At 66.2% G+C, this 55,536-nt stretch carries 54 protein-coding genes (1 of these 54 running past the window's edge); 29 read left to right on the forward strand and 25 right to left on the reverse strand.

The window, feature by feature from the left end; genetic code table 11:
* The 8 genes from BMW90_RS12440 to BMW90_RS12475 form a co-directional block, all read left to right on the forward strand.
* Positions 1 to 543, forward strand: partial view of an RNA polymerase sigma factor gene (locus BMW90_RS12440; protein ID WP_074836898.1) — the 3' portion only. The gene continues 12 nt to the left of window position 1, outside the view; the window shows 543 of its 555 coding nt (coding positions 13-555); the start codon falls outside the window, past its left edge; its stop codon occupies positions 541 to 543.
* Positions 540 to 2,291 (forward strand): sensor histidine kinase, encoded by a 1,752-nt coding sequence (locus BMW90_RS12445; protein WP_074836900.1) that lies wholly within the window; start codon positions 540 to 542, stop codon positions 2,289 to 2,291. The genes BMW90_RS12440 and BMW90_RS12445 overlap by 4 nt, the downstream gene beginning before the upstream one ends.
* A gap of 85 nt (positions 2,292 to 2,376) precedes the next feature.
* Positions 2,377 to 2,562: a PLDc N-terminal domain-containing protein gene (locus tag BMW90_RS12450; protein WP_074836902.1), complete on the forward strand. Its 186-nt coding sequence runs from the start codon at positions 2,377 to 2,379 to the stop codon at positions 2,560 to 2,562.
* A gap of 47 nt (positions 2,563 to 2,609) precedes the next feature.
* Entirely contained in the window at positions 2,610 to 4,016 is a 1,407-nt protein-coding gene (locus BMW90_RS12455; protein ID WP_074836903.1) for a dihydrolipoyl dehydrogenase, read from the forward strand.
* Positions 4,017 to 4,072: 56 nt separating this feature from the next.
* Positions 4,073 to 6,322 carry an acyl-CoA dehydrogenase gene (locus BMW90_RS12460; protein ID WP_074836905.1) on the forward strand — a complete coding sequence of 750 codons (2,250 nt, stop codon included), beginning with the start codon at positions 4,073 to 4,075 and terminating at the stop codon, positions 6,320 to 6,322.
* Positions 6,319 to 7,602 (forward strand): acetyl-CoA C-acetyltransferase, encoded by a 1,284-nt coding sequence (locus tag BMW90_RS12465; protein WP_074836907.1) that lies wholly within the window; start codon positions 6,319 to 6,321, stop codon positions 7,600 to 7,602. Before BMW90_RS12460 ends, BMW90_RS12465 begins: the two co-directional genes overlap by 4 nt.
* On the forward strand, positions 7,602 to 9,665 hold the full coding sequence (locus tag BMW90_RS12470) for a 3-hydroxyacyl-CoA dehydrogenase NAD-binding domain-containing protein (RefSeq protein ID WP_074836909.1): 2,064 nt from the start codon (positions 7,602 to 7,604) through the stop codon (positions 9,663 to 9,665). The genes BMW90_RS12465 and BMW90_RS12470 overlap by 1 nt, the downstream gene beginning before the upstream one ends.
* A complete protein-coding gene (locus BMW90_RS12475; protein WP_074836912.1) occupies positions 9,665 to 11,473 on the forward strand; it encodes an acetyl-CoA hydrolase/transferase C-terminal domain-containing protein in 1,809 nt (602 codons plus the stop codon). The genes BMW90_RS12470 and BMW90_RS12475 overlap by 1 nt, the downstream gene beginning before the upstream one ends.
* Here BMW90_RS12475 and BMW90_RS12480 read toward each other — a convergent pair.
* Positions 11,466 to 13,943, reverse strand: a complete 2,478-nt coding sequence (locus BMW90_RS12480; RefSeq protein WP_074836914.1) for a vitamin K epoxide reductase family protein — start codon at positions 13,941 to 13,943, stop codon at positions 11,466 to 11,468. The two genes, BMW90_RS12475 and BMW90_RS12480, sit on opposite strands and share 8 nt — an antisense overlap.
* 397 nt (positions 13,944 to 14,340) lie before the next feature.
* Between BMW90_RS12480 and BMW90_RS12485 the strand changes: the two genes are divergently transcribed.
* From BMW90_RS12485 to BMW90_RS12495, 3 genes are all read left to right on the forward strand, one after another.
* On the forward strand, positions 14,341 to 15,240 hold the full coding sequence (locus BMW90_RS12485) for an MBL fold metallo-hydrolase (RefSeq protein WP_074836916.1): 900 nt from the start codon (positions 14,341 to 14,343) through the stop codon (positions 15,238 to 15,240).
* A 16-nt stretch (positions 15,241 to 15,256) separates the two neighbouring features.
* A complete protein-coding gene (locus tag BMW90_RS12490) occupies positions 15,257 to 15,616 on the forward strand; it encodes a rhodanese-like domain-containing protein (protein ID WP_048529324.1) in 360 nt (119 codons plus the stop codon).
* Between the two features lie 353 nt (positions 15,617 to 15,969).
* The gene (locus BMW90_RS12495) at positions 15,970 to 16,476 is read left to right on the forward strand and encodes a sigma-70 family RNA polymerase sigma factor (protein ID WP_048529326.1); all 507 of its coding nucleotides are present in this window, start codon (positions 15,970 to 15,972) and stop codon (positions 16,474 to 16,476) included.
* A 5-nt stretch (positions 16,477 to 16,481) separates the two neighbouring features.
* On the opposite strand, the gene BMW90_RS26685 is transcribed toward BMW90_RS12495, so the two are convergent.
* The 4 genes from BMW90_RS26685 to BMW90_RS12510 form a co-directional block, all read right to left on the reverse strand.
* Positions 16,482 to 16,646, reverse strand: a complete 165-nt coding sequence (locus BMW90_RS26685) for a hypothetical protein (protein ID WP_158499002.1) — start codon at positions 16,644 to 16,646, stop codon at positions 16,482 to 16,484.
* Between the two features lie 83 nt (positions 16,647 to 16,729).
* Complete coding sequence (locus tag BMW90_RS12500; protein ID WP_083416045.1) at positions 16,730 to 17,335, reverse strand: superoxide dismutase family protein; 606 nt, start codon at positions 17,333 to 17,335, stop codon at positions 16,730 to 16,732.
* Positions 17,325 to 17,876 (reverse strand): BON domain-containing protein, encoded by a 552-nt coding sequence (locus BMW90_RS12505; protein ID WP_074836918.1) that lies wholly within the window; start codon positions 17,874 to 17,876, stop codon positions 17,325 to 17,327. Before BMW90_RS12505 ends, BMW90_RS12500 begins: the two co-directional genes overlap by 11 nt.
* A gap of 112 nt (positions 17,877 to 17,988) precedes the next feature.
* Positions 17,989 to 18,336, reverse strand: a complete 348-nt coding sequence (locus BMW90_RS12510; protein ID WP_083416046.1) for a hypothetical protein — start codon at positions 18,334 to 18,336, stop codon at positions 17,989 to 17,991.
* Positions 18,337 to 18,524: 188 nt separating this feature from the next.
* On the opposite strand from BMW90_RS12510, the gene BMW90_RS12515 reads away from it, so the two are divergent.
* On the forward strand, positions 18,525 to 19,574 hold the full coding sequence (locus tag BMW90_RS12515) for an AI-2E family transporter (RefSeq protein WP_170850546.1): 1,050 nt from the start codon (positions 18,525 to 18,527) through the stop codon (positions 19,572 to 19,574).
* Positions 19,575 to 19,577: 3 nt separating this feature from the next.
* Here BMW90_RS12515 and ligD read toward each other — a convergent pair whose 3' ends face one another.
* Both ligD and ku read right to left on the reverse strand, forming a co-directional pair.
* Entirely contained in the window at positions 19,578 to 22,022 is a 2,445-nt protein-coding gene (gene ligD / locus BMW90_RS12520) for a DNA ligase D (RefSeq protein WP_074836920.1), read from the reverse strand.
* The gene (gene ku, locus BMW90_RS12525; protein ID WP_074836922.1) at positions 22,023 to 22,847 is read right to left on the reverse strand and encodes a non-homologous end joining protein Ku; all 825 of its coding nucleotides are present in this window, start codon (positions 22,845 to 22,847) and stop codon (positions 22,023 to 22,025) included. It lies immediately after the preceding gene.
* Positions 22,848 to 23,054: 207 nt separating this feature from the next.
* Between ku and BMW90_RS12530 the strand changes: the two genes are divergently transcribed.
* The 6 genes from BMW90_RS12530 (at position 23,055) to BMW90_RS12555 (ending at position 28,629) form a co-directional block, all read left to right on the forward strand.
* Complete coding sequence (locus BMW90_RS12530) at positions 23,055 to 24,230, forward strand: substrate-binding domain-containing protein (protein ID WP_048529333.1); 1,176 nt, start codon at positions 23,055 to 23,057, stop codon at positions 24,228 to 24,230.
* Positions 24,231 to 24,305: 75 nt separating this feature from the next.
* The gene (locus tag BMW90_RS12535) at positions 24,306 to 25,070 is read left to right on the forward strand and encodes an ABC transporter ATP-binding protein (RefSeq protein ID WP_074836924.1); all 765 of its coding nucleotides are present in this window, start codon (positions 24,306 to 24,308) and stop codon (positions 25,068 to 25,070) included.
* Positions 25,063 to 25,788, forward strand: coding sequence for an ABC transporter ATP-binding protein (locus tag BMW90_RS12540; protein WP_074836926.1), 726 nt, complete (start codon positions 25,063 to 25,065; stop codon positions 25,786 to 25,788). Before BMW90_RS12535 ends, BMW90_RS12540 begins: the two co-directional genes overlap by 8 nt.
* A complete protein-coding gene (locus tag BMW90_RS12545) occupies positions 25,785 to 26,816 on the forward strand; it encodes a branched-chain amino acid ABC transporter permease (protein WP_048529339.1) in 1,032 nt (343 codons plus the stop codon). The genes BMW90_RS12540 and BMW90_RS12545 overlap by 4 nt, the downstream gene beginning before the upstream one ends.
* Complete coding sequence (locus BMW90_RS12550) at positions 26,816 to 27,868, forward strand: branched-chain amino acid ABC transporter permease (protein ID WP_074836928.1); 1,053 nt, start codon at positions 26,816 to 26,818, stop codon at positions 27,866 to 27,868. The genes BMW90_RS12545 and BMW90_RS12550 overlap by 1 nt, the downstream gene beginning before the upstream one ends.
* Complete coding sequence (locus BMW90_RS12555) at positions 27,865 to 28,629, forward strand: alpha/beta fold hydrolase (RefSeq protein WP_244526497.1); 765 nt, start codon at positions 27,865 to 27,867, stop codon at positions 28,627 to 28,629. Before BMW90_RS12550 ends, BMW90_RS12555 begins: the two co-directional genes overlap by 4 nt.
* Here BMW90_RS12555 and BMW90_RS12560 read toward each other — a convergent pair.
* Genes BMW90_RS12560 through BMW90_RS12575 form a run of 4 tightly spaced genes read right to left on the reverse strand, consistent with a single transcriptional unit; the run spans position 28,607 to position 31,419 of the window.
* Positions 28,607 to 28,975, reverse strand: a complete 369-nt coding sequence (locus BMW90_RS12560; protein ID WP_048529343.1) for a hotdog family protein — start codon at positions 28,973 to 28,975, stop codon at positions 28,607 to 28,609. The genes BMW90_RS12555 and BMW90_RS12560 overlap by 23 nt on opposite strands.
* Entirely contained in the window at positions 28,972 to 29,334 is a 363-nt protein-coding gene (locus tag BMW90_RS12565; protein ID WP_074836929.1) for a MaoC/PaaZ C-terminal domain-containing protein, read from the reverse strand. Before BMW90_RS12565 ends, BMW90_RS12560 begins: the two co-directional genes overlap by 4 nt.
* On the reverse strand, positions 29,321 to 30,811 hold the full coding sequence (locus tag BMW90_RS12570; protein ID WP_244526498.1) for an AMP-binding protein: 1,491 nt from the start codon (positions 30,809 to 30,811) through the stop codon (positions 29,321 to 29,323). Before BMW90_RS12570 ends, BMW90_RS12565 begins: the two co-directional genes overlap by 14 nt.
* Complete coding sequence (locus BMW90_RS12575; RefSeq protein ID WP_244526499.1) at positions 30,808 to 31,419, reverse strand: TetR/AcrR family transcriptional regulator; 612 nt, start codon at positions 31,417 to 31,419, stop codon at positions 30,808 to 30,810. The genes BMW90_RS12570 and BMW90_RS12575 overlap by 4 nt, the downstream gene beginning before the upstream one ends.
* 88 nt (positions 31,420 to 31,507) lie before the next feature.
* On the opposite strand from BMW90_RS12575, the gene BMW90_RS12580 reads away from it, so the two are divergent.
* Together BMW90_RS12580 and BMW90_RS12585 are read left to right on the forward strand one after the other, a co-directional pair.
* Positions 31,508 to 31,819 (forward strand): ArsR/SmtB family transcription factor, encoded by a 312-nt coding sequence (locus BMW90_RS12580; protein WP_074836933.1) that lies wholly within the window; start codon positions 31,508 to 31,510, stop codon positions 31,817 to 31,819.
* Positions 31,812 to 32,840: a permease gene (locus BMW90_RS12585; RefSeq protein ID WP_074837030.1), complete on the forward strand. Its 1,029-nt coding sequence runs from the start codon at positions 31,812 to 31,814 to the stop codon at positions 32,838 to 32,840. The genes BMW90_RS12580 and BMW90_RS12585 overlap by 8 nt, the downstream gene beginning before the upstream one ends.
* Positions 32,841 to 32,866: 26 nt before the next feature.
* On the opposite strand, the gene BMW90_RS12590 is transcribed toward BMW90_RS12585, so the two are convergent.
* The 6 genes from BMW90_RS12590 to BMW90_RS12615 all read right to left on the reverse strand — a co-directional run bounded on the left by BMW90_RS12590 (position 32,867) and on the right by BMW90_RS12615 (position 39,826).
* Positions 32,867 to 34,339, reverse strand: coding sequence for a phospholipase D-like domain-containing protein (locus BMW90_RS12590; protein ID WP_074836935.1), 1,473 nt, complete (start codon positions 34,337 to 34,339; stop codon positions 32,867 to 32,869).
* 2 nt (positions 34,340 to 34,341) lie between these two features.
* Positions 34,342 to 35,889: a murein biosynthesis integral membrane protein MurJ gene (gene murJ, locus BMW90_RS12595; protein WP_048529355.1), complete on the reverse strand. Its 1,548-nt coding sequence runs from the start codon at positions 35,887 to 35,889 to the stop codon at positions 34,342 to 34,344.
* 216 nt (positions 35,890 to 36,105) lie between these two features.
* Positions 36,106 to 37,221, reverse strand: coding sequence for a site-specific DNA-methyltransferase (locus BMW90_RS12600; protein WP_048529357.1), 1,116 nt, complete (start codon positions 37,219 to 37,221; stop codon positions 36,106 to 36,108).
* 89 nt (positions 37,222 to 37,310) lie between these two features.
* Positions 37,311 to 37,943 (reverse strand): ribonuclease HII, encoded by a 633-nt coding sequence (locus BMW90_RS12605; RefSeq protein WP_074836937.1) that lies wholly within the window; start codon positions 37,941 to 37,943, stop codon positions 37,311 to 37,313.
* Positions 37,944 to 38,013: 70 nt separating this feature from the next.
* A complete protein-coding gene (locus tag BMW90_RS12610) occupies positions 38,014 to 39,153 on the reverse strand; it encodes a Hint domain-containing protein (RefSeq protein ID WP_074836939.1) in 1,140 nt (379 codons plus the stop codon).
* A 190-nt stretch (positions 39,154 to 39,343) separates the two neighbouring features.
* Positions 39,344 to 39,826, reverse strand: coding sequence for a hypothetical protein (locus BMW90_RS12615; RefSeq protein ID WP_048529363.1), 483 nt, complete (start codon positions 39,824 to 39,826; stop codon positions 39,344 to 39,346).
* Between the two features lie 196 nt (positions 39,827 to 40,022).
* Between BMW90_RS12615 and BMW90_RS12620 the strand changes: the two genes are divergently transcribed.
* The 6 genes from BMW90_RS12620 to BMW90_RS12645 all read left to right on the forward strand — a co-directional run bounded on the left by BMW90_RS12620 (position 40,023) and on the right by BMW90_RS12645 (position 43,744).
* Positions 40,023 to 40,262, forward strand: coding sequence for a hypothetical protein (locus tag BMW90_RS12620; protein WP_048529365.1), 240 nt, complete (start codon positions 40,023 to 40,025; stop codon positions 40,260 to 40,262).
* Positions 40,263 to 40,323: 61 nt separating this feature from the next.
* Complete coding sequence (locus tag BMW90_RS12625; protein WP_074836941.1) at positions 40,324 to 41,028, forward strand: hypothetical protein; 705 nt, start codon at positions 40,324 to 40,326, stop codon at positions 41,026 to 41,028.
* A 147-nt stretch (positions 41,029 to 41,175) separates the two neighbouring features.
* Positions 41,176 to 41,460 (forward strand): DUF2218 domain-containing protein, encoded by a 285-nt coding sequence (locus BMW90_RS12630; RefSeq protein ID WP_048529369.1) that lies wholly within the window; start codon positions 41,176 to 41,178, stop codon positions 41,458 to 41,460.
* A gap of 61 nt (positions 41,461 to 41,521) precedes the next feature.
* Entirely contained in the window at positions 41,522 to 42,823 is a 1,302-nt protein-coding gene (gene hisD, locus BMW90_RS12635; protein WP_074836942.1) for a histidinol dehydrogenase, read from the forward strand.
* Positions 42,824 to 42,826: 3 nt separating this feature from the next.
* The gene (gene arsC / locus BMW90_RS12640; RefSeq protein ID WP_074836944.1) at positions 42,827 to 43,174 is read left to right on the forward strand and encodes an arsenate reductase (glutaredoxin); all 348 of its coding nucleotides are present in this window, start codon (positions 42,827 to 42,829) and stop codon (positions 43,172 to 43,174) included.
* 66 nt (positions 43,175 to 43,240) lie between these two features.
* Complete coding sequence (locus BMW90_RS12645; protein ID WP_074836946.1) at positions 43,241 to 43,744, forward strand: DUF2937 family protein; 504 nt, start codon at positions 43,241 to 43,243, stop codon at positions 43,742 to 43,744.
* Here BMW90_RS12645 and BMW90_RS12650 read toward each other — a convergent pair.
* The 6 genes from BMW90_RS12650 to proS form a co-directional block, all read right to left on the reverse strand.
* Positions 43,741 to 44,109 carry a hypothetical protein gene (locus tag BMW90_RS12650; protein ID WP_048529376.1) on the reverse strand — a complete coding sequence of 123 codons (369 nt, stop codon included), beginning with the start codon at positions 44,107 to 44,109 and terminating at the stop codon, positions 43,741 to 43,743. The two genes, BMW90_RS12645 and BMW90_RS12650, sit on opposite strands and share 4 nt — an antisense overlap.
* A 43-nt stretch (positions 44,110 to 44,152) precedes the next feature.
* A complete protein-coding gene (locus BMW90_RS12655) occupies positions 44,153 to 44,737 on the reverse strand; it encodes a GNAT family N-acetyltransferase (RefSeq protein ID WP_074836948.1) in 585 nt (194 codons plus the stop codon).
* The gene (locus tag BMW90_RS12660) at positions 44,734 to 45,189 is read right to left on the reverse strand and encodes an arsenate-mycothiol transferase ArsC (RefSeq protein WP_082154566.1); all 456 of its coding nucleotides are present in this window, start codon (positions 45,187 to 45,189) and stop codon (positions 44,734 to 44,736) included. Before BMW90_RS12660 ends, BMW90_RS12655 begins: the two co-directional genes overlap by 4 nt.
* Positions 45,190 to 45,193: 4 nt before the next feature.
* On the reverse strand, positions 45,194 to 45,673 hold the full coding sequence (locus BMW90_RS12665; RefSeq protein ID WP_074836950.1) for a UPF0262 family protein: 480 nt from the start codon (positions 45,671 to 45,673) through the stop codon (positions 45,194 to 45,196).
* A 134-nt stretch (positions 45,674 to 45,807) separates the two neighbouring features.
* Positions 45,808 to 46,755: an AEC family transporter gene (locus BMW90_RS12670; RefSeq protein WP_048529379.1), complete on the reverse strand. Its 948-nt coding sequence runs from the start codon at positions 46,753 to 46,755 to the stop codon at positions 45,808 to 45,810.
* Positions 46,756 to 46,856: 101 nt separating this feature from the next.
* Positions 46,857 to 48,197, reverse strand: a complete 1,341-nt coding sequence (gene proS / locus BMW90_RS12675) for a proline--tRNA ligase (RefSeq protein ID WP_074836952.1) — start codon at positions 48,195 to 48,197, stop codon at positions 46,857 to 46,859.
* 211 nt (positions 48,198 to 48,408) lie between these two features.
* On the opposite strand from proS, the gene BMW90_RS12680 reads away from it, so the two are divergent.
* The 3 genes from BMW90_RS12680 (at position 48,409) to BMW90_RS12690 (ending at position 52,418) form a co-directional block, all read left to right on the forward strand.
* Entirely contained in the window at positions 48,409 to 49,467 is a 1,059-nt protein-coding gene (locus BMW90_RS12680; protein ID WP_074836954.1) for an AI-2E family transporter, read from the forward strand.
* A gap of 25 nt (positions 49,468 to 49,492) precedes the next feature.
* Positions 49,493 to 50,176, forward strand: a complete 684-nt coding sequence (locus BMW90_RS12685; RefSeq protein ID WP_048533645.1) for a P-loop NTPase family protein — start codon at positions 49,493 to 49,495, stop codon at positions 50,174 to 50,176.
* Between the two features lie 67 nt (positions 50,177 to 50,243).
* Positions 50,244 to 52,418, forward strand: a complete 2,175-nt coding sequence (locus BMW90_RS12690; protein ID WP_074836956.1) for an RNA degradosome polyphosphate kinase — start codon at positions 50,244 to 50,246, stop codon at positions 52,416 to 52,418.
* Between the two features lie 27 nt (positions 52,419 to 52,445).
* Here BMW90_RS12690 and arsB read toward each other — a convergent pair whose 3' ends face one another.
* Both arsB and BMW90_RS12700 read right to left on the reverse strand, forming a co-directional pair.
* A complete protein-coding gene (gene arsB, locus BMW90_RS12695; RefSeq protein WP_048529385.1) occupies positions 52,446 to 53,501 on the reverse strand; it encodes an ACR3 family arsenite efflux transporter in 1,056 nt (351 codons plus the stop codon).
* 149 nt (positions 53,502 to 53,650) lie between these two features.
* Positions 53,651 to 55,120 carry an alanine/glycine:cation symporter family protein gene (locus BMW90_RS12700; protein WP_074836958.1) on the reverse strand — a complete coding sequence of 490 codons (1,470 nt, stop codon included), beginning with the start codon at positions 55,118 to 55,120 and terminating at the stop codon, positions 53,651 to 53,653.
* Positions 55,121 to 55,536: the final 416 nt, after the last annotated feature.

A 55,536-nucleotide genomic window follows, 5' to 3' on the forward strand; every position in this document is an offset into this window, starting at 1 on the left:
AAAGACCCGAGAGACGAGCTCGTAGAGCATCTGCCTGCCATGCGGGCCTTTGCCATGAGTCTGACGCGCAACAGCGCGGCGGCAGACGATCTGGTGCAGGATGCCGTGGTCAAGGCCTGGTCGAATTTTGACAAGTTCAAGACCGGTACCAACCTGCGTGCCTGGCTGTTTACCATCCTGCGCAACACCTATTACTCGCTGTATCGCAAGCGCAAGCGCGAGGTCGAGGATCCCGATGGCATCATGGCCGGCAAGCTTTCGGAAAAGCCCGCCCATGACGGTCATCTTGCGATGGCGGATTTCCGCGCCGCCTTTGCCAAGCTCAGCGATGAACAGCGCGAGGTGCTGGTACTGGTGGGCGCCGAGGGCTTTTCCTACGAAGACGCCGCCGAAATGTGCGGCTGTGCCGTCGGTACCATCAAGAGCCGGACAAACCGCGCCCGCAAGCGGCTGGCCGAGCTGATGGAACTCGACGATGAGGAAGATTTCGAGATTACCGATGCGGCCACTCTGGCCGTCGTGACCGGGAAACCGGCTGCATGAGCGAAACCACCTCGGCGACCCGGCGCCGTTTGCACAGGCCGGGGCTGGCGCTTCAGCTCGCGTTTGTTCTGAGCCTGGCAATCCTGCCGCTCGGGTTGATCTCGGTGTATCAGACCTACAAGCTCATCGAAGAGCGCCAGAGCCTGTCCGGCTCGGCGCTTCTGGAAGAGACCCAGCAGGCCGTCGCCGTGGCGCGCAACGTGATCAGCGCCGCCGCCAGCACAGCCGAGACCCTCAGCATCACCATCCCGGCGGTGCGCGACACCCAGGAAACCTGCGATGCGGTGCTGGCGCGGGTCGTGGCGCAGAACCGCGATTTCGTCTTCGCCGGTTATGTCGACAGCGAGCTTGGCCTCGTGTGCAATTCGGACAACAGTCTCGATGTCACCGGTCTCGACGCGCTCGAGGACGAGATCCTGCGTCCCGAGCCGGGGCTTTTCGTGCGGTCGTTCGGGTTCCTGGCCGGGCGCGCGACGCTCAACGTGACCGTGCCGGTGATGGAAGCCGGCGTCTTTCGCGGTGTGGCCTGGGTGTCGGTGCCGCTGGTCGATCTCAACGCTGCGCTCAAACGCGCCGCGCCTGACGTCGAGCTGGTGCTGTTTCAGCCCGGCGGCGATGTGCTGGCGACCGAAAATTTCACCGACGACCGGCGCAGCGTGCTGCCCAGCGACCGGGCGCTCGACACCATGGCGATGCGCGGCCGGCACACTTTTCGCGGCTACAACCGCGCCGGGGCGTTGCGCGACTTCGCGGTCGCGCCGATCGTCGAGGATGAGGTCTTTGTGATGGGCAGCTGGGCGCCGCGCCACCGGGGCCTGCTGGTGACCAGCTACGCCGAGACCTTGGCGCTCTATTTTCCGATCTTCATCTGGGTGATCGCCATCGCGGTGGCCTATGTCGGCGTCCACCGTCTGGTGATCCGGCACATCCGCCGGCTGCGGTCGTGGATGCGGCTCTATGCTCAGGGTCAGACCGATTTTGCCAATGCCCGGCTCGACAACCCGCCGCTCGAAGTGGAATACGTCGCCGAGGCCTTCCGTGCGATGACCGAACGGCTGGGCGAGCAGGACCGCCGCCGACAAGAGGATCTCGAGGAAAAGACCGTGCTGCTGCGCGAGGTGCACCACCGGGTCAAGAACAACCTCCAGCTCATTGCTTCGATGATGAACATGCAGATCCGCGCCACATCCAACCCCGGCGCCAAGCACCTGCTGCGCCGGGTGCAGGACCGGGTGATGGCGCTTTCGGCGATCCACCGCTATCTCTACATGGCGCGCAAGCTGTCGATGGTGCGGGCTGACAAGCTGCTCGAGGACATCATCGAACAGCAGGTCGCGCTGGGCTCGCTCGAAGAGGCCGGCCACCGCATTGCGGTCTCGACCAAGCTCGACCCGGTTGAAATCACCCCCGATCAATCGGTGCCGCTGTCGCTGATGGTGGCCGAGGCGGCGATCAACGCGGTCAAGCATTGCGATGTCGACAAGGACACCGACGGCGCCTGGATCAACATCGCCTTGCAGGAGGCCAGCCCCGGCGTCATCGGTCTGAGCGTGGTGAATTCGCGGCTCAAGCCCGAAGGCGAGCCGTCCCGGCCCGAGGGCACCGGCCTCGGCTCGAAGCTGATCGAGACCTTCGTGATCCAGCTCAACGGCAAGCTCGACACCGTCGAAGAGGACAACCGCTTCGAGCTGCATGTCACCTTTCCGCTGGCCTGGCCCAAGGAAGGCGACGACGACGATGACGACTGAGCCGCGAAATCTCTTCCCGTGAAGGGAACCTGTCGGCGGATCGCTGCGTTCGTCCGACAAGTGAATTCACGGGAAGGGACGCATCATGACAGAGATCACCGGAATTGGCGGGTTCATCCTGCTTGTGCTGGATGTCTGGGCCATCGTTTCGGTTGTCGGTTCGACGGCCTCGACCGGCAAGAAGGTGCTCTGGGTGCTGTTGATCCTGATCCTGCCGCTTCTGGGCTTTATCATCTGGCTGATCGCCGGCCCCAGGTCGACGCGCCCGTGACCAAGGCCCCGGCCGCGCCGGCCCGGCCGCTGAGAGAGTGAGGCAGCATGACGGATCTGCAATGTGACGTGGCAATCATCGGCGCCGGCACCGCCGGGCTGGCCGCGCAGCGCAGCGCCAGAAAGTTGGGCGCCAGCACCTTGCTGATCGACCCGGAGTTCAGGGGCACGACCTGCGCCGCGACCGGCTGCATGCCGTCGAAACTGCTGATCGCGGCTGGCGACGCGGCCCATGCGGTGCGCGACGCCGGGGCCTTCGGCATCGCGGCCAATCCCGAGGTGGACGGCCGCGCCGTGATGCGCCGGCTGAACAAGGTGCGCGCGCGGTTTGTCCAAGGCGTGAAGGACAGCATTTCCGACTTGCCGGAGGCGGTCAGGATCACGGCGCGGGCGCGGTTCGACGGACCCGACCGGCTCTTGCTCGACGATGGCCGCAGCTTGGCGGCCAAATCCGTGGTGATCGCCACTGGCGCTACGCCCGCGCTCCCCGAGCCTTTCCGCGCGGTGTCGGACAACATCCTCACCAACGAGACGATCTTCGACCTCGAAGACCTGCCACGGTCGGTTGCGGTGCTCGGCGCAGGGCCGATCGGCGTCGAACTGGCGCAGGCGCTGGGCCGCCTCGGGGTCGAGGTCGCGGTATTCGACATCGGCGACACCTTGGCCGGGATGCAGGACAGCCAGGTCGGCGAGACCCTGCGCGAGTTGCTGGCCGAAGAGCTGCCGCTGCATCTGAACACCGAAGCCGAGGTCGCGCCGGCCGACGATGGTGTCCGGCTGACATGGGATGGCCAGAGCCGCACCTTCGAGAAGCTGCTTCTGGCGGTGGGGCGTCCCCCCAATTTCGACGGGCTCGATCTCGGGAACGCCGGGATCGCGCTCGACGATCACGGCGCGCCGGAGTTCGACCGCCAGACCCTGCGCTGCGGCACGTCGTCGATCTTCATCGCCGGCGATGCCAACAGCGACCGGCCGCTGCTGCACGAGGCCGCGCACGAGGGCCATATCGCCGGCCGAAACGCCGCAAGCTGCCCCGACGTCGCGGAATTTTCCCGCATGGTGCCCTTTGCCCTGACCTTCACCCGTCCCGAGGCGGCCGAGGTGGGCATCATTCCCGACCCCGACGATGCCAGCTTTGTCGGCGCCTCCGCGCCCTATGACGACCAGGGCAAGGCGCGGGTCGAACATCGGCTCGGCGGGCTCTGCCGGCTCTATGCCCGGCATGCGGACGGCAAGCTCACCGGCGCCAGCCTCTGCGCACCCGACGCCGGCCATCTGGCGCATATCTTCGCCTTGGCAATCGGCCGCGGGCTGACGGCGACCGACTTGCTGAACATGCCCTATTACCATCCGACACTCGAGGAAGGTTTGAAGTCGGCCCTGCGGACGCTCTGCAAGGAAACCGGGCAGGACCAGCCCAACACCCGCGAAGACGACGCCGTCCGGGGCCTCTGAGGCAGGAACCTTCGTCCACCTGAACGGTTGTCCCAGGCAAGGAGGGACAGTCGCGCATGTCAGATTTTCGCAAGACCAGGATCACCCGCCCCATCCACCGCCGGGCCAGGACGGCTCTGCCGCAGATGTCAGAGACCGAGGCGGAGGCGCTCAATGCCGGTGAGGTCTGGTGGGAAGCCGAGCTGTTCTCGGGCAATCCCGATTACGACAAGCTGCATGCGGTGGCTGAGCCCAGGCTCAGCGACGAAGAGCGCGCCTTTCTCGAGGGGCCCTGCGAAGAGCTTTGCGCGATGATCGACGACTGGGACATCAACCAGCGCGACGCCGATCTGCCGCCAGAGGTCTGGGAGTTCCTGCGCACGCAGAAATTCTTTGGCATGATCATCGAGAAGAAACACGGCGGCCTCGGCTTTTCCGCCTACGCCCATTCCGAGGTGGTCCGCTATATCGCCACCCGCTCGGTTGCCGCGGCCGTCACCGTCATGGTGCCCAATTCGCTGGGCCCCGGCGAGCTGTTGCACATGTTCGGCACCGAGGCGCAGAAGGATCACTGGCTGCCGCGCCTCGCCGACGGTCGCGAGCTGCCCGCCTTTGGCCTGACCAGCGCCGAGGCCGGTTCCGACGCCTCCGCCATGCGCGACGAGGGCATTGTCGAGAAAGGCATGTGGCAGGGCGAAGAGGTGCTGGGCATCCGGCTCAACTGGTCCAAGCGCTATATCACCCTGTCGCCGAAGTGCACCGTTCTGGGGCTGGCCTTCAAACTGCGTGATCCCGAGGGGCATCTGGGCGGCATGGAAGAGGTCGGCATCACCTGCGCGCTGGTGCCCGCCGATCTGCCCGGGGTCGAGACCGGGCGGCGCCATATTCCGTCCTCGACCATGTTCCTCAACGGGCCGACCACCGGCGAGGACGTCTTCATCCCGCTCGATCACATTATCGGCGGCCAGGAATATGCCGGCCGCGGCTGGATGATGTTGATGTCGGCGCTGGCCGCGGGGCGGGGCATTTCGCTGCCCTCGATGGGCTGTGCCGCGATCGGTTTTTCCGCCCATACCACCGGCGCCTATGCCCGTGTCCGCGAGCAGTTCAACCTGCCGATCGGCAAATTTGGCGGAATTCAGGCGCGGCTGGCGCAGCTTGCCGCCGACGCCTACCTGATGGATGGCGCACGGCGACTGACCTGCGCCGGGCTGGACGAGGGCAGGGCGCTTTCGGTGATCTCGGCGATCATGAAGGCGCATGCGACTTTTCGCATGCGCGAGGCGGTGAACGATGCGATGGACGTGCATTCCGGCAAGGCGGTGATCGACGGGCCGACGAATTACCTGCTGCCGCTCTATCGCGCGGTACCGATCGGCATCACCGTCGAAGGCGCCAATATCGTCACACGCTCGCTTATCATCTTTGGCCAGGGCGCGATCCGGGCGCATCCGCATCTGCTGGATGAGATGCAGGCCTTGCAGATCGAAGACGAGGACGAGAGCCTCGAAGCCTTCGACAAGGCGTTCTGGTCGCATGTCGGCCATGCGCTGAAGACCGTCGGCCGCAGCCTGTCGCGCGCCTGGAGCGGCGGAAAGCTGGCCTCGGCCCCGCGCAAGGCCGGGGCCGCGACGCCGATCTATCGCCAGCTGTCGCGCTGGGCGGCGTCTTATGCGCTGGTGGCCGATCTCTGCTTCCTGACCCTGGGCGGCGAACTCAAGCGGCGCGAGATGATCTCGGCCCGGATGGGCGACATCCTGTCGGAAATGTACCTGCTCTCCGGGGCGCTCAAGCGCTGGCAGGACGAGGGGCAGCAGAAGGCCGATCTGCCGGTGCTGGAATATGCCGCCGCACGCAGCTTTGCCGGCATGCGTCGGGCGCTTGACGAGGTGCTGGCCAATCTGCCCGCCCGCTGGGCCGGCTGGCTGGGCCGTGCGCTCACCCTTCCCGGCGGCAGCGCACGCGGCCCCGACGACCGGCTGACGGTGCGCGTCGCCAATCTCCTGCTCGAACCCTCAGCGGCCCGTGACCGTATCACCGGGCGGCTGCATGGCGGTTGCGATCGCAATGGCGTCGGCGCGCTCAACGCTGCCTTTGCCGCCGTGATCGACGCTGCGCCGCTGATGAAGCGCCTGCGCGAAAGCGGCCACAGCCCCGACAGCGCGCTTGATGCCGGGATCATTTCCGAAGCCGACCGCACACGCATTTCAGATATGGAGGACAAGGTGTCTCAGACAATCGCCGTTGACGATTTCTCGCCCAAGGACCTCGCCAGCTATTACCCCGGGCTGGAGGCCAGCGACAGCGAAAGGATGGCCGCACAATGACCCGAACTGTCTATCTCGTCGATGGCGCCCGCACGCCCTTCCTCAAGGCCCGCGGCAAGCCCGGCCCCTTCACCCCGGTCGATCTCGCGGTGCAGGCCGGCCGGCCGCTGCTGGCGCGCCAGCCGTTTGACCGCAAGAGCTTTGATCTCGTCATCCTTGGCTGTGTCAATGTCATCGCCGACGAGATGAACCCGGCCCGCGTTGCCGCCCTCCGGCTGGGGTTGGGCGAAGCGATGGTGGCCTTTACCGTGCAGATCAATTGCGGCTCGGGCATGCAATCGATCGATACCGCCTTTCGCTACATCCGCGAGGGCAAACATGACATGATCCTCGCCGGCGGAACCGAGGCGCTGAGCCATGCGCCGCTGGTTCTGCGGCAGAGCGCGGTGGAATGGTTCGGCCAGATGTCGCAGGCCAAGGGGCCCATCGAGCAGGCCAAGGCGATGACCGGTCTGCGCCCCGAATTCTTCAAGCCCGTGGTCGGGCTGGAACGCGGGCTGACCGACCCGATCACCGATCTCAACATGGGTCAGACCGCGGAGGTGCTGGCGCATCGTTTCGGCATCACCCGCCAGACCGCCGACGCCTATGCGATGGAAAGCCACCACCGGCTGGCCCGGGCGCAGCGCGAAGGCTGGCTCGAGGACGAGGTCATGCCCGCCTTTACCCGCGACGGTGTGGCGCATGAACATGATGACGGCGTGCGGCCGGACAGCGACATGGAGGGGCTGGCCAAGCCCGGCCCGGCCTTCGAACGGCCGTATGGCAAGGTCACGGCGGGCAATTCCAGCCAGATCACCGATGGCGCCTCCTGGGTCATCGTCGCCTCGGAAGAGGCGGTCGAGAGACATGGGCTGACACCGCTGGCCCGCATCGTCGACAGCGAATGGGCGGCGCTCGACCCCTCGGTGATGGGGCTTGGGCCGGTGCTCTGTTCGACCGCGCTGGCGCGGCGGCACGACCTCGGCGCTCAAGATATCGACCTCTGGGAGCTGAACGAAGCCTTTGCGGCGCAGGTGCTGTCCTGCCTCGCGGCGTGGAAAGACCCGGAGTTCTGCCGCGAGGTGCTCGGGCTCGACGGCGCCTTCGGCGCGCCCGACCGCGACGATCTGAATATCGATGGCGGCGCGATCTCGCTGGGCCATCCCGTGGGCACCAGCGGCAACCGTATCGTGCTGCACCTTGCCAAAGCCATGAAACGGCGCGGCGACACATCCGGCATCGCCACCGAATGCATCGGCGGCGGTCTGGGCGGCGCCATGTTGCTGGAGGCTGTGTGATGACCGGACCTGTGCTTTCCTTTCTCGGCGAAACCCATTGCGAGCTTGGCCCCGCTGCCGATGCCTCCGGCCACCCCTGGCGGCATGGCGAGGCCGACGGCATCCACTGGCTGGTGCTCGATTGCGAGGGCAGTTCGGTCAACACCGTCTCGGAGCAGGTGCTGACCGGGCTCGATGCCGCGCTGGATCAGATCGGCACGCCGCGGGCGCTGGTGATCCGCTCGGCCAAGCCGGCGGGTTTTGCCGCCGGCGCGGATATCGACAGTTTCAACGACATGCGCGATCAGGGCGCGGCGGCGCTCCTGCAACAGGGCCATGCCGTGCTTGACCGGCTGGAGGCGCTGGACTGTCCGACCATCGCAATCGTCCACGGCGCGGCGCTGGGCGCGGGGTTCGAGATCGCGCTCGCCTGTGACCACCGGATTGCCATCGACGGCGCGAAATTCGGCTTTCCCGAGGTCAACCTGGGCCTGCATCCCGGGCTGGGCGGCAGTTTCCGCCTGACCGGGCTGATCGACCCGACCGAGGCGATGACGCTGATGCTCACCGGCAAGAGCGCGCATACCGCCAAGGCCGAGCGGCTTGGCATCGTCGACGCCGTGACCGAAGAGCGCCATGTCGCCGCCGCCGTCGCGGCCATCGCCGAGGGTGAGAACGACCGCCCCGAGCCGGGCCTGAAATCCCGCGCCTTCCGGATCGAAGCGGCGCGCAGCTATGCCGCCGGCCGGATGCGCAGCGAAACCGAGAAAAAGGCGCCACGGGCGCATTATCCCGCGCCCTATGCGCTGATTGATATCTGGGAGAAATACGGCGACGACCGTGACCGGATGCAAAAGGCCGAGATCGAGAGCTTTGCCGATCTGCTCGACAGCGAGACCTCGCGCAACCTGCGGCGGGTGTTCTTCCTGCGGCAACGACTCAAGGCCGAGACGCGGGGCGCTGACGGCATTTCCCATGTGCATGTGATCGGCGCCGGCGCCATGGGCGCGGAAATCGCCGCCTGGGCCGCCATTCAGGGCAAGCAGGTGACCCTTGGCGACGTCAAGCTCGCGCCGCTGGGCCAGGCCGTGAAGGCCGCCGCCCAGACCTGCCTCGACAAGCACCTGAGCAGCGGCGAGACACGCGACGCGCTCGACCGGCTGATGCCGGATCCGCGCGGCTACGGTCTGGCCCGGGCCGACCTGGTGATCGAGGCCGCGCCGGAGGATGCCGATCTGAAATCCGGGATCTATCGCGAGGTCGGCAAAAAGCTGAAAGACGGGGCCATCCTTGCCAGCAACACCTCGAGCCTGCGGCTCGAGACGCTCAAGGACGGCGTCGCCGATCCGACGCGCTTTGCCGGTCTGCATTTCTTCAACCCGGTGTCCAGGATGCAACTGGTCGAGGTGGTCCGCCTTGAGACCACCGATGACGCCGTGCTGCGCCGTCTGGCGGCGTTCTGCGGTGCCATCGACCGGTTGCCGGTGCGGGTCGCCGATGCCCCCGGCTTTCTCGTCAATCGCGCGCTGACGCCTTATCTGATGGAGGCGATGGTGCTGATGGACGAAGGCATCGACAAGGAGGTGATCGACCGCGCCGCGCTCGATTTCGGCATGCCTATGGGGCCGGTGGCACTGGCCGATCAGGTCGGGTTGGACATCGGGCTGCATGTGGCGACAAGCCTGTCCGAGGCCCTCGACAAGCCGATGCCGCCGATCAGCCAGCGCCTGCGCGACAAGGTCGAGGCGGGCGAGACCGGCAAGAAGGCGGGCAAGGGCTTTTACGACTGGTCCGATGGCACGCCGCATCCGCAGGCCGAGGACGCCCCGCCCGAGGATCTGACAGACCGGCTGATCCTGCCGATGCTCGATGCCTGCGTCGCCTGCCTGCGCAAGGGGGTGGCCCGCAGCGCCGACGAGGTGGATGGAGCGATGATCTTTGCCACCGGCTTTGCGCCGTTCCGCGGCGGGCCGATGCACTATGCCCGCACCCGGGGCCACGCCGAGATCGCCGACCGTCTCGACACCCTGGCCGAGCGTCACGGGCCGCGGTTTGCCGCCGACCGGGGCTGGCGTGAGATGTGATGCAGCGATTGCACGACGCCGAGGCCGCCGCCCGCGAGATCGTCGCCAGGACCGGCGGCGAGATCCGGCTGGCGCTGCCTCTGGGGCTGGGCAAGCCGGTGCGGCTGGTCAACGCGCTGGTCAAGCTGGCCTGTGACGACCCGTCGATCCGGCTGGCCATCTTCACCGCGCTGACACTGGAGCCGCCCGATCCCGGTTCGGGGATGAAGGCGCGGTTTCTGGGGCCGGCAAAGGACCGGCTGTTTGGCGCCTATCCGGCGCTGCTTTATGCCGAGCTGCTGCGCCGCGATGCGCTGCCCGACAATATCACGGTGAACGAATTCTTTCTGCTGGCCGGCCGCTGGCTCGGCGTGGCGCCGATGCAGCAGGCCTATATTTCGGCCAATTACACCCATGCCCGCGACGTGCTGATCGCGCAAGAGCCCAATGTGCTGGCCCAGCTCGTCTCGGAACAGGACGGTTCTTTCAGCCTGTCGGGCAACACCGATATTTCCGCCGATCTCTTTGCCATGCGCGCCGAGGGCAAGCTCGATTTCGTCGCCGTAGGCGAGGTGCACCCCGATCTGCCCTTCATGCAGGGGCCCGGAGCGGTGCTGACGCCGGAAGCCTTTCACCTCACCCTCGTGCCCGAACCTTACGAGCTGTTCTCGGCGGTAAAGCGCCCGGTCGATGCGGCCGCCCATGCCATCGGCCTGCATGTGTCGCGGCTGATCGCCGATGGCGGCACCTTGCAGATCGGCATCGGCGCGATCGGCGATGCGGTGGCCCATGCGCTGCTTCTGCGCCACAGTGGCGCGGCGCCGCCAATCCAGCGCGCCGCGCCCTTCGATCTGCCTGCGCCCGGCGGCCCGTTCGAAGAGGGCCTGCACGGCGTGACCGAGATGCTGGTCGGCGGGTTGCTGGCGTTGTTCGAGGCGGGCGTCGTCCGGCGCGAAGTCGACGGCCATGCGATTGCCGCCGGCTTCTTTGTCGATACCCGCGATTTCTATCGCCGCCTGCGCGAGATGCCGCGCGAGGAACGTGCCCGCATTGCCATGACGCCGGTGAGTTTCACCAACGCGCTTTACGGCAACGAGGCCGAGAAGCGCACCGCACGGGTCAAGGCGCGTTTTGTCAACGGGGCGATGCAGGTCTCGGTGATGGGCGACGTGATGTCCGACACGGTTGAAAACGGCCAGGTGGTGAGCGGCGTCGGCGGCCAGTTCAACTTTGTCGAACAGGCCTTTGCGCTGCACGATGCGCGGTCGATCATCACCCTGCCGGCGACGCGCTGGTCCGGCGGCAAGCGTCACAGCAACATCCGTTGGTCGGTCGCTACCACCACCGTGCCGCGCCATATGCGTGATGTGGTGGTGACGGAATACGGCATCGCCGATCTGCGTGGCAGGTCGGATGCCGAAACCATTGCCGCGCTGATCGCCATCGCCGACAGCGCCTTTCAGGACGAATTGATCGACCGGGCGCAGAAGGCGGGCAAGTTGCCCAAGGGGTTCACCCTGCCGCAGAGCGCGCGCAACAATTGGCCCGAGACAGTAGAAAACTGGCTCGCCCCGTATCGCGCCGAACTGCCCGATTTTCCCTTCGGCAGCGATTTCGACGAGATCGAGCGGCTGCTCTTGCCGGCGCTGGAAGAGCTGTCGCGCCACGCGCCGACGCTGCGCGGCAAGGCGCGGCTGCTGCAGGACGCGCTGCGCCTGCCGCCGCACCCGCGCGAGCAAGAGGCGCTGGCGCGGATGGGCTTTGACAGCCGCTATGCGGGGGGTGAGGCGCTCGCGCTCTCTGGCGCGTTGCGCCGGGTCGTTACCTGATCCAGGCGTTCATCGCGCCATAGTGCCCACCAATCGGTCCGCGCGGCACGGTCAGCCCGATCAGCAGCAGCCCGGCGGTAAAGCAGGTCAGATAGGCCAGCACCGATCCGCCGGTGACCAGCGGTGCAAAGATCAGCACCACGCCGATGATCACGTTCAGAAAGCGCGCCATCCGCACCACCGAGGCCAGCGAGGTCACCGACACGGTGAGCGCCAGCGCGCCGCAAATGTGCACGGCGGCGGCGACCGGGCTGTCCCAGGTCAGGTAGAGCGGCGACAGCATCAGCCAGAGCGCCACGCCAATCGAGGCCAGCAGCGACCACGGCAGGGTGATACCGCCGCTCAGCATATCGCGCAGGATCACGCCGGGCTTGCGCTCGAAAGCCTGCCGGTCGATCTCGCCGGTGCCCTCGTCGGTGTCGCCGGTAAAGAACACCAGCAACCAGGGCCGCCCGGCGCGGTGGCGGCGGATCAGGAATTGCACCGTGGCGACGATCTCGTCGATGGCATAGGGGATTTGCAGCAGCATCGCGGCGGCCGCGATCAGCGCCAGCGTCGAATAGGTGCCGATCACGATCGGCTGGATCACGATAAAGAAGATCGATACCGCGCCCAGCGGCACGATCATCACGCCGAACAGCACCGTCAGCCAGGGCATGGTACGCCAGCGCCTCGCCGAGCCGATCACGCCGACGAGGATCTCGAGCGCATAGGTCAGCGCGCCGAGGCCGGCGTCGGGCACCGGCCAGGCCTCGGAGACCTCCGAGGTGATGATCTGCTCGGTGCCGTTCTTGTCGGGCAGGGTTCCGTCAAAGAACGGCTCCCAGACGCCATCAATGCTTTCGAGCTGATAGGCCGTCAGGTAGCGCGAGATCAGCAGGCCGACGACGGCCAGCAGGATCACCGGCAGCCGCTGAAACCAGTCCGAGGGCGAATAATCCCAGCCCTTGGGGATCACCGGCCCGGTCTGGGCGGCGGCAGGCGAGACGCCGGGCGCGGGCGGCAGGCCAAGCGCAAAGCCCACCGCCAGCATGCCGGTGAGCGTTGCATTGACATAGGCCGCCCCGTTTTCGGCCCAGAAGATCAGCGGCGCAAACATGATCCAGCAGCCTACGGCCGCGGCGGCAAACCGCGCGTGCGGCAATTGCCACGACATCGACAGCAGCGCGCAAAGGCTCAGCGCCAGCCCGGCCAGCACGTCGCTCCAGGCCAGCCAGCTTTCGCCGTAGCCCAGCAGCGGCGGCGAGGTCAGCAGCCAAAGCCCCAGGCCGAAATTCGCCCAATGCGCCCAAAGGCTGTCGTGGTGGCGGGCACGGTATTCGCGTTCATGTGTGGCGCGCAGGTCTTCGGCCTCGGCATTGGCCTCTTCGGCCGAGCGCAGCCAGACCGGCGGCGTGATGCCATTGGCCTTGTACCAGCCCATCGGATCGTCCTGGAGCGCGGCCACGATATGGCGCAGCCCGTCGCGGATGCGGTGTTTCGGCTCCCAGTCCAGCAGCTCCTTGGCCTTGGAGATGTCGAGCGCGTAGTGATCCGACGACAGCTCGATCATGAAAGGCCGGATGAAAGGCTTCTCGCCTTCGTCGAGGGCATCGGGGATCGGCTCTTCCGCCGCCACCTCGGCCCGGGCGGCCACCCGGGCCACCGGCGCCGGGACGCGCAGGGTCTGCCAATCCTCCTCGCCGTGGATCAGCTGGCCGAGTTCCTCTTGCAGCTTGGCATAGCTCATCGCATCCGGCTCGCCCGCCAGCACAACTTCGAGGCCCTCGATCCGGTCGCGCCGGTCGATCGCGCTGGCAAAGAGCTCCAGCATGTCCTCGAGGTGGATAAACGCCTGCCCGGCTTGCAGATCGCCGGAATAGACATGCGATTTCAGATCCCGTTCATAGATCCGCGCGATTTGCTGGCTGAGCGTCGGCACCGCCGTCTTGTCATCATAAAGCCCGGCCATGTGCAAAAGCAGCACCGACATCTCCGGGTTGGTCCTGGGCGCGAGTTCGCGGATCACATCTTCGGTTTCGGCCTTGGATTTCGGATAGGCCCAGCCCGGTGCCAGCGGCGTGTCCTCGTTGATGCGCTCGCCGGGGTGGCCGGGCCGGTGCACCAGCATGGTGCCGGCATAGATGAAATGCGCCACATCCAGACCTTCGAGCCCCTTGAGAAGGTTGCGCGTGCCCTCGACGTTGACCCTGTCGTACATCGGGCTCTCGCGGCCGGAAAAGTCGAAATAGGCGGCGAGGTGGATCACCGCCGCCAGCGTGCCGCCGCTGGCCTCGCGCACCTGATCGAGCGCATGGGCAACCGAAGACTCATCTGTGATGTCGAGGCCGAAGATACGCCCGTCTTCGGCATTCTCCGGCAGGTCGACGCCAAGCACGGTGTAGCTGGCGGAAAGTTTCTCGCTGAGGGCGCGGCCGATGCGGCCCGCAGCACCGGTGATCAGAACTGTCGGTTTGTCTTGCGCTGTCACGTGTCACCCCTTGTCTCACTGGTTTAGCCGGCAGTTTTGGCCGCGTGCCCAAAGCCGCCGGGGCACGCGCCTCTCGGGGTCCAACGCGAAGCCCGGCGCGCAGTTCCCGCCGACCGCCACGACACCAGGGAACCGGCGCGGCGCGCGGCGCGTTGGCCCGGTGAAAGGAGAGTGCCATGGACAGTCTGATGCTGATTTCAACGATCCTGACGGTCGCGCTCTTGACCGGCGCCGTCACGGTTCCGGCCGCCGTGCGCCAGTCCGGCCGCAAGTAAGACCGCCCGAGTGAAGATCGCCGGGAGACCACACCCGGAGAGCGCCACGGCAAAGGCAGGCCGCCGTGCGTCGGTCTCCGGGTTCCCTGTGTTCCAGCAACCCCGAGATTTCAGGAGGCCACATGACCTTTCAACACAAGATCAGCGCATCGCGCGGCAAGGGAAGCCCCGAGGTGATCGGCTTTCGTGAGCCCGACACCGGCAGTTGCCAATACATCTGCGTCGATCCTGCCACCGGCGCGGCCGCCGCAATCGACATTGTGCAGGAGTTCGATCCGGCAAACGCCAGCACACGTTTCGACAGCGCCGAATGGGTGCTGGCACAGGTCAAGGAGCGCGGCCTCGCGCTGGACTGGGTGCTCGACACCCATCCGCATGCCGATCACTTCATGGCGTCGCACTGGCTCGGAAACCGGACCGGCGGCACCACCGCGATCGGCGACAAGGTGCATGATGTCGCCGACATTTGGGCCGAGCTCTACAACCTGCGCGACGCCTTTCACCCCGAACGGGATTTCGGCCGGCTGTTCGCCGATGGCGAGCGGTTCAAGCTGGGCGAGCTCGAGGGGCGGGTGCTGCTGTCGACCGGCCATACCGCCGGCTCGGTCAGCTACGTGATCGGCGATGCGATCTTTGCGCATGACACCTTCATGCAGCCCGACGCCGGCACGGCACGCTGCGATTTTCCCGGCGGATCGGCCTCGGATCTCTATGACACGCTGATGCGCCTGCTGGATCATCCCGACGATCACCGCATCTTCATCGGCCATGATTATGGCACCGACACGCGTGATGACCCGGCCTGGGAAAGCACGGTCCGGGAGCAGCGCGACAGCAACATCCACATCGGCGGCGGGGTGTCGAAGGCCGCGTTCATCGAGACCCGCGAAGCGCGCGATGCCACGCTCGACCTGCCCGATCGCATGTTGCATGCGCTTCAGGTCAACCTGCGCGGTGGCCGACTTCCCAAGGCGGAAGACGACGGCAACGCCTATTTCAAGATTCCCGCAAACCGCCTTTGAGCCACAGGAGACCCGGATGTCAGAGATCGAGAACTGGAGCCCGCAAAGGGTGTTCGAGGCCCTCAATGCAGGCGAGATCGTGCTGATCGATGTTCGGACCCCGGCCGAATACATAATGGAACATGTCGAGGGCGCGCTGCTGATGCCGATGCCCTTCTTTCGCGCCGATGCCCTACCGACGCAGGACGGCAAGCGGATCGTGCTGCATTGCGGCTCGGGCAAGCGCAGCGGCAAGGTCGGCCAGGACGCGATGGCGTCGGGGATCACCCCGCTGGCCCATATGGAAGGCGGCTTCGGTGCCTGGAAATCGGCCGGTCTGCCGCATGTCGGAACCGATCTGGCCACGGGCGCGCCCAAGCGGATGGGCGGGGCCTGACGCCTCGCGCCGGTGCGGGCCCGGCCCGAGAATGAGGAACCTTTCGGGCCGGGCCGCGTTGGAATTGAAGAGGGTCGAAGGGCCGAAGCCTCAAGGGAGACAGTCAAGTGAACAATATCATTTATATCGTGGGTCTGGTCGTCATCGTTCTGGCTATCGTGGGTTTCGTTCTCTGAACCAGACGATGTGACGATGACGCAGGGGCGCGGGCCATCCCCGGCGCCATCAGGTGGCCAGGGGTCTGGCGCCTGAGCGTCATCCCACGTGTTGTTTGCAAGACCGCGTCAGACCTGCGCCGCCGCACCGTAGCGGCGGCAAGTGGCGGAGGGCTTGTGGTGTGTTTGAGGAAGGTCATGGGAGCCAAGGAAAACATTGTCGAGATGATCCCGGCTCTGCGGGCCTATGCCTGGGTCCTGACGCGTCGCCACGAAGACGTGGATGACCTGGTGCAGGACACGCTGGTCAAGGCGATCGACAATTTCGACAAATACCAGTCCGGCACCAATCTGCGGGCATGGCTGATGACCATCATGCGCAACACCTTTCTCAACAACGTCAAGCGGGCGGCGCGGATGCAGACCGGCGCCGAAACCTGCATCTCGTCCTCGGTCTCTGTGCCGGCCACCCAGGAATGGACGGTGCGCGGCCACGAGATGATGGACAAGGTCGCCGAATTGCCGACCCATTACCGCGAAACGCTGATCCTAGTGGTGATGCTGGGCGAGAGTTACGAAACGGCGGCGCGGATCTGCGAGGTCGAGGTCGGCACCATCAAGAGCCGGGTCAACCGCGCGCGGCGGATGCTGATCGCGGCGCTCGAAGGCAATGAACCGGAAGGGGTCAAACCGCCCAGCGACTGACGGCGTCAGTCCGAGCTGTCGGCCTCGCGGTCGCGCAACAGCTTTTGCAGCTCGCGCGCCAGTTCGACCAGACGCTCGGGCGTGTTCTCGGTCTGCAATTCCGCCAGTTTGCGACGCAATTCGGCGTCAAGCGCGGCCTCGGGCCCGGGCAGGTCTTCGCGTCGTGTCATCTTGGGCCCTTTGGCGGTGGCGAGGGTCGCAGGTTGGGGTCTGCTAGCCTCGCCACCGCGTGCTTGTCAATTCACGGTATCTGTCAGTCGATCACGGCACAGGCCAGCCGTGCGCCGGCATCGCCGGAGGGCTGGCTCCGATAATCGTCGGCGCCGGCATGCAACATCAGCGCCCGCCCCGAGATATTGTCACGGTCGCCGCCGAGGATCACATAGGTATTCAGCACCTCGGCCCGCAGCGTGCCGTCGGCCGCGACCCATTGATTGGGCATGTCGCCGGAATGCGGCGCCTCTTCGGCCAGGAAACCGTGATTGGTCTCGGACACCGAGAAATGGCCGCCGGCGGATTTGAAGCCGTCTTCGGGATCGCAATCGCCGGTTTCATGGATGTGAAAGCCATGCCAGGTCTCTGGCGGCAAATCCCGCAGGTCGAGCGAGATCAGCACGCCATAGGAGGTGCCGGTCAAGGTCGCGGTGCCGATGTCCTTGCCCTCGGCCGAAATGAAAGAGACCTCTTGCTCGGCCGGGTCGGCCTCCTGGGCCGCCACCGGAATCGCCTGGCTGACGCAGAGTGCGCCAGCCAGGAGGAGCCCGCCTACGAAGGGCACAGCACGGGCGGGCTCACCTGCCGCCGCCGCCAAGGGACCGGCGGCGGTCGGATGGGAAAAATCGGTTGGATCAAGGCGCATGGTTCTGAATTCTCAGGTTGTTCTGGACATGGGTGACGCCGGAGACGCTGTCGCAGCAATCCTCGGCAAAACGCTTCGCCCGACGGGTGTCGACGGTGCCGCTCAACGTGACTTCGCGGTCGGCCACCGAAACCTCGATCTCCGAGGCGTCGACCCGGGGGTGATCGGTCAGCCGGTCGTTCACATCCTCTTCGATGCGGGCGTCAGACCGGACATAGCCCCTGGGGCCGCGACCGCGATGGTCGGCCTCGCGCCGGGCCTCGGCCGCGTCATCGCCGAACCACGAGGCGATCTCGTCGCCGGCCCTGTCCATGAAGTCGCGTTCTTGCCGGTCATCGGGCCGGCCGGAAAAGCGGCGCATCGATGGCATGTAGGGGGCGGCATAGAGTTCGGGGGCCATGGGGCCCATGCCGTACCACGGCGGCACCCACCAGCCCGGATCGCCCCGGCGATAGGGATCGCGATCCTCGCGGCGGGAATGGCTGCGTCGATACAGCTCCTCTCGCGCTTCCTGCTCGGTCATGTCGTCGTGTCTGGCCATAACTTCGCTCCTTTCGGCGTTTCATCCCGGCTTCGGGGCCGCAGTCCCCGACCGGGACGGGTTTCAAGGAAACATGTGGCGCTGGTCTTTGTTCCTGACCGGGCCGAGAATGTCAGAGCGGGATCAGCACAAGGGCGACGATCAGCCCGACCAGCAACACCAGCCCCACGATCATCGCCGGCAGCCAGTGCTGGTGGGGCGACTGCCGTCGACGCCGGGACGGGCGGTCGGTCTGCCCCTCGGCGCGGCCCAGCTCCTGCGCCTGCGCCCGGCGCAGCTGCGCGCGGGTCGGCGGGTGGCCGGCCGCCTCGTCATCCGTGCCAAGCGGCGCGGCGGCGGGGTCGGGAAAGGCCACCTTGTCTCCGGCGCCGCCACGGTCGATCTTGTTGCGCAGGCGTGCGGCGCCCGCCCCCTCCGATCGCTTCGCCTTGTCGCTCTGCTTGTCGTCGGGGGATGTCATGCTGTGCCTTTATCGTCGGTTGGGGGTCTGTTGACCCAACGTTCCAGTGCTTTGAATGTTCCGTCAGGCGGCACGGAACCGCCATGGGGCCGGGCGGGTTTGTTACGCAACATGCCTCATTTCGCCCTTCACTTCCCGCCCCGATGCGGTGCCGCCGCACCGGAAACTCGCCAGCCGGAGAGCCGCGCATGGCACTGAAATCGCGCCGCAGCGGGCCGGCGCAGGCCTTTCTCGTGGGCATCGGCCTGCTGGCGGTGATCGTCCTGGCCCTGGCGCTCTGGCAGGTCCGGTGGATCGTGTTGCTGGGTTTCGGCGCAATCCTCGCGGCCATATTGCTCAACGCCGCCGCATGGTGCCTTCGCCGCGTGCTGCCGATGGGCCAGGTGCCGGCCGTCATCCTCAGCGTGACCTTGCTGATCCTCGTCGGGGTCGCGGCCTTCATCCTGCTCGGCGCGCAGATCGTTTCGGGGCTGCTCGAGATCCAAACGCAGATCCCCGAGGTGATCCGCACGATCGACAGCTGGATCGACCTCGGCGACGTCGAATCCTGGATCGGTGCGCGGATGGACGAGCCGATGCAGATGGGGTCGGTCTTTTCCGGCCTGACTAGCGCGACATCGATCCTGATTGCCCTGGGCACAGGGATCGCGCTGGTGTTTGTCGGTGGCGTCTATCTAGCGCTGAACCCGGAAGGATATCGCGACGGCGCCCTGGCCCTGGCCCCCGCCCATCTGCGGCCGCGCCTGCGACAGACGATGGCGGCCTTGGTGCGCGCGCTGCGAGCCTGGCTGGTCGGGCAACTGGTGGCGATGTTCGCAGTTTTCGGGATGACGACCGTCGGGCTCTGGCTGCTGGGGGTGTCGACGCCGATCGCGTTGGGCGCGATTGCCGGCCTGCTGGAATTCGTGCCCTATGTCGGCCCGCTGACCAGCGCGGTGCCCGCGGTGGCGGTGGGCATCATGGACGGTCCGACAACGGCGCTCTGGGTGATCCTGCTTTATTTCGCAGTGCAGCAGATCGAAGGCGCATTGCTGATCCCGCTGATCCAGCGCGAGGCCGTCGACCTGCCGCCGGCCATCACCGTGTTCTCGATCGTGGGGCTCGGCGTGCTGCTTGGCCCACTCGGGGTGATCCTGGCGGCGCCGCTCACCGTGGTGGGTGTGGTGCTCGCGCGCGAGCTCTGGTGCCCCTGGATGGCCGCGCGCGGGGCAGAGGAGGCGTCCGAGGCGGCGGAGTGAGCCTCAGTCCTCCTCTGCCCAGGCGTTGAGCTTGTCGATCACGCCATCGCTCAGCGATTGCAGATCGTCCTGAAGCGCCACGGCGGGGCAGGGCCGGTCCATGCGCCGCGCCATGTCGCCCAGCGAAAAGGCTTTCGCGCTTTTCAACTCTGCCAGCTCGTCCCATGTCACCGGAACGGCCACGGGCGCGCCCTGGCGCGCGCGCAGCGAATAGGGGGCGATGGCGGTCGCGCCGCGTTCGTTGCGCAGCCAGTCGATGAAGATCCGGCCCTTGCGCTTGGATTTCGACATCGTGGCGGTGTAGCGGTCGGGCGCCTTTTCGGCCATCACATGGGCAAAGGTCTTGGCAAAGAGCTTGACCGTGTCCCAGCCCCGGCTGCGTCGCAACGGCAGCCAGACATGCACGCCCTTGCCACCGGTGACGATTGCCCCCGAGGCCAGCCCGAGCCGATGCAGCCGGTCGCGCACCTCGAAGGCGGCGTCGCGCACCGCGTCCCAGCCCAGCCCCTCGTCGGGGTCGAGGTCGAAGACCAGCCGGTCGGGCCGGTCAAGCCGGTCGGTGCGCGCGCCCCAGACGTGGAATTCCACCGTGCCCATCTGGGCCGCGGCAACAAGGCTCTCGGGGCGGGTGGCGTAAAGGTAATCCTCGGCCTTGCCGTCGCTTTCCTCGATCTCGATGCGCGCCACCGCCGGTGGCATCGAGCCGCCGTGTTTCTGAAAGAAACAGGCGTCCTCCAGCCCGCCGGGGCAGCGGTAGAGCGACAGCGGCCGGTGCGACATCAGCGCCATCATCCGCTTGCCGACGCGGGCGTAATGCCGCGCGATGTCGAGCTTGCTGCATCCGGCCTCGGGAAAGACCTGCCGGTCGGGGCTGGTGATGGTCTGGTTCAGGACAATTGTCTCCACGTCACTCTCCTTTCCGGTCTCGAGCTGCACCTCGTCGGCCACCTTGTCCTCTCGCAGGCCCAGATAGCTGCCGTGACGGACAAGGCCGTCGCCGGTGAACTCGGTGAATTCGACCTCGGCTACCAGCGCCGGGGTGACCCATTTGGCGGCCCGGGCGACCTCGCTCGGCACGTCGTCAAAGGGGGGCGTCTTGCGCGGCTTCATGGCCTGTTCCAGCCGCTCGAAATCCCGTTCGGCAAAACCGGTGCCGACGCGGCCGCGATAGCGCAGCCTGCCGTCCTGGTTGGAGCCGATTAGCAGAGAGGCAAAGGGCCGGCCGGGCTTGTCCGAAGGGCTGTAGCCGCCGATCACGAATTCCTGCCGGCGCGAACATTTGATCTTGCGCCAGGCCTTGGTGCGGCTGCCACAATAGGGCGCGTCGCGGCGTTTCGAGACAATGCCCTCGGCGCCACCTTCGCAAGCCTGCCGGAACACCTCGGGGCCATGGCCGACGACGTGTTCGCTCATCCTCAGCGCGCCGTGTTTCGGCAGGCCCGAGAACAGTTCGGCCAGCGCCTCGCGGCGTTCGTCCTGCGGCCGGCCGGTCAGATCCGTGCCATCGCGCGACAGCAGGTCGAAGGCGATGAAGACCAGCGGCCCGCCTTCCGACAACGCCTGTTGCAGCGAGGAAAAGGCAGAGCCTTCGATCCGCGCCGCCATCACCTCGCCGTCGATCAGCGCCGAGTCGCAGGGCAGGGGGCCAAAGGCCTCGGCGAGCGCGCCGTAGCGGTCGGTCCAGTCCTTGCCGGAGCGGGTGAAGAACCGGGTGCCGCCCTTGCCCAACGCGGCCAGCGTGCGATAGCCGTCGAGCTTGATTTCGTGCAGCCAGTCGTCGCCCTCGGGCGCGGCCTTGTAGAGCGTGGCGAGCTGCACATCGCGAAATTTCGGTGCCTTGGCCGTGCGTTTGCGCGCGGCCGGGCGTTCGACGCCATCGGCGATGTCCTCCATGCTGCGTCCGGTGGTGACGGAGGTCGTGAAGTCGTGGGTCAGCGCGTCGGGGTCGTCTTCGGCCAGATCGTCGCGCTCCTTGATCAGCAGCCAGTTCTCGCGGTTTTCCTTGCCGCGCATCCGCACCAGAGCCCAGCCGCCCTGCATCCGTTCGCCCTCAAGGGTGAATTTCAGTTTGCCCGCTTCGAGCCCCGCATCCACGTCGCCCTCCGGCGTCCAAGTGCCGGTGTCCCAGAGCATGACGGTGCCGCCGCCATATTCGCCCTTTGGAATGGTGCCCTCGAAACCGGCGTAGTCCAGCGGGTGATCCTCGGTGCGGACCGCAAGGCGTTTTTCGCGCGGGTCGGGGCTCGGCCCCCTGGTCACCGCCCAGCTCAGCAGCACGCCCTGCCATTCCAGCCGGAAATCATAATGCAGCCGGCTGGCGTCATGTTTCTGCACCACGAAGCCGGGCTTGCCATCGGCGCGGCCGGCATCGCCGCCCCTGGGTTCGCTGGTGCGGGAGAAATCGCGTTTGCGGATGTAATCGGAGAGTTTGTCAGGGGTCTCGGCCATCTAGGATGCTTTCTTCTTGCGGCTGCGTCCTTTCTTTTCGGCAGAGTCGAGGCTTTCTTTCAGCGCCGCCATCAAGTCGACGACATTCTCGCCCGGGCTTTCCGCCTCGTCGCCGGTGCTGACCCGCGGCGTCTTCTTGTTCTTCTGCTTGGCCTCCAGCAGATCGCGCAGCGCCTCGGCGTAGCTGTCGGAATAGCTCGAGGCGTCGAACGGCGCGGTCTTGCGGTCGATCAGCGAGGTCGCGACCTCGAGCAGCTCCTTGTCGGCCTTGGCATCCTCGATCTGGCCGAACATCGGCTCGGCCTCGCGAAGCTCATCGGCATAATGCAGCGTTTCCAACAGGATGCCGTCGCCACAGGGGCGCACGGCGGCGAGGTATTCCTTGCCGCGCATGGTCAGCTGGCCCAGCCCGGCCTTGCCGCTCTGGCGCAGCGCGTCGCGGATCACGCGATAGGCCTCTTGCGCCAGTTCGTCCGAGGGGACGAGGTAATAGGGCTTGTCGAAATAGATCGGCGGGATCTCGGCCATCTCGACGAATTGCACCAGTTCGAGCGTTTTCTTGGTCTCAAGCTTGATCGCGTCGAGCTCGTCCGGCTCGATCAGGATGTATTCATCGTCATCCACCTCATAGCCCTTGACGATCTCGTCCCGGTCCACCGGGCCGATGCCCGGCACCGATTTTTCATAACGGATGCGCTTGCCCGAGGGTTTGTGGATCTGGCGAAACGAGATCTTCGCGGCGCTGCGGGTGGCGGAATAAAGCTCGACCGGGATCGAGACGAGCGACAGGCGAAGCTGGCCTTTCCAGAGCGCGCGGGGGGCCATGATTCACGGCCACCTTGCGGGGGCGGGGCTGGAAGAATGCGCTTGGGTCATGGGCCGGCTCCTTTTTCTGTCCAACCGCGCGCCGCCGCGATTGTTCCGAAAGGCCCGGCCGGCGCCCGTCGTCATGGCGGCGCCGCCTTTTCATTGACATGAAGCATGATTCATGTCTCATATTTGAGCATTGAAATTCCTTGGGAGGAGTTCGGAATGAAACGTTTGTTCACGGCCGGTGTCGCGGCGCTGCTCTGTGCCGGCGCCGCCTCGGCGGAAATTCGCATTGCCCATGTCTATGGCAAGACCGGCCCTTTCGAGGCCTATGCCAAACAAAGCCACGATGGCCTGATGCTGGGGCTGGAATATGCCACCGACGGCAGTATGGAGATCGACGGCGAGCCGATCGTGGTGATCGAGAAGGACACCCAGCTGAAACCCGATCTCGGCAAGGCGCTGCTGGCCGAGGCCTATGGTGACGACGACGCCCATATCGCAGTGGGGCCGGTCAGCTCGGGCGTCGCGCTGGCGATGCTGCCGGTGGCCGAGGAATATGAACGCCTGCTGATCGTCGAGCCGGCGGTGGCCGATTCGATCACCGGCGAGAACTGGAACCGCTATGTCTTTCGCACCGGGCGCAATTCGTCCCAGGATGCGATCTCCAACGCCGTCGCCCTGGGCGGCGAAGGGGTGACGATTGCCACGCTGGCGCAGGATTACGCCTTTGGCCGCGACGGCATTGCCGCCTTCCGCGAGGCGCTGGACGGCACCGGCGCCAGCATCGCGCATGAGGAATACGTGCCCACGGACACCACCGATTTCACCGCTGCGGCCGAGCGGATCTTTACCGCGATGAAGGACATCGAGGGCGAGAAGCGGCTGTTCATCATCTGGGCCGGCGGCGGCAACCCGATGAGCAAGATCCAGGCGATGGACCCGTCGCGTTTCGGCATCGAGATCGCTACCGGCGGCAATATCCTCGCCGCGCTCACCGCCTACAAGGAACTTCCCGGCATGGAGGGGGCGACCTATTATTACTACGAGATCCCCCAGAACCCGGTGAACGACTGGCTGGTCAAGGAGCATATGGCCCGGTTCGACAGCCCGCCGGATTTCTTCACGGCCGGCGGCATGGCGGCAGGCATCGCCGTGGTCGAGGCGATCCGCAAGGCCGGAGGCGCCGAGGACACCGAGGCGCTGATCGCGGCGATGGAAGGCATGGAATTTGAGACGCCCAAGGGCATGATGCGGTTCCGGCCCGAGGATCATCAGGCGCTGCAATCCATGTACCACTTCCGCACCGAGGTGCAGGAGGACAAGGATTACGGCGTGCCGGTGCTCGTGCGCGAGATCGGCATCGACGAAATGGACATTCCGGTCCGCAATCAGTGACACCTTGGGGCGGGTGGGTCGCAAACCCACCCGCCGCCCTCCGATGCAGGGTGGGTTGCAATCCACCGTTCCGCCATGACCCAACCGCTTCTCGAATCCCGCGATCTCACCGTGCGCTTTGGCGGCCATGTTGCCGTTGACGCGGTAAGTTGCGCCTTCGCCGCCGGTGAGCTGACTGCCATCGTTGGGCCGAATGGCGCCGGCAAGACCACTTATTTCAACCTGATTTCCGGCCAGATCGCCGCCAGTGCCGGCCAGGTGCTGCTGCGGGGCGAGGACATCACCCGCCAGTCGGTCGCGCGGCGCTGTGCCGGGGGGCTGGGGCGGGCGTTTCAGCTCACCAACCTGTTTCCCGACCTGACCACGCTGGAAAACGTCCGGCTGGTGATCCAGGCGCGCCGCGCCAAGGGCTTCAACCTGCTGTCGATGGCTGCCTCCGATAACGACTTGCGCGACGCGGCGCTGGCGGTGCTCGAGCGGGTGCGCATGACCGCGCTGCGCGACACCAGGGTTTCGGAACTCAGCCACGGCAATCAGCGCAAGCTCGAGGTGGCGATGCTGATCGCGCTCGATCCGGCGGTCTACATGTTCGACGAACCCACCGCCGGGATGAGCGCCGACGAGGCGCCGGTGGTGCTTGATCTGATCGCCGGGCTCAAGGCCGAGCGCGACCGCACCATCCTGCTGGTCGAACACAAGATGGACGTCATCCGCACGCTGGCCGACCGTATCATCGTGCTGCACAACGGCGCCCTGGCCGCCGATGGGCCGCCGGGCGAGGTGATGGCGATGGAGGTGGTGCAGGAGGCCTATATGGGAAAGGATCTCGCCCTTGTCTGACCCCATCCTCTCGCTCTCGGGCGTCTGTACCGACATCGCCCAGTACCACATCCTGCAAGGCGTCGATCTCGAGGTCGGGCGCGGCGGCGTCACCATGCTTCTGGGCCGCAATGGCGTCGGCAAGACCACGACGCTGCGCACCGTCATCGGCCATTGGCAGGCCCGCGCCGGCAGCATCCGCTTTGACGGCCAGGAGATCACCCGCATGCCGACGCCGGACCGTGCCCGCGCCGGCATCGGTTTCGTGCCCGAGGACATGGGCATCTTTTCCGGCCTCACGGTCGAGGAGAACATGACCCTCGCCGCCGCCTCCGGGCCGCTGGATACGGCCCGGCGCGACTGGCTGTTCTCGGTCTTTCCGCCGCTCAGAACCTTCTGGCGCTCGGCCGCCGGCACGCTCTCGGGCGGGCAGAAACAGATGCTGTCGATTGCCCGCGCCATGGCCGAGGAGCGCCGGCTCTACCTGATCGACGAACCCACCAAGGGCCTCGCCCCGGCGATCATCTCGACCATGGTCGGCGCGCTGCGCGAGCTGAAATCTCAGGGCGCCTCGATCCTGATGGTCGAACAGAACTTTGCCGTCGCCAAGGCGCTGGGCGACCAGGTGGCGGTGATGGAAGACGGCTGTATCATCTGGACCGGCGCGATGGCCGACCTGGCCGCCGACGCCGCGTTGCAGGAGCGGCTGATGGGCCTGAGCATGGAGGTGGAGGCATGAGCGTCGCGCCCGATCACAGCCCGACCTTTGCCCGCACCTCGCTTGCCGAGCGGCTGAGCAGGGCGGCGCCCTATCTGTTGGTCCCCGTGCTTGTCGTGCTGGGCTTTCTTGCCATTGGCGCGCCGTCGTCCTGGCTGACGCTGACCGTCTCGGGCCTCGCCATGGGCATGATGATCTTTGTCATGGCCTCGGGGCTGACGCTGGTCTTTGGCCTGATGGACGTGATCAACTTCGGCCATGGCGCCTTTATCTCGGTGGGGGCCTTCGTCGGCATCTCGGTTCTGCTGGCCTTGGGCAGTTGGACCGGCGCGCCGTCGCTGGCGCTCAACGTCGCGGCGGTGATGCTGGCGGTGGTGGCGGCGATGATCGTCACCGGCGCGCTGGGCTGGGCCTTCGAGCGGGTCATCGTGCGCCCCGTCTATGGCGCGCATCTCAAGCAGATCCTCGTCACCGTCGGCGGGCTGATCGTGATCGAGCAGCTGATCCATGTGGTCTGGGGGCCGGACGAGATCTTTCTTACCCGCCCCGAGACGCTGAAAGGCGCCTTTACCTTCGCCGGGGCCGCGATCGAGAAATACCGCCTGCTGGCGGTTGTTGTCGGCCTCGTGCTCTTTGTCGCCATGCGGCTGGTCTTCACGCGCACCAAGATCGGGCTGATCGTCCGCGCCGGCGTGCAGAACGGCGAGATGGTCGAGGCGCTGGGCTACCGGTTGCGGCTGGTCTTCATCGGGGTCTTCATCGCCGGATCGGCGCTGGCCGGCCTCGGCGGCGTGATGTGGGGGCTCTATCAGGAGGTGATCACCGCCGGCATGGGCGAGGAGATGATGATCCTGGTCTTCATCGTGGTGATCATCGGCGGGCTGGGCTCGATCGAGGGCGCTTTCATCGGCGCGCTGCTGGTCGGGCTGTTGCAGAATTATATCGCCTTTCTCGAACCCAAGCTGGCGCTGATTTCCAACATCGGGCTGATGACGGCGATCCTGATGTGGCGGCCGCAGGGGATGATGCCGGTGGTGGAGGCCAAGTGATGCTGACCAGACTGCTCTCCGGCGACCGGCCCCGGTCGCTTGTCCTCACCGTGATCCTGCTGGCGATCCTCGGGGCGCTGGCCTTTGCGCCCTTCCTCTTTCCCGGCGTGCGCTCGCTGGAAACGGCGGCGCGGATCTGCATCTTTATCGTGCTGGTGGCCTCATATGACCTGCTCCTGGGCTACACCGGCATCGTCAGTTTTGCCCATACGATGTTCTTTGGTCTCGGGGCCTATGGCGTTGCGCTGGCTTCGGACGCGATGGGCCGGGGCTGGGGCGCCCTGGCGGTCGGCACGGTGGCCGGCGCGCTGGCGGCGGCTGTGCTGGCGGCGGTGATCGGCATGTTCTCGTTGCGGGTGCGGGCGATCTTCTTTGCCATGATCACCCTGGCTGTGGCCTCGGCGGTGGCGGTGCTGGTCAGCCAGCTCTCGGCGATCACCGGCGGCGAGGACGGGCTGAACTATTCCATCCCGCGCGAATTGACACCGGCCTTTCGGCTGGGCGAGGTCATGGGCGTCAGGATCAACGGCAAGCTGCTGAACTACTACCTGGTGTTCACCTGCTGCCTCGTGCTCTTTCTGGTTCTGCTGCGCGTGGTCAACTCTCCTTTCGGCCGGGTGTTGCAGGCGATTCGCGAGAACGAGTTCCGGGCCGAGGCGATCGGCTATCGTGTGGTCTACTACCGCATCATCGCCACCTGCCTGTCTGCTTCGGTGGCGGCGCTGGCGGGGAGCCTGTTTGCGATCTGGCTGCGCTATGTCGGGCCGGATACCACGCTGTCCTTCACCATCATGCTCGACATCCTGCTGATGGTGGTGATTGGCGGCATGGGCACGATCTATGGCGCGGTGATCGGGGCGGCGATCTTCGTGCTGGCGCAGAACTACCTGCAAACTCTGATGGGATCGGCCGCCGAGGCCACCGCCGGCCTGCCGCTGGTGCCCGACCTGCTCAACCCCGACCGCTGGCTGCTGTGGTTGGGCGTGCTGTTCATCCTCAGCGTCTATTTCTTTCCGACCGGCATTGTCGGCCGCCTGCGGACCGGCCGTTGAGCGGCAGACGTCCGCTGATCCTGCTGCATGGCTGGACCATGTGTGGCGCGATCTTCGACGATCTCGCCGCGCGGCTGGGCGATGTGGCGCAGTGCCATGCGCCCGACCTGCCCGGCCATGGCGCGGCGGCGGACCGCCCGGCGACGCTCGACGCCTGCGCCGCGCTGGTCGCCGAGCAGGTGGCCGCAGCCCGGGCTCCGCCGGTGCTCCTGGGCTGGTCGATGGGGGCGGCAGCAGCCTGGCGCTATATCGCGCGGGAGGGCTGTGGCGCGCTCGCCGGGCTGGTCACGGTGGACATGAGCCCGCGCCTGCGCCCGGCGGCGGATTGGTGCCACGGGCTAAAGCGGCAGAGCGCCGAGGACATTATGCGGGCGACCGCACGCATCCGGCAGGACTGGCCCGCCGCGACCGGCAGCATCGCCGCCAACATGTTCGCCACGCCGGCCGGTGCACCGGGGCTGGCGCCGCAGCAGGCGCGGCGGCTGATCCTGTCGCAGGACGCGGCGGCGATGCAGGCGCTCTGGGAAGATTTGCTGACGCTCGACGAACGCGCCACGATTGCCGGGATCGATCGGCCTTATCTGGTCTGTTCCGGGGCGCAAAGCCGGGTCTACCCGGCTTCGGCCGCCACCTGGCTGGCGCAGGCCGCGCCGCAGGCCCGGCACCAGGTCTTTGCCCGTTCCGGCCATTCGCCGCATCTGGAAGAACCGGCGGCGATGAGTGACGCCCTGTGCCGCTTTATCCGCGCGCTGCCGGCGTGACGTCCCGCGTCTTGACCAGCGCACGGCCTTCGCAGATCACCTGACCGCCGGCATCGGTGCAGCGCGCCCAGAGATCGACGAGGTGTTTCTCGGGCCGCAACCGGGTGATCTCGACCGTCGCCGTCAACTCGGTCTCCGGCGCGGCCCGGCCGGTAAAGTGCAGCTCCTGCTTGAGGTAATTCGTTCCCGCGCCCGGCAGGTCGACCCCGAGCAGATGGGAAAACAGCGCCGCGATCAGCGGTTCGGGCACATGGGCCGCAGGCGCGGCCCCGGCCAGCGCGGCAAAATCTGCCAGATCGGCGGCGGTATAGCTGCGCCTGAGCTCGGCCCTGTCCCCGACCTTCATGCCGCGATCTCCGTTTCGCCCAGAAGCACCTCGGCGCCGTCCTCGGCCCGCACCGCGCGCAGTTCGAGCCGCCCGGCCTGCGTTTCGCGTACCGTGAGATGCAGCCGCTCGCCGACAAAGGCCGGATTGGGAAACATCATCGTCTGGCGGAGCTGTCGCGCCTCGGGACGCGCCTGACGGATCAGACCCCAGAATCTGGCATAGATCAGCATGCCATGGCTCACCGTGCGGCCGAAGGAGGTGCGGGCGGAAAACGCCGGATCGACGTGGATCGGGTTGTCGTCGCCCGAGACCCGGGCGAAGGCGTCAAAGTCGGCCTGCGTCGGGCACCAGTCGGCGGAGAGATCAATCGGCGGCATCGCGTGCCCTCAGTTCGGATTTGCGCACCTTGCCGGCGGCGGTGCGGGGAAAGTCCTCGACCAGATGCAGCCGCGTCGGCACCTTGTAGCCGGCGAGTCGCGCGCGGCACCAGGGCCGCAGCGCCTGCGGATCGAGCCGCGTGCCCGGCCGGGCGATGACAAAGCCTTCGCCGACCTCGCCCCATTTTGCATCCGGCACGCCCACCACCGCAGCCTCGAGCACGTCCGGGTGGCTGTGCAGCACCCGCTCGACCTCGGCCGGATAGACGTTTTCGCCGCCCGAGACATACATGTCCTTGATCCGGTCGACGATGAAGTAATAGCCCTCGCCATCGCGCCGCCCGATGTCGCCCGAGCGCAGCCAGCCGTCCTCGGTAAAGGTCGCGCGGGTGGCCTCGGGGTTGTCGAAGTAACCGGGGGTGATGTTCGGCCCGCGCATCTCGATTTCGCCTTCGCCGGGCTGGCCATCGGGCACGCCTGCCAGCCGCACGTCGGTCAGCATCTGGGCATGGCCGACCGAGCCGATCTTGTCAGAGGCGCGGGCGGCGTCCATCAGAAAGACCGTGGGGCCGGTCTCGGTCATGCCGAAACCGTTGAGCACCTTGCAGCCGCGCGCGGCAAAGAAGCGGATCAGCGGCTCGCCCAGCGGCGCGCCGCCGCAGCCGCAGCGCAGGGTTGTCCAGTCGATCCGCTCGACGTCCGGCAAGAGCGAAAAGGCCTGAAAGATCGCCGGCACTCCAAAGAACTGCGTCACCTGGCCGGCGCGGATCAGGGCCAGGATCGTCTCGGGTTCGAACCGGGGCAGCACGGTGGAATGACCGCCGTTGAGAAACAGCGGCAGGGTGTAGAGATTGATCCCGGCGGTATGAAACAGCGGCAGGAAGTTGACCGAGGTGTCGGCGCCGGTCAGTGCCACCGCCTGACCGATGTTGACCGCATTGGCCCAGGCCATGCGCGGCGTCTGGATCACCGCCTTGGGCCGGCCGGTGGTGCCGGAGGTGAATAGCAGATACCAGGGCCGCTCGGCCGGGATCGGCGCGTTGCGGGGCGGGGCCGGGCTGGCCATCCAATCCGCCAGATCGTCGAAGGAAAAGACCGCAAGGCCGGTGTCTCTGGCGAGATCGGCCGCCAGACCGGCATGCGGCGCGTCGTGGATCAGGGCGCGCGGGCGCACCGGCGCCAGGGTTTCGAGCAGTTCCGGCACCGGCTGGCGCCAGTTCAGCGGGCAGAGAATGATGCCGGTTTTCTGACAGGCAAAGAGCAGCACAAAGAACTCGACCCGGTTGAGGCAGAGCAGCGCCAGCCGGTCGCCTTCGTTCATTCCATGGTGCAGAAGCGCGGCGGCGACCGCGTCGGCGGCGCGGTTGATGTCGGCAAAGCCCCAGACCCGGCCGCTGGCGGCATCGGTGAACCCCGGCGCCTCGGGCGTGATCTCGGCCCGCTTGTGCGCCATGTCGGGCAGGGCGTCCGGGCTCACGGCACCAGCCCCTCGCTGATCATCCGGAAGGTTTCCTCGACCACCCGGTCGATGTCGGGCTTGTCCTCCCAGAGCACGAAACGTTCGCCCAGCGTCTTGGAAATGCCCATCAGGGCCCAGGCGCGGATCTCGGCGTCGCCTTCGGTGATCTCGCCTGCCGCCTGCGCCCGCCGCAGCTGCGCGGCATAGGCCCTCGCGAAGCTGGTGAAGTAATTGCGATAGGCCTCGGGGTCGACAAACCGCGCCTCTTCGACAATGCGGTAGAGCGCCGGGCGGTCGGCCACGAAGCTGAGAAAGGCGTGCAGGCCAGCGCGTTCCGCAGCAAGCCGGTCGGGCGCCTCGGTGACCGCCTCGGCCACCATGGCGCGGGTCAGCCGGCCCATTTCCAGCACCAGCTCGCGGAAGATCTCTTCCTTGCTCCTGAAGTAGATGTAGAACGTGCCAAGCGCGGTTTCGGCCTCGCGCGTGATGTCGGCGATCGAGGCCATGGAAAAGCCCTTGTCACCGATCACCACCTCGGCGGCATGCAAGAGCTGGGCCCGGCGTTCAAGCCCGCGTTTGGTTTTTGGCAATCCCTGCGTCATGACGCAATATGAATACTGATTCATGTTTCAAATTCAAGAAAATTCGCGGCTTGGCTTGACCTTCGCCAAAATACCCACAAAACTAGTTATATCGAATCGAAGGGAGTGCAACATGGAGTGGCACGACGCCGCGGCAGGCTTTGCCGCAATGGGATCGGAGGCGCGTTTGCAGGTTCTGCGGGTGCTGATCCGCGCGGGCCAGGCGGGGCTGACGGTGGGCGCGCTTCAGGACCGCACCGGCATGGCACCGTCGACGCTGGCGCATCACCTGAAATTTCTGGCCGGGGCCGGGTTGATCGGGCAGGCGCGCGACGGGCGGACGGTGCTCAACCACGCCGATTTCGATCGGCTGCGCGATCTGGCGGATTTCATCCTCAAGGAATGCTGTGCCGATGTGGCGGGCGCGGCGGCCAACGATGGTTGAGCTGACCCAGAGCCCGCGGCGCGATGCCTGGCGCCATCTGAGGACGCCCTGGACGCTGGTGGCGGTGATCCCGCTGATCGTGGCGCTGCTTGATCCCGGGCAGGCGCTGCCTGTGGTGCGCTTTGCCCTGGCGGCCTTGGCCGGCACGTTGCCCTTCATCCTCGTTGCGGTGCTGATGATCGCCTGTCTGAAAGCCTCGGGCGCCGAAGCGCTGATTGCCCGCGCCTTCGACGGCCGCGAGGGGCGGGCCATCGTCATGGCCGCGCTTTTCGGCGGGCTGGCGCCCTTCTGCTCGTGCGAGGTGATCCCCTTCATCGCCGGGTTGCTGGCGCTCGGCGCGCCACTGGCGGCGGTCATGGCCTTCTGGCTGTCCTCGCCGCTGATCGATCCGCCGACGCTGCTGATCACAGCCGCGGCGCTGGGCTGGCCCTTTGCCATCGGCAAGGCGGTGGCGGCGGTGGCGCTGGGCCTCGCCGGCGGCTTCGCGGTGCGAGCGTTGACCGGGGCGGGGGTCTTTTCCGACGTTCTGCGGCGGCGCCGCACATCGGGTGGTTGCGGTTGCGGGCCCGATCCGCTGGCCGGCCGTCCGGTCTGGCGCTTCTGGACCGAGCGGCCCCGGCGCCGGGTGTTTCGCGACCAGGCGGCCGAGAACCTTATGTTCCTGCTCAAATGGCTGGCGTTTGCCTATATGCTCGAGGCGCTGCTGGTGACCTATGTGCCGGCCGAGGTGATTGGCGGGATCGTCGGCGGCGAAGGGGCGGGGCCGGTGGTGATCGCGGCGCTGGTGGGCATGCCGGCCTATCTCAACGCCTATGTCGCGCCGCCGCTGCTGGCGGGGCTGACCGATCAGGGGATGACCGCAGGCGCGGCGATGGCCTTCATGATCGCCGGTTCGGTCAGTTCGATCCCGGCGATGACGGCGGTCTGGTCGCTGGTGCGCCCGCGGGTGTTTTTCACCTATCTCGGGCTCGGGGTCGCCGGGGCGATCCTGTCGGGGCTGGCCTTCGGCGCCTTGATCTGACAGCGGCCCGGTTGCGCGGCCGCGCCTCAGAACATGTCGTCGGGCAGGATCGGCAGCAGACGCGAAAAGCGGCGAACCTTTTCCAGCGGATAGGGCAGCGCGAAGCCCTGGCGCCGCTCGGGCGGCAAGGCGGCGTTGCGCTCGGCCAGCTTGCGCCAGGTGGCGGCGCGGGTGATGTCGGCCTCGGTTTCGCCCAGCCAGATCCGGGCGAGCGACCGGCGCAGCTCCGTGATGATGCTTTCGGTATCGAAGCGGATCGAGGCCTCGGTGTCCCAACGCAGCGAGCGGCCATTGAGATTGGCGGAGCCGACGATGCCGGTGTGATCGTCGGCCAGCATGACCTTGGAATGCACATAGACCGGCCCGGCGCCGTGAATGGCCGGGCTGTCCTTGGGCGCCGGTCGGGGCTGTGCCGGGGCGATCACGGCGCAGCGCGTGCCATAGGCGCCCTGGAGTTGCTGAAGCGCGCGGGTCTGAAGTGCGTGGGCATGGCGGGCATCCCAGCCGGAATCGCCGTCAAAGAGCACACGTTCCGCAAAGGGCGGAAGGATCATGATCAGGTCGAGCTCCGGTCTTTCGCCGGCATCGATGAGCGCCTTGATCACCGGGCGGTGGCGCAGGAACTGGGTCTCGATGTAAAGACTGTCGCGGGCCGTATCGATCGCGCGCAGCACCGCCTCTTCGGTCTCGCGCACATCGGGGCGGGGGCCAAGCCGGCCGATGCCGGGGCAGGGCGTCGAAAGCGTGCGCAGCAGGTCGAGCCGGCCGTCGTTCTTGCGCGCGGGCACGGCGGGCAGTTTGGTGGCCTTGCGGCCGTCCGGGCTCTTGCCGCAGATCAGCGAACGGTTCCAGCAGTCAGTGAAATGCCGGTGCAGGCTGGTGCAGAAATCGCCCTCGACCTGCATCGAAACGTCATGCCAGGTCTCTTCCGGCGGGCGGTCATGGCCGGGCGTGTCGAACCGGCGTTCGTTGATGTCGAGCCCGCCGACGACCGCCTTGTTGCCGTCGGCGACGATGAATTTCTGGTGGATGGTCACAGGACGCAATTGGGCCAGCCCCTGAAGCGCCGCGCGTTCCACCGGTGTCAGGCTCGCCTTGTCCTCTTCGCGCAGCTCGGCCACCCGCTGGTGCAATGTGCTGCGCATGATCATGCGCCAGAGCCAACCGGCCGCCTGGCCATGCGGCGCACAGAGCACCTGGACGTCGCCGTCGACGGCGGCGTGAATGCGGTTGGCCGAGGCCCAGGCGAGGCGGTGCAGATCCGGGGTGAAGAACGGATCGAAATCGGCCAGCAGCACCCGCAGCCTGACGCCGCGCGCCGCCGTCTCGGCCAGCAGATCGGCCCAGGTCTCGAGCCCGCGGGCGCGGGCACCCTCGCCCCGAAGCCGCGTCTCCGGATCAAAGATCCGAAACGACATGCAGAGCGTCTCCTGCGCCTCTTCCGCCAGCTGTTCCATCGCCGGAAACCCTTGGGAGGCGGTGATCAGCGGGCGTAACATGGTCAGGCTCTCCTGCGGCGCAAGGCGCCGGTGACGTCTCGGTAGGTGAAGGCGCCCAAGAGCTGTCCGAAGGCGAAGTAGCTCAGGCTGCCCAGCATGATGAGTGCCGCAAGGGCGGGGTAGCGGATGTAGTCCATCGTCAGGTAGCGCCCCAGTGCCGCATTCAAGCCCCAGAGCACCAGCCCCATGGCAAGTGACGCGAGGACAATGCGCCAGATGCGGCGGCGGAAGCGGGCATCAAAGCGCACCGTTTCGCCGAACCTGCGGCTGCCCAGCGCCAGCATCGCCACCATCGCCCAGCCGGCGACCGATGTTGCCACCGCCGGCGCGAGCCAGCCGATCACGAAGGACAGCCCGATCGCCACCACGGCGTTGATCACCATCGACCAGACGGCATAGCGGAACGGGCTCCTGGTGTCCTCGCGGGCGAAAAAGATCGGTTGCAGCAGCTTTTGCAGGATAAAGGCCGGCAGCCCCAACGCATAGATCGCCACCGCCACGGCAATCGCCGCGCTGTCGTCCGGGCCGGTGGCGCCGCGTTCGAACAGCACCGAGACCAGCGGCAGCGGAATCACCACCAGCGCCACGGCGCAGGGCAGCGAGATGATGAAGGCAAATTCGCTGGCCCGTGACAGCGCATCGCGGGCACCGGCGCCATCGCCGGATTTCAGCCGCCGGGACAGGTCGGGCAGGAGGACGATGCCGGCGGCGATGCCGACCACGCCGAGCGGAAGCTGATAGAGCCGGTCGGCGGCGTAAAGCCAGCCCACCGCATTCTCGAAGTTCGAGGCAACCTGCTGGCCGACCAGCAGGTTGACCTGCATCACCCCGCCCGCCAGCGCCGCCGGAAGCGCCACCACGGCAAGGTGTTTCATGTCGGGGGTGAGGCGCGGCCAGCGCCAGTCGAGCCGATAGCCGGCCTGACGCACCGCCCACCAGACCAGCGCCAACTGGGCAATGCCGGAAAACGGGATCGTCCAGATCAGCACCTCGGCGACCGGCCCGCCCAGCAAAGCCGCGAGGCCCATGGCCAGGATCACGAAGAGATTGAGCAAAGAGGGCGCGGCGGCGGCGGCGGCGAAATGGCCCGCGGCATTGAGCATGCCGGAAAACAGCGCCGCCAGCGAGATGAAGAGCACATAGGGAAAGACCACCCGGCCAAAGCTTACCGTGAGGTCGAAGCGCTCGGTGCCGGCAAAGCCCTCGGCGGTGGCCCAGACCAGCGCCGGCATGAAGACCAGCGACAGGCCGGTCAGGCAGAGCAGAACGAAGGCCAGCCCCGAAGCCGCCTCGGAGGCGAACCCTTCGGGGTCTTCCGCCGCCTCGACCCGCTTGGAAAACATCGGCACGAAGGCAGCGTTGAAGGCGCCCTCGGCAAAGAACCGGCGGAACATGTTGGGCAGCCGGAAGGCGGCGACAAAGGCGTCCATGACCGGGCCGGGACCGATCAGCCCGAGAATCATCACCTCGCGGATGACCCCCAGAACGCGGCTCAGCAAGGTCCATATCCCGACGGTGAAGATGCCGGAGATCAGGCGGATCGGTTTCATGATGGGCTCGGGCCTCGTGGCTGGGCTGACGGGACAGGGCGGAAAGGGGCTGGCTCCGGCTTATCCGATTGGCCAACGCGGCGGAAGGGGGCGGGTTCCTGTGGCAATGAGCGCCGGTCGGCAAGCACGAAAAAACCCCGCCGGTGACGGCGGGGCCAGGTGGATGCCGTCACGAGGACAGGCACCGGCGGTATCTTGGTCTTCTGGAGGGAAACCTCAGTTCGGGCGGTGGCCCATTTCGGCGCGAATCTGCTGCCGGAACACGTCGATCGGCACCGATTTGCCATCGCGCTTGATGTGCCAGTAGGTCCAGCCATTGCACGAGGGCGCGCCTTCCAGCGCCGCGCCGACCTGGTGGATCGAGCCACGGACATCGCCGCCCACCAGCGTGCCATCGGCACGCACCTTGGCCTTGTGACGCTTGTTCATCGAATAGAGCTCTTCGCCCGGGCGCAGCATGCCGCGCTCGACCAGCTGGCCGAAAGGCACACGCGGCGCGGCGCGTTTCGAGGCGGTGACCTCCAGCGCCTCGCGTTCGAACCGGCGGACCTTGGCCAACCGGGCCTCGGCAACCTTGCGATAGGCCTCCTCGCGCTCGATGCCGATGAAGTCGCGGCCCAGCATCTTGGCCACCGCGCCGGTGGTGCCGGTGCCAAAGAACGGGTCGAGCACCACGTCGCCCGGGTTGGTCGAGCCGACCAGAACCCGGTGCAGCAGCGACTGCGGCTTCTGCGTCGGATGGGCCTTTTCGCCGCTTTCGTCCTTGAGCCGCTCACCGCCATTGCAGATCGGCAGCACCCAGTCCGAACGCATCTGGATGCCTTCGTTCAACGATTTCAGCGCCTCATAGTTGAAGGTGTACTTTGCGCCCTCTTCCTTGGACGCCCAGATCATCGTCTCATGGGCGTTGGTGAAGCGCTTGCCGCGGAAATTCGGCATCGGGTTGGATTTGCGCCAGACCACGTCGTTGAGAATCCAGAAACCCGCGTTCTGCATCGCCGCGCCGACGCGGAAGATGTTGTGATAGGAGCCGATCACCCAGATCGCCCCGTTGGGTTTGAGCAGGCGCCGCGCGGCGGAAAGCCATTCCTGGGTGAACCGATCATAGGCGGCGAAGGACGCGAACTGATCCCAGTGGTCGTCGACGGCGTCGACACGGGAATTGTCGGGCCGGTGCAGCTCGCCCTTGAGTTGCAGATTGTAGGGGGGATCCGCAAAGATCAGATCGACAGAATTCTCGGGCAGGCTCCGCATCACCTCGATGCAGTCGCCAGCAAGAATCGTGTTGAGTGGGAGCGTAACCGCCCCCTTTGCCTTGGTTTTTGTCTTCATTTTCTGCCTCTGTCCCCGGTGCGTTATCGCACTCGTTGGTTGCCGACAGGATGAGTCAAAGCTGATTCGCGGTCAATTTCTTTTTTGAATCAAGGGGTTGGGTTTTTCGCTTGATACAAGATATTGTGGACCGGTTTGAAGGAACGTCTATGGTGTGGGGTCACACCAAGGCTTGTCAGAGCGGCCTTGTGCGATTTCGTCGGATAACCCGCATTGGTTTCCCAACCGTATCCCGGAAAGTGTTGCGCCAAATCCCGCATGATATAATCCCGCCTGATTTTCGCCACAATTGAGGCCGCCGCGATCGACACCGAACGGCTGTCGCCCTTGACCACCGCGCGCGCCGGGAGCGTCAGCCCGCGGGGCAGGAGATTGCCGTCGATCAGCAGGAAATCCGGCGGCTCCGGCAGCGCCGCCACGGCGCGCAGCATGGCGATGTGACTGGCGCGCAAGATGTTGTGGCTGTCGATCTCGGCGACGCTGGCGGTGCCCAGTCCGATCTGCGCGCAGCCTTCCAGCTCGGTCACCAGCGCGCTGCGCCTTGTTTCGCACAACACCTTGGAATCATTGAGACCCAGCGGCACACGCACCGGATCGAGCATGACCGCTGCGGCCATCACCGGCCCGGCCAGAGGCCCGCGGCCGACCTCGTCCACCCCGGCGATTCGCAGGAAGCCCTCGGCGCGGGCGGCGTTTTCGAAACTCATGTCAGGCTGTGTCATGGTCTTCCACTGGCGCGGAATCCGTCGGGGCGCAAGTGCCAGAAGGGCCGCGGCCCGATTCTGGCCGAACTCAGCCGCGCCGGCGGGTGGTTTCGGCCACCCGCGGCTCGCGCAGAAGGTCGCGATCCCAGTCGGCCAGGGTGGCGCCGCGGGCCTTGCGCCCCGCTGTCCACTCCGAAACAAGGCAACGCGTGCGCCGGACCGTCAGGCAGTCGCGCGCTGGCGGGCCGTTCAGCACCGGGCCGACTGCGCCGGCAAAGGCCTGGGCGACCGCCCGCCGCTCCTGCGGGGCGAGCGTGGCCAGCACCATCGGCCCGAGCAGTACCGATTCGGAGAGGCAGCCATTGGCAGTGACGATGCCGTGCCGGGCGCAGGCGAAATGATGCCAGCGGATTCGGCGTTTGCCTCGCATCAGGCGGATGCCGGGCAGCCCGGTGAGCGCCTTGGCCGGGGCCAGCGCCTCGCGGATCGGCAGGCCGGCCAGTTGCCCGCGCCCGCCGACCAGCAGGCGGTGCTGCGGCGATACGATGAGATCCTGCGCCGGCCGGTCGGGACCAAGCGCGCCGGCGGAGATCAGCACCGGTGTGGAATCCTCTGCCGGGCGCGTCAGCGCCCGATCCTCGCTATGGCACCAGAGGATACGCGCCGGCCCGTGATCCAGCGTGCTGACCAGGTCGCCCACTGCAAGCTCTTCGATGCGGCGGCGGCCCCGGGGCGTGTCGATCCGCGTACCTTCGGCATAACAGACGGTCTGCGCATAGGTGGCGCTGCCGATGAGGTTGCCGCCGGTCGGGCGATAATATCCGCCGGGCTCCAGCGGCACGTCGGACTGGAATGCCCAGACGTCCTGATCGATCCCGTTCTGCGAAAACACGGTGAGCGTGAAGGGATCGCCGATCGGGGTGCCGCTGGCGTCATATTGCTGCATGGTGATCAGCGATTCCGCCGCGACACCGGTGCCGCTGGCGATCAGGGTACCACCATCGATGATCGTGTGTTTTGAGGTCTGGTCATCCTCGAGCACGGTGGTATCGCGGCTGACATCTTCGAGCGTCACGGTCTCGGGCGTGCCGCCGGCAAAGACAAAAACCGTTCCGCGAGGGATATCCGAGAGGTTGAGGATTGCACTGCCGACCGGCAGCGAGGTGCCCGCACTGGTGACGACGGTCATCAGATTGGCGTCATAGACCTCGAGTGCCTGTGTGACCATCGGTTCGCCCTGTGTCCTACCGTCCTTGCAGGTGCAGGCATGACAGGAATTGGTTGCGGAAAGGTTGCCGCCGGCGCAGCCGGTGCCGGAAACGGACCGGGGCGCCCCCTAAGGAGCGCCCCGGCGCGGTGCAGGTCGCAGGGGCTTTGTCCTGCACCTTGGCCCGATCGCGTGCGACCATGACCGGGCTTTATCGACGTCCGGCGACCCTATATCCGCGGTTGCGGAGACAGCGCGGGTGATAGCCCACGCGGGTGACCTTGTGACCGTTGCGCCAGACCCGCACCTGCATCCGGCAGGCGCGCGGCAGCCAGTCGGCCTGGCTGTAATTGCGTTGCAGGCAGCGGTTGCCGAACATGCGGACCGGGCCCTGGTGGGTTCGGATGCGCCTCAGGCAATAGCCGGGCAGCGGCGCGCGGCCCCGTTTGAAGCCGCGGTCCTTGTCGCCGCGATGCGAGTACCCGCGGTTGGTGTAGCCCCGGTCAGTGTCGCGATTGTCACGATAGACATTGGCGCTTCCGCCTCTGGAGAACTCGTTGAGCAGCAGGATCGTCCCGGCGCCGGCAATGAACCGGTTGAGGTTGTGCCTGTGGTCGGCAGCGGCGGGGGCGGCGGACAGGCTGGTCAGGGCCAGGGCGGCGGCCACCAGGCTGGGTATGACTTTACGCGACATCGGAATTTCCTTTCTACGGCACCTCTTCGTTTCATCAGGGTCCGCACCGGGGGATGACCGGCATCGGACCAGCGATGACAAAAGCTTGGGGTCGAGCCGGCCAGAGAGGCAATAACAGGGGGCTGTTATCGGATAACGCCCCGTGAAAACCCCTGTTGTTATTGAAAAACACCGCCAAAGCGCGCAGCTTGGAGAGATGAGGAAAACCCTTGCTTCTATCGCCCTTGCGGCCTCTGTCGGCCTGACGCCCGCCTGGGCCGGCGCCGCCTGTCTGGCCGAGTACAAGGCCAAGCGCGACAACCCGCTCGAGCTGATCTATGACATCACCCCGATCCGCGGCGCCTGCACGCGAGAGAACGCCGAGGCGCAATTGCAGGCCCAACTCGCCGAACAGGGGCGGACGCTGCTCAAGGTGCTCTCGGTGCGGCAGGAGTGAGGCCGGTTGACGCCGGGCGCGGCTTCATGCGTCATGTCGCGGCCAGGATCCGGAGACAGATTTGATCGATACCGACACCACCGCCGCAGAGCTGCGCCGTTCGGGAAGCCGGCTGGTGCAATGGGGCATCGGCGCCGTGGTGGCGATTCTGGCGCTGGCGGCGGTTTTCCTGTTCATGACCCTGCCGGATGCCAATGCCTTCAACGCCCGGGTCGAGCGCATCTTTGTCGAGAACGACGCGCTGACCAGCGCGGCCGAGATCAAGCTGCTGGAGATCCTCGCGCTGTCCGGCACCGCTTTTTCCGAAACTCTGACGTCGTATCGCATGGTGATCTTTGTGCTGCTGGTCTTTGCCGCCAGCCTGTTGATCGCCACCCTGGTGTTTCTGGTGATGCTGGTCACGCTCAACCGGCGCATGGCGCAGATCGAGCATTCCGGCATCCAGGTCTCATCGCTGCTGATCAGCCGCGATGAAAAGACCGTCTATCTCAACAACATGGGCTTCCGGCTGACCGATGCCGCGATCGAGACGCTGTGCGTTCTGGCCGAGGCGCGGATGGATGAAGAGGTGCTGACCGGAGCGCAGATCGAGGCGATGATTTCCGGCCGCTCGGAGGCCGATTGCGAAGAGGCGGCCGGTGCCACGCGAATCAAGCGCCTGCGTGACGGGCTGGGCAATCAGCTGGTCAGCGCGCTGCTGGTCAAGAACATCGCCCGGCGCGGCTATGTGCTGTCGGTGGGCAAGGAAGTAATCCGGGTGCTGTGAGGCGGAGGACCGGGAATAATCTGACCCGGTTCCGGGGCCGCCTGAGACGAACCGCGAGGCCCCGGCGCGCGGGCCGGGGCGGGGATGGCTTGAAACCTGCGGGTCTCCACGCTACATGATCCTTATTGAAATTGTCAGGATATACCCATGCCCCAGACCGGCACCTTTGAGACCCCCAATGCCTCGAAATACCTCCAGCAGCTCTGCAAGCACTTTGCCCACAAGGTGCCGGCCAGCTTCGACACCACTCGCGGCGCGATCGAATTTCCCTTTGGCGAGGTGCGCCTGAGTGCCGACGACGCCGAGCTGCGCATCGAGATTCCCGGCTCTGACGAGGATACCCGCGAACGCGGCCGCAACGTGATCGACCGCCATCTCGAACGCTTTGCCTTCCGCGAGGCGTTCACCCACATGAACTGGCAGCCGGTCTGACCCCGGCTTGAGCCTTTCCCCCCGGCGGTCTATGTCTCGCGGGAGCCATCAGGAGCCCGCCATGCCCGTCTTTCTGTCGACCTCAGCGCCCGATTTCGAGGCCAAGTTCCGCGCCCTGCTGAGCGCCAAGCGTGAAGACAGCCCCGATGTCGACGATACCGTCGCCAGGATCATCGCCGACGTCCGGTGCCGGGGCGACCGGGCGGTGGTCGAGTTGACCGAGCGCTTTGACCGGCTGACGCTCGACCCCGCGGGCATGGCCTTTACCGCAGAGGAGATCGCGGCGCAGTGCGCCAAGGTGCCCGACGCCGAGCGTCAGGCGCTGGAAACTGCCGCCGAGCGGATCCGCGCCTATCACGTGCGCCAATTGCCCGACGATCAGCAATGGACCGATCCCGAGGGCGCCACGCTCGGCTGGCGCTGGACCGCCGTCTCGGCGGCGGGCCTCTATGTGCCCGGCGGGCTGGCCTCTTATCCCTCTTCGGTGCTGATGAACGCGATCCCGGCCAAGGTCGCCGGTGTCGACCGGCTGGCGATCACCGTGCCGACGCCGGATGGCGTGGTGAACCCGCTGGTTCTGCTGGCCGCGCGGATCGCCGGGGTCGACGAGGTCTATCGCATCGGCGGTGCCCAGGCGATTGCCGCGCTGGCCTATGGCACCGAGACCATTGCGCCGGTCGACAAGATCACCGGCCCCGGCAATGCCTTTGTCGCTGCCGCCAAACGCAGGGTCTTCGGCAAGGTGGGCATCGACATGATCGCCGGCCCCTCCGAGATTCTGGTGATCGCCGACCGCGACAACGACCCCGACTGGATCGCGCTCGACCTGATGAGCCAGGCCGAGCACGACGAGAGCGCGCAATCGCTGCTGATCACCGATGACGCGGAGTTCGGCCGTGCGGTGGCCGAGGCAGTGGAAAAACGCCTCGAAACGCTGGAGCGCCGCGCCATTGCCGGCGCCAGCTGGCGTGATTTCGGCGCCGTAATCACCGTTGCCGACCTCGACGAAGCCGCCGAGCTGTCAGACCGCATCGCGCCTGAACACCTCGAGCTTTGCGTCGCCGACCCGGAGGCGTTGAGCGGGAAAATCCGCCACGCCGGCGCGATCTTTCTCGGCCAGTGGACGCCCGAGGCGATCGGCGATTACGTCGGCGGCCCGAACCACGTGCTGCCCACCGCCCGTTCGGCGCGGTTTTCCTCGGGGTTATCGGTGCTCGATTTCATGAAGCGCACCACCCTGTCAAAGATGTCGCCCGACGCCCTGCGCGCCTGTGGCCCGGCGGCCGAGGTGCTGGCGAAATCCGAGAGCCTTGAGGCGCATGGTCTCTCGGTCACCGCGCGGCTGCGCAAGCTGAACGGATAAGCCATGGCGATTGTCATCTTTCACAATCCCAATTGCTCCAAGTCCCGCGCCGCGCTCGATCTGATCCGCGCCGCCGGACAGGAGCCGACCGTGGTGCCCTACCTCGGGACCGGCTGGACCCGGCCGCAGCTTCAGGCGCTGTTCGCGGCGGCCGATCTGCGCCCGCGTGACGCCCTGCGCAGCGCTCGCGGCCCGGCCCGGGAGCTGGGCCTGCTCGATGAGGGCACCAGCGACGAGACGATCCTCGACGCCATGGTGGCCCATCCCGAGCTGGTCGAACGGCCGCTGGTGTGCAGCCCGAAAGGCGTGCGCCTCTGCCGTCCGCCCGAGCGGGTACGCGACCTGCTGTAAGCCGGGCTTGATCGGGCGCGATGGCGCGCCTTATGGTTGGGCTGAGCAGAACCGACAGGACAGGCCATGTTTGCAAAAGCCCTGAGTCTCGCGGGGGGGATCGCCGGCGCGGTGGGCCTGTCGCAATTCCCCGAGTTCTCGCAGCAATATGCCCAGCGGCTGGGCGGCGCGGTGGACGAATTGGCGCGCGTGGTGGAAGACTTCGATGCGGATGCTTCCGACGTCGGGCTGAACCGCGACGAGGCGCTGTCGCAGCTCTCGCGCGGCGGATCGCTGGCACGGGCGCGGGCCGCGACAATGGCGGCGACCATTGCGCGGCATCAGAAGCTTTCGGCGGATCTGGCTGCGCTCGAGGGCGCCGGGCCCTTTACCCGCGCCTATTTCGCCACGCGAATGACCGACAGCGTCATCGCCGAACGCGCCTGGCAGGCCTACAAACCGGCGGTGCCCACCACCTTCGAGGGCGTCACCTTTGCCGGTGTCGGCTATCTGACCGGGCTGCTGCTGGTCGGTGCGGCGCTGTCGGTGCTGCGGCGGCTGTTCCGCCGCCGGCGTCCGGTCACGACCTAAAGCTCGATCTCGGTGTCGCCGGTCACCGGCGCGTCAAGCATCTCTTGCGGGGTCTTGCGGCGGATGATGATATCGCCGTTGGGCAGAATCTCGGGCGGGTGATAGGCGCTCCAGTCCTCGACCTCGGCCATCAGATCCCGCAGCGCTGGGCCCATTTCGCGGACAAAGCTGCGCAGGTTGGGCTCGATCTCGCGGGCGAAGCCCTCGAGCTCGCGTAGCGCCGGTTCCATTTCGTCCATCAGCCCGCGAAAGAACAGCTTGGCGCCTTCTTCCATCAGGTTGTAATTGTCCTCCGACTCCTCCTGCGCGGCGGCCGGCAGGGCGAGGCAGGTGGCAAGCATGGTGGCGGTGACGATCTGTTTCATGATGCGGCTTTCATCGCTGCAAATGTCGTATGACATATAGGGCTCAGAGCGCGCGCATCCAGACCTGCAAGGGTTTTTCGGTGGCCTCGGGCCGATCGATATCCTGCCATTCCAGCCAGGCCTCGGCCCCCGCCACGGGCGCATAACCACGCTTGCGCCAGAAGCCGTCGAACGGGCGATACCCCGCCGGCCGCAGGGGGTGATCGTCGGGCCGGCGCACGGCGCAGAACAGCGCGTGGTCAAAGCCCTGTGCCCGGGCAAAGCGCTCGCGCCGGTCAAAAAAGGCATGGCCGATGCCGCGGCCGCGATACGCGGGCAGCAACACGCTCTCGGCGCAATAGAAGATGCGCGCCAGGGGCACCGGCAGGGCGGCGGCCACCGCCCGGAATTCCTCGGCGTGGTCCTCCAGCGGCGTGCCGGTGGCGGCGCCGATCAGCCGCGTGCCGTCAAAGGCGCCGACAAGGATCGCGCGGTCCGAGTTGCGGTAACTCTCGAGATAGGCGGCCTCGTAGGCCGGATCGCCGTCATAGAGATAGGGCCAGTCGCGAAACACGGCGATGCGCAGCCGGGCCACATCGTCGAGCGCCGCATCCAACGCCGCGCCGGTCAGTACCCGCAGCTGCGTCATGCGCTGACCGAGCCCCAATCGGCCTTGAGCTGGTTGACGATCTGATCGCGGGTCTGGCGATAGGCGGCGAGCTTGGCTTCGCGTGTGTCGCCCTGGGCGGTCGGGTCCATGATCGGCCAGTAATCCACCGTCAGATGGAAAAACCGCGTCAGCTCCAGCGCCCGGTGCTGGCTGGCGGGCGAGAGCGCGACCACCAGATCGAAAGAGGACAACGCCTCGCCCATCTGCTCCAGCTCGTCGAAGCTGCGCGAGCGGTGGCGGTCGAGTTCCACCCCGATTTCCTGGCAGACGGCGATGGCAAATCCGTCGATCTCCAGATCGTTGCGCACGCCGACCGACTGCACATAGGTCTGGAGCCCGTAGAATTTCTTCATGATGCCTTCGGCCATCGGCGAGCGGACGGCGTTGTGATCGCAGCAGAAGAGGATGGATTGCGGCAGCGGGCGCGTCACCAGGTCAGGCCCCGAAGTGCAGGACACAGATCAGCGTGAACAGCCGGCGCGCGGTGTCATTGTCGAGCTCGGCCTTGCCCTCGAGCCTTTCCTGAAGGATGCGCGCGCCTTCGTTGTGGATGCCCCGGCGGGCCATGTCGATGGTTTCGATCTGGCTGGCGGGCAGCTTCTTGACCGCATCGAAGTAGCTTTTGCAGATGTGGAAGTAATCCTTGACCACCTGCCGGAAGGGGCTGAGCGACAGGTGAAACTCTGCCGCCTTCTGATGATCCTCGGTGTCCAGGTCGAAGACCAGCCGCTTGTCGCGGATGCAGAGCGTCAGCCGGTAGGGCCCGGGCGGGACCGCCGCGCCCTCGCGGGCGGGCAGGGCAAAGGAGTTCTGCTCCATCAGATCGAAGAGCGCCACCTTGCGTTCCTGTTCGACCTCCGGGGTGGGGGGCGGCAGGTTGGCGTCGTCCAGGTCAATCGCGATGATACGGCTCATGAGACTTGGCCTTGGCTGGGAAGGGTATCAGAGGCGTAGCGGATCGGCGGGGGCGGGGCAATGCGGCGGGTCGACACCGGGGTCCGTGGTGTTGCAGGCGGGGTGCAGTGCGGCCCGGCGCCGTTCCTCGCGCATCAGGGCAGCGCGATGGCCAGCATCGCGCTGATGGTGAGAAATGACAGGGCGGTCATCACCAGCATCGCCAGGGAGGCATTGCGGTCGTCACCATACCGTTGTGCCAGGATCGGATAGATGGCCATCGCCGGCGTTGCGGCCAAGATCACCGCAGCCGATGCCAGCAGAGGATCGCTCACCCGCTGACCCAGTGCCGCCATGAGGAGCAGGCCCAGGGCCACCGCCGCCGGATGGCCGAGCAACTTGCCCGCCACGACGTGAAACACCGATGCCCTCGCCGTGCGCAGGCGCAGCGCGGCCACCGAACCGCCGATCACCGCCAGCGAGACCGCGGCACTGGCGGAGGCCAGGATGTCGATCGGGCGATCGATCAGCACCGGCAGGGTGATGCCCGATGCCGAGATCGCCAGCCCCAGCACCAAGGCAATGAGGATGGGGTTGCGCGCCAGCCTTGCGGCGATCTTCCGCACCAGTCTGCCGCCCGTCAGATCACCGCCCGCCGCCCGTTCGGCCATCACAAGGACAAGCGGGATCATGACAAGGTTTTCGACGATCATGTTCAGGGCAAGCGCCGTCGCCGCCACCTCCGGCAGCGCCATCAGAAGGATGGGATAGCCGATGAAGCCGCTGTTGGCACAGGACATCCCCATCGCGGCGAAGGTGCTTTGCCGCACCGTTCCACCGGTGACGCGCCGCGTCCAGAGATAGCCCAGCGCAAACACCGCCAGCGAACCGAACAACACCGCGCCGAGGTAGCCCAGGTTGGCGATCTCGCCCAAGGGGCGGGTCGAGACAGCGCGCAGGATCAGCGCGGGCAAGGCGAGGTTGATCACGAACTTGCCCAGCGCGTCCATATCGGTCGAGGTGAAAACGCCAAGCCGGACCGACAGAAACCCGATGCCGATCAGCACGAAGATCACGCCGGTAATGGCCAAGATATCAAGCATAGGGGCCTCTACCCTGCAAGCTGCGCAGCGGTCGCGTCAGTGGTCGGAAGGTCTCAGGAACCGCGAGGCGCCGGGATGCGGCGCCTCACTGTTCGTCGTGCTCAGACGGCGCCGGCGTAAATCGCCGCGATGCGCTTGACCGCCTCTTCGGGGGGCAGGTCCTCGCTTTCGCCGGTGCGGCGCGAGGTCAGTTCCACCACGCCGTTCTTGAGCCCGCGCGGTCCGACGGTGATCCGCCAGGGCAGGCCGATCAGGTCCATCGTGGCGAATTTCGCCCCGGCGCGTTCCTTGCGGTCGTCGTAGAGCGGGTCGAGACCCAGCGCCTTGAGCGAGGCGTAAAGCGCCTCGCAGGCGGCGTCGGCCTCACCGTCGCCCTGCTTGAGGTTGACGATGCCGCAGTGGAACGGCGTCACGCCCTCGGGCCAGATGATGCCCTTGTCGTCGTGGCTGGCCTCGATGATCGCGCCCAGGAGGCGCGAGACGCCGATGCCGTGGCTGCCCATGTGCACCGGCACCTTGGTGCCGGCGTCATCGGTGACGGTCGCGCCCATGGCATCGGAATACTTGGTGCCGAAATAGAAGATCTGGCCGACCTCGATGCCGCGCGCGGTGCGGCGGCGCGCTTCGGGCACCTGGTTGAAAAGCGCCTCGTCATGGGTCTCGTCGGTGCGGGCATAGCGCGAGGTGAACTCCTCGAGCACCGCCTGACAGGCGGCGTGATCGTCGAAATCGATCTCGCGGTCACCGAATTTCAGATCGGTGATCTCGCTGTCGTAAAACACCTCCGACTCGCCAGTCTCGGCCAGCACCAGGAATTCATGGGTGTCGTCGCCACCGATCGGACCGGAGTCGGCGCGCATCGGGATGGCTTGCAGGCCCATGCGTTCATAGGTGCGCAGATAGCTCACCAGGTGGCGGTTGTAGGCATGCAGCGCGTCTTCCTTGGTGAGGTCGAAGTTGTAGCCGTCTTTCATCAGGAACTCGCGGCCGCGCATCACGCCGAACCGCGGGCGGATCTCGTCACGGAACTTCCATTGGATCTGATAGAGCGTCAGCGGCAGATCCTTGTAGCTGCCGACATGGGCGCGGAAGATGTCGGTGATCAGCTCTTCGGCGGTGGGGGTAAAGAGAATGTCGCGGTCGTGCCTATCGCGGATGCGCAGCATCTCTTCGCCGTAATCGTCATAACGCCCGCTTTCACGCCAGAGCTCGGCCGACTGGATCGTCGGCATCAGCATGGCGATATGGCCGGCGCGGGCCTGTTCCTCGTGGATGATCTGCTCGATCTTGCGCAGCACCTTGAAGCCCAGCGGCAGCCAGGAATAGATCCCGGCGCTGGCCTGCTTGATCATGCCGGCCCGCAGCATCAGCCGGTGGCTGACGATCTGCGCCTCGGCGGGGTTTTCCTTGAGGACGGGAAGAAAGTAGCGGGAGAGACGCATCGCGTGACCTTTGGCAATCCGGGGTTGGCAGCGGTTTTGAGCCATGGGCGCAGCGATGGCAAGGGGCAGGGGCCCCGCACCGCCCATTCCCCCGCAATCTGCTGGCGCAAGCGGCGTTTTCCCCGTGCCGCACCGCTTCGCGCCCGCCCCGTCGCTCTTGCAACCCTCTTCGCGACGGGCGATGTATCGATAAACTAAAGGGGAAGCCCACATGGCCCTGCCGGTACGGGAACAATTCAAATATTGGGGCGTCGCGGCGGTGGTTTTTTCCGTCGTGCTCTGGTTTCTGGGCGATGTGCTCCTGCCCTTCGTGCTCGGGGGGGCGATTGCCTATCTGCTCGATCCGGTGGCCGACCGGCTGGAGCGGGCCGGGCTGAGCCGGGCGGCCTCGGTCGCGGTCATCACGGTACTGGCGATGGTGGTCTTTGTGCTGCTCTCGCTGCTGGTGGTGCCGACGCTGGTGCGGCAGGCGGCGGATCTGGTCAATATCGCGCCCCAGCTCTTTACCAATCTCAAGGATTTCCTGGTCTCGCGCTTTCCCGATCTGGTGGATTCCGAATCCGCCGTGAGGCAGTCGCTGGTCTCGATCGGTGAGCGGGTGCAGGAATATGGCGGCAAGTTCCTGGAAACAGTACTGTCTTCCGCCGCCTCGATCATCAACGTGGTGCTGCTCTTTGTCATCGTGCCGGTTGTCTCGGTCTATCTGCTGGTCGATTGGGATCGCATGGTTGCCCGGATCGACGATCTGCTGCCGCGCGATCATGCGCCGGTGATCCGTCAACTGGCGCGTGATATCGACAGGACGCTGGCCAGTTTCATCCGTGGCATGGGGATGGTCTGCCTGATCCTCGGCACCTATTACGCCGTGGCGCTGATGCTGGCGGGGCTGCAATTCGGGCTGATCGTGGGCTTCATTGCCGGGCTGATCACCTTCATCCCCTACGTCGGCGCCTTGGTCGGCGGGGCGCTCGCCGTGGGGCTGGCGCTGTTCCAATTTTGGGGGGATTGGTTGCAAATTGCCGCGGTTGCGCTAATTTTTGTTGTAGGCCAAGTAATTGAGGGCAATTTCCTGACGCCCAAGCTGGTAGGCGACTCGGTGGGATTACACCCGGTCTGGCTCCTCCTGGCGCTAAGCGTTTTCGGGTCGCTGTTCGGATTCGTAGGTATGCTGGTTGCGGTGCCGGTCGCGGCGGCGCTGGGCGTGATTGCCAGGTTCGCCACACGGCAGTATCTTGACAGCCGATTGTACCGGGGGGTGTCTGATGACTAGGCCTTTGGATCACGAGGCATTTTTGATGACGCGACAACTGAAGTTCGATCTGACGGCGCGGCCTGCGCTGGGACGCGAGGATTTTTACGTCTCGCCGGCCAATGCCGTGGCGCTGAGCATGATCGACGCCTGGCGCGACTGGCCCAACCGCAAGCTGGTGCTCAAGGGCGCGCATGGCAGCGGCAAGACCCATCTGGCACATGTCTGGGCCGAGATGTCGGGCGCGCGCATCATCCGCGCCGTCGACCTGCCCGACGTCAATGTCGCCGAACTGGCGCAGGCGCCGCTCTGCATCGAGGATGCCGAGAGCGCGGCCGGCAACGAGGACGCCGAGGCGCATATGTTCCACCTGCACAATCTGGTGCTGGCCGAGGGGCATGCGCTGCTTCTGACCACCACGCTCGAGCCGGCCTATTGGTCGCTCGAACTGCCCGATCTCAAGAGCCGGGTGCAGGGCACGCAGGTGATCTCGCTCAACCCGCCCGATGACGAGCTTTTGGGGGCGGTCTTGGGCAAGCTGTTCGCCGACCGCCAGATCAGCCCCAACCCCGATGTGATCCCCTATCTCGTGCGCCACGCGCCGCGGTCTTTCGACGTCGCGCGCAAGATTGTGGCGACGCTCGACGATATGGCGATGGGCACCGGCAAGCCGATGAGCCGCGAAATGGCGCGCCGCGCCGTCGCCGGGCTGAACGACAGCGAAGAATGATTGCCGGGCGCCTCAAGAGGTTGAATTAAGGCTGGAAGCGCCGCGTGATCTGCCCGATGATCCCGCCATGACACAAGCCGATTTTCTCAATTCCGATTTTCCCGAGTCCATGGCCCTGACCGAAGACGCCCTTGATGGGCCGGGCCGTTTCGTCAACCGCGAGATGAGCTGGCTGGGCTTCAACTGGCGCGTGCTGGAAGAGGCCGGCAATCCGCGCGTGCCGCTGCTGGAGCGGCTGCGCTTCCTGTCGATCTCGGCTGCCAATCTCGATGAATTCTTCACCGTTCGGGTCGCAGGCCTGCGGGAACTTGAAAAGGAGGGCCATACCGCGCCCTCGCATGACGGGCTGACCCCGGCACAGCAGCTGGTGCAGATCCGCGAGGATGCCCGCCGGCTGATGGCGTCGCAACAGGAGACCTGGGCCGCGCTGCGCCGCGAAATGGAGGGTCAGGGGATCGAGATCGTCGACCGTGTCGATCTCAAGTTCTCCGACAAGCAGCACCTTGATACCGTGTTCCTGCGGCAGGTCTTTCCGATCCTGTCGCCGCTGGCGATCGATCCGGCGCATCCCTTTCCCTTCATTCCCAACACCGGCTACAGCCTCGCGCTCGAGTTGGAGCGGGTTTCCGATGGCCGGGTGCTCAAGGCGCTGCTGCCGATCCCGCATCAGACCGATCGGTTTGTCAGCCTGCCGTCACCCGATGGCACACGCCGCTTCCTGCCGCTGGAGCAGCTTCTGCTGCTGCACACCGAGAGCCTGTTTCCCGGTTACCGGCTCAAGGCGCATTTCCTCTTCCGGGTGCTGCGCGACAGCGATCTCGAGGTCGAGGACGAGGCCGAAGACCTGGTGCGCGAATTCGAGGTGGCGCTGAAGCGCCGCCGTCGCGGCGAGGTGGTGCGGCTCACCGTGTCGCGCGGGGCGCCGCAACGGCTGCTCGATGTGGTCAAACGCGAGCTGCATGTGCAAGACGACGAGATCATCGAGCTCGACGGTATGTTGGGGGTCGCCGACCTGCGCGAGCTGGTGCTCGACAGCCGGCCGGACCTGCTCTGGCCATCGTTCACGCCCCGCGTGCCGGAACGGGTGCAGGACCACGATGGCGACATGTTCGCCGCGATCCGCCGGAAGGACATGCTGCTGCATCATCCCTACGAGACCTTCGACATGGTGGTGCGCTTTCTGCAACAGGCGGCGCGCGATCCCGACGTCGTGGCGATCAAGCAGACGCTCTATCGCACCTCGAAGAATTCGCCCATCGTCGGCGCGCTCTGCGAGGCCGCAGAGGATGGCAAATCGGTCACCGCTCTGGTCGAGCTCAAGGCGCGCTTTGACGAGGCTGCCAATATCCGCCAGTCGCGGCGGCTGGAACGGTCGGGCGCGCATGTGGTCTATGGCTTTCTCGAATGGAAGACCCACGCCAAGATCTCCACCGTGGTGCGGCGCGAGGGCAAGGATCTGGTGACCTATACCCATTACGGCACCGGCAATTACCACCCGATCACCGCCCGCATCTACACCGATCTCAGCTTCTTCACCTGCGACACCGATCTTGGCCTCGATGCCACCAAGGTGTTCAATTACGTTTCGGGCTACGCAAGGCCGCTCGACCTGCGCAACATCTCGATCTCGCCGCATGACATGAAGACCGACCTGCTGGCGATGATCGAGGCCGAGGCGGCGCATGCGCGTCAGGGCAAGCCGGCGGCGATCTGGGCCAAGATGAATTCGGTGATCGAGCCCGATATCATCGACGCGCTTTATGCCGCCAGCCAGGCGGGTGTGAAGATCAGCCTTGTGATCCGGGGGATCTGCGGGCTGAAGCCCGGGGTGGCCGGTCTGAGCGAGAACATTCGGGTCAAGAGCATCGTCGGCCGGTTCCTCGAGCATTCACGCATTGTCTGTTTCGGCAACGGCGGCGGGCTGCCGTCCGAGAAAAGCCGCGTGTTCCTGTCTTCGGCCGACTGGATGGGCCGCAACCTCAATCGTCGGATCGAGACGCTGGTGGAAGCGAAGAACCCCACCGTCAAGGCGCAGATCACCGAACAGATCATGGCCGCCAACCTCGCGGACGTGGCGCAGAGCTGGGTGATGCGACCGGACGGGACGTTTCACCGCCCGGTTCTGTCGGAGGGCGAATTTGCCTTCAATTGCCACCGGTTCTTCATGGAAAACCCGTCGCTTTCCGGTCGCGGTTCCGCCGGGGCGTCGGATGTGCCGGTGCTGACCCATACCGAGGACTGAGGGCGTACGGCAGCTTTTCCGCTCCGCCTACCCCGGAAACCAGTGCCGCGTCCGGTTCGCCACGGCCACCAGCGACAGCATCACCGGCACTTCCACCAGCACGCCGACCACCGTCGCCAGCGCCGCGCCGGAACCAAGGCCAAACAGGCTGATCGCCACCGCCACCGAAAGCTCGAAGAAATTCGAGGTGGCGATCATCGCGCAGGGCGCGGCGACGTTGAACGGCAGCTTCCAGGCAATCGCCGCGCCATAGGCAATGACAAAGATGCCGTAGGTCTGGATCAGCAGCGGCACCGCGATCATCGCGATCACCAGCGGCCGGTCGAGGATGACGTGGCCCTGAAAGCCAAAGAGCAGCACCACCGTCAGAAGCAGCCCGATCACCGATCCCGGCTTGACCCGTGCCTTGAACGCCTCGACCGCCGCCTCGCCGCCGCGCCGTACAAGGGCCTGCCGGGTCAGCATGCCGGCCGCCAGCGGGATCACCACGTAAAGCCCGACCGACAGCAGCAGCGTCTCCCAGGGCACCGGGATGTCGGTGACGCCCAGCAGCACGGCGACGATCGGGGCATAGGCAAAGATCATCACCACGTCGTTCAGGCTCACCTGCACCAGCGTATAGGTCGGATCGCCCCGGGTGAGTTCCGACCAGACAAAGACCATCGCGGTACAGGGCGCCGCCCCCAGCAGGATCACCCCGGCAAGATAGGCCTGGGCATCCTCGGGCGGGATCAGCCCGGCAAAGACATAGTGAAAGAACAGCACGCCAAGCCCGGCCATGGTGAAGGGCTTGATCAGCCAGTTCACCACCAGCGTCACCACCAGCCCCTTGGGCCGGTCGCCGATCTGGCCCAGGGCGCCGAAATCGACGCCGACCATCATCGGATAGACCATCGCCCAGATCAGCACCGCGATCACCAGATTGACCCGCGCAACCTCGGCCGCCGCCAGAAGCTGGAACAGGCCGGGCACAAGGCTGCCCAGCGCCAGCCCCGCGCCAAGCGCCAGCGCGACCCAGAGAGAGAGCCATTTCTCGAAGCTGCCGATGGGGGAGGTGGCGGGCGCGGTCTCGGAGGCGGTCATGTCGGTCTCGCGGTTTTTGGAAAGACAGGGGACTTGTCCGAAGCCGGGAGCGATTTGTCAAATTTGTCATGCGGTGTCATGCGGTCACCGCATGGCAGGTATGAAAAGGCCGGCGCAGGTCCGCCCGCGCCGGCCCGGATCGCATCGGGTTATTCCGCCGGGGCGGGCCGGGCGCCGGCCGGCGCCGCCTGCGCGGCGGGGGCGTCCGGCCAGGCGCTCGGATCGGTGTCGAGATCGGGGAACTTCGCCGGGTCGAAGACCGGCTTGACGATGCCCTGTTTCAACTGGTCGCGGAAATCGGTGATAATCCGCAGCGCCACCGGAAACAGCATCATCAGCGCCATCAGGTTGACCACCGCCAGAATGCCCATCATCGGATCCGAGAAGGCAAAGACCGCCGTCGCCCCGGGCGCCACCGCGCCGAGAAAGACGATGGCCACGATCGCCGCCCGCAGCACATGCACCGCCATCGGATTGCCGGTCATGAAGGTCAGGGCGTTTTCGCCGAGGTAGTAATTGTACATGATCGACGAAAAGGCGAAGAGCAGGATCGCGAAGGTCAGGAAATACTGCGACCAGGCGCCCACATGATCGACCAGCGACTGCTGGGTCAGCGCCACGCCGTCAACGCTTTCCGCGCCGGGCTGATAGACATCGCTGAGCAGGATCACGAAGGCGGTGCAGGAGCAGATGATCATCGTGTCGATAAAGACCGACAGGCTCTGTACGATGCCCTGGCTCACCGGGTGCTTGACATAGGCCGTGGCCGCCACGTTCGGGGCCGAGCCCAGGCCGGCCTCGTTCGAGAACAGCCCGCGCCGCAAACCCTGGGCCAGCGCCGCGCCCATGCCGCCTGCCACCGCCTCGCGGAAGCCGAGCGCATTGGCGACGATGTCCCAGATCACCGCCGGCAGGCTGGTGATGTTGAGCACGATGACGATCAGCGCCATGGCGATATAGCTCAATGCCATGATCGGGATGATCACGTCGGCGGCCTTGGCGATGCGGTGAATGCCGCCATAGATGATGAAGCCGGTAAAGATGGCCAGCGCAATGCCGGTGTACATCCGCGGAATTTCCATGCTGTCGAGCGCCGCGCCAGCCACGGTGTTGCCCTGGAACGCGTTGAAGCCAAAGGCGAAAGAGGCAATCAGGCAGACCGCATAAACCACCGCCAGCCAGCGGTATTGCACGCCCAGGCCATACAGGATGGTGCGCGCCGGACCGCCGCGGTAATTGCCCTCGGGCGTTGTGCGTTTGTAAAGCTGGGCGAGCGAGGATTCGATCAGCGAGGTGCACATGCCGACCAGTGCGATCATCCACATCCAGAACACCGCGCCCGGCCCGCCGAGCGAGATCGCCACGGCGACGCCGGCGATATTGCCGCCGCCGACCCGGCCGCCGACCGAAACGAAAAGCGCCTCACGTGCGCTGATCTTGGAGGGATCGGAAGAATCGTCGTCGCCGGTCAGAACGCCGAACATCCGGCGGAAGAAGCGGAACTGGATAAAACCGCTGGCGATGGTAAAAAATCCGCCAAAGACCACCAGAATGGGAACCAGAGCCCAACCCCAGGTCAAGTCATTGATCAAATTGAATAGTGGATCGAAAAATGCCATTGCAAGGCTCCTTGTAGCACTGCGATTCCTGCAAGCTATCAGGTGCATCTCTGCGGCGTCACCCTAGAAATCATTTCCCGCTAAAAGCGAAAACCCCTGTCTGGCCCGGGCCTTGCCGCCGGCCGACAACCAAGGGCCCCTGCCTGTTCTGCAATACCGCAGGCGCTGGGCCGGCCCGCCTTGACCGGTTCGGCCGCCGGCCTACCTCCGCAGCAAGGAGATGACTGCCCCGAGTGGCGCGGATATGCGCGGTCAGGCGTGACGAGGTCGGATCGCCGCGGAACCCGGTGTGGATCTGGGCGGTTATCCTGGCGCCGGCGCTGCCTGCCTTTCGGGGCACGGGGCCGATGCAAAGCTTAGCCAGGGGACGGCCAGCCGGGCCCGCCCCGAACCACAGAAACACAGGCGCGGTGCCG

The organism is Marinovum algicola, assembly GCF_900109145.1.
GTDB classification, from domain to species: Bacteria; Pseudomonadota; Alphaproteobacteria; order Rhodobacterales; family Rhodobacteraceae; genus Marinovum; species Marinovum algicola.

Excerpts from the sequence above, each read along its gene's own strand:
- BMW90_RS12630 (WP_048529369.1), top strand. The coding sequence starts at position 41,176 with ATGCCCCAGACCGGCACCTTTGAGACCCCCAATGCCTCGAAATACCTC.
- BMW90_RS12615 (WP_048529363.1), bottom strand. The coding sequence starts at position 39,826 with ATGTCGCGTAAAGTCATACCCAGCCTGGTGGCCGCCGCCCTGGCCCTG.
- BMW90_RS12455 (WP_074836903.1), top strand. The coding sequence starts at position 2,610 with ATGACGGATCTGCAATGTGACGTGGCAATCATCGGCGCCGGCACCGCC.
- BMW90_RS12650 (WP_048529376.1), bottom strand. The coding sequence starts at position 44,109 with ATGAAACAGATCGTCACCGCCACCATGCTTGCCACCTGCCTCGCCCTG.
- proS (WP_074836952.1), bottom strand. The coding sequence starts at position 48,197 with ATGCGTCTCTCCCGCTACTTTCTTCCCGTCCTCAAGGAAAACCCCGCC.
- BMW90_RS12485 (WP_074836916.1), top strand. The coding sequence starts at position 14,341 with ATGACCTTTCAACACAAGATCAGCGCATCGCGCGGCAAGGGAAGCCCC.
- hisD (WP_074836942.1), top strand. The coding sequence starts at position 41,522 with ATGCCCGTCTTTCTGTCGACCTCAGCGCCCGATTTCGAGGCCAAGTTC.
- BMW90_RS12565 (WP_074836929.1), bottom strand. The coding sequence starts at position 29,334 with ATGCCGCCGATTGATCTCTCCGCCGACTGGTGCCCGACGCAGGCCGAC.
- BMW90_RS12445 (WP_074836900.1), top strand. The coding sequence starts at position 540 with ATGAGCGAAACCACCTCGGCGACCCGGCGCCGTTTGCACAGGCCGGGG.
- BMW90_RS12550 (WP_074836928.1), top strand. The coding sequence starts at position 26,816 with ATGCTGACCAGACTGCTCTCCGGCGACCGGCCCCGGTCGCTTGTCCTC.
- BMW90_RS12560 (WP_048529343.1), bottom strand. The coding sequence starts at position 28,975 with ATGAAGGTCGGGGACAGGGCCGAGCTCAGGCGCAGCTATACCGCCGCC.
- BMW90_RS12505 (WP_074836918.1), bottom strand. The coding sequence starts at position 17,876 with ATGGCCAGACACGACGACATGACCGAGCAGGAAGCGCGAGAGGAGCTG.
- BMW90_RS12450 (WP_074836902.1), top strand. The coding sequence starts at position 2,377 with ATGACAGAGATCACCGGAATTGGCGGGTTCATCCTGCTTGTGCTGGAT.
- BMW90_RS12600 (WP_048529357.1), bottom strand. The coding sequence starts at position 37,221 with ATGAAGACAAAAACCAAGGCAAAGGGGGCGGTTACGCTCCCACTCAAC.
- BMW90_RS12490 (WP_048529324.1), top strand. The coding sequence starts at position 15,257 with ATGTCAGAGATCGAGAACTGGAGCCCGCAAAGGGTGTTCGAGGCCCTC.
- BMW90_RS12700 (WP_074836958.1), bottom strand. The coding sequence starts at position 55,120 with ATGGCATTTTTCGATCCACTATTCAATTTGATCAATGACTTGACCTGG.
- BMW90_RS12610 (WP_074836939.1), bottom strand. The coding sequence starts at position 39,153 with ATGGTCACACAGGCACTCGAGGTCTATGACGCCAATCTGATGACCGTC.
- BMW90_RS12580 (WP_074836933.1), top strand. The coding sequence starts at position 31,508 with ATGGAGTGGCACGACGCCGCGGCAGGCTTTGCCGCAATGGGATCGGAG.
- BMW90_RS12655 (WP_074836948.1), bottom strand. The coding sequence starts at position 44,737 with ATGACGCAGCTGCGGGTACTGACCGGCGCGGCGTTGGATGCGGCGCTC.
- BMW90_RS12515 (WP_170850546.1), top strand. The coding sequence starts at position 18,525 with ATGGCACTGAAATCGCGCCGCAGCGGGCCGGCGCAGGCCTTTCTCGTG.
- BMW90_RS12530 (WP_048529333.1), top strand. The coding sequence starts at position 23,055 with ATGAAACGTTTGTTCACGGCCGGTGTCGCGGCGCTGCTCTGTGCCGGC.
- BMW90_RS12690 (WP_074836956.1), top strand. The coding sequence starts at position 50,244 with ATGACACAAGCCGATTTTCTCAATTCCGATTTTCCCGAGTCCATGGCC.
- BMW90_RS12510 (WP_083416046.1), bottom strand. The coding sequence starts at position 18,336 with ATGACATCCCCCGACGACAAGCAGAGCGACAAGGCGAAGCGATCGGAG.
- BMW90_RS12685 (WP_048533645.1), top strand. The coding sequence starts at position 49,493 with ATGACGCGACAACTGAAGTTCGATCTGACGGCGCGGCCTGCGCTGGGA.
- BMW90_RS12620 (WP_048529365.1), top strand. The coding sequence starts at position 40,023 with ATGAGGAAAACCCTTGCTTCTATCGCCCTTGCGGCCTCTGTCGGCCTG.
- ligD (WP_074836920.1), bottom strand. The coding sequence starts at position 22,022 with ATGGCCGAGACCCCTGACAAACTCTCCGATTACATCCGCAAACGCGAT.
- BMW90_RS12670 (WP_048529379.1), bottom strand. The coding sequence starts at position 46,755 with ATGCTTGATATCTTGGCCATTACCGGCGTGATCTTCGTGCTGATCGGC.
- BMW90_RS12545 (WP_048529339.1), top strand. The coding sequence starts at position 25,785 with ATGAGCGTCGCGCCCGATCACAGCCCGACCTTTGCCCGCACCTCGCTT.
- murJ (WP_048529355.1), bottom strand. The coding sequence starts at position 35,889 with ATGAAACCGATCCGCCTGATCTCCGGCATCTTCACCGTCGGGATATGG.
- BMW90_RS12605 (WP_074836937.1), bottom strand. The coding sequence starts at position 37,943 with ATGACACAGCCTGACATGAGTTTCGAAAACGCCGCCCGCGCCGAGGGC.
- ku (WP_074836922.1), bottom strand. The coding sequence starts at position 22,847 with ATGGCCCCCCGCGCGCTCTGGAAAGGCCAGCTTCGCCTGTCGCTCGTC.
- BMW90_RS12535 (WP_074836924.1), top strand. The coding sequence starts at position 24,306 with ATGACCCAACCGCTTCTCGAATCCCGCGATCTCACCGTGCGCTTTGGC.
- BMW90_RS12460 (WP_074836905.1), top strand. The coding sequence starts at position 4,073 with ATGTCAGATTTTCGCAAGACCAGGATCACCCGCCCCATCCACCGCCGG.
- BMW90_RS12470 (WP_074836909.1), top strand. The coding sequence starts at position 7,602 with ATGACCGGACCTGTGCTTTCCTTTCTCGGCGAAACCCATTGCGAGCTT.
- arsC (WP_074836944.1), top strand. The coding sequence starts at position 42,827 with ATGGCGATTGTCATCTTTCACAATCCCAATTGCTCCAAGTCCCGCGCC.
- BMW90_RS12575 (WP_244526499.1), bottom strand. The coding sequence starts at position 31,419 with ATGAATCAGTATTCATATTGCGTCATGACGCAGGGATTGCCAAAAACC.
- BMW90_RS12585 (WP_074837030.1), top strand. The coding sequence starts at position 31,812 with ATGGTTGAGCTGACCCAGAGCCCGCGGCGCGATGCCTGGCGCCATCTG.
- BMW90_RS12590 (WP_074836935.1), bottom strand. The coding sequence starts at position 34,339 with ATGTTACGCCCGCTGATCACCGCCTCCCAAGGGTTTCCGGCGATGGAA.
- BMW90_RS12465 (WP_074836907.1), top strand. The coding sequence starts at position 6,319 with ATGACCCGAACTGTCTATCTCGTCGATGGCGCCCGCACGCCCTTCCTC.
- BMW90_RS12680 (WP_074836954.1), top strand. The coding sequence starts at position 48,409 with ATGGCCCTGCCGGTACGGGAACAATTCAAATATTGGGGCGTCGCGGCG.
- BMW90_RS12475 (WP_074836912.1), top strand. The coding sequence starts at position 9,665 with ATGCAGCGATTGCACGACGCCGAGGCCGCCGCCCGCGAGATCGTCGCC.
- arsB (WP_048529385.1), bottom strand. The coding sequence starts at position 53,501 with ATGACCGCCTCCGAGACCGCGCCCGCCACCTCCCCCATCGGCAGCTTC.
- BMW90_RS12665 (WP_074836950.1), bottom strand. The coding sequence starts at position 45,673 with ATGAGCCGTATCATCGCGATTGACCTGGACGACGCCAACCTGCCGCCC.
- BMW90_RS26685 (WP_158499002.1), bottom strand. The coding sequence starts at position 16,646 with ATGACACGACGCGAAGACCTGCCCGGGCCCGAGGCCGCGCTTGACGCC.
- BMW90_RS12495 (WP_048529326.1), top strand. The coding sequence starts at position 15,970 with ATGGGAGCCAAGGAAAACATTGTCGAGATGATCCCGGCTCTGCGGGCC.
- BMW90_RS12645 (WP_074836946.1), top strand. The coding sequence starts at position 43,241 with ATGTTTGCAAAAGCCCTGAGTCTCGCGGGGGGGATCGCCGGCGCGGTG.
- BMW90_RS12500 (WP_083416045.1), bottom strand. The coding sequence starts at position 17,335 with ATGCGCCTTGATCCAACCGATTTTTCCCATCCGACCGCCGCCGGTCCC.